Annotated in this window: 54 protein-coding genes (2 of these 54 cut by a window edge); 34 read left to right on the top strand and 20 right to left on the bottom strand. The window is 38.0% G+C overall.

Features of this window, described 5'->3' with window-relative positions; all coding sequences use genetic code 11:
- Positions 1-516 carry the 5' portion of an HpcH/HpaI aldolase/citrate lyase family protein gene (locus EHQ59_RS09365; protein ID WP_135619398.1) on the bottom strand. 477 nt of this gene lie to the left of the window's left edge, so only the first 516 of its 993 coding nucleotides appear in the window; it begins with the start codon at positions 514-516; its stop codon lies beyond the left edge, outside the window.
- A 261-nt stretch (positions 517-777) separates the two neighbouring features.
- Here EHQ59_RS09365 and EHQ59_RS09360 point away from each other — a divergent pair, with 261 nt between their 5' ends.
- On the top strand, positions 778-1,227 hold the full coding sequence (locus tag EHQ59_RS09360; RefSeq protein WP_135619397.1) for a globin domain-containing protein: 450 nt from the start codon (positions 778-780) through the stop codon (positions 1,225-1,227).
- A 39-nt stretch (positions 1,228-1,266) separates the two neighbouring features.
- Here the strand turns inward: EHQ59_RS09360 and EHQ59_RS09355 are convergent, their stop codons facing one another.
- Both EHQ59_RS09355 and EHQ59_RS09350 read right to left on the bottom strand, forming a co-directional pair.
- Complete coding sequence (locus EHQ59_RS09355; RefSeq protein WP_135619396.1) at positions 1,267-2,199, bottom strand: ornithine carbamoyltransferase; 933 nt, start codon at positions 2,197-2,199, stop codon at positions 1,267-1,269.
- 82 nt (positions 2,200-2,281) lie between these two features.
- Complete coding sequence (locus tag EHQ59_RS09350) at positions 2,282-2,629, bottom strand: LEPBI_I2431 family sigma-54 regulated protein (protein ID WP_135619395.1); 348 nt, start codon at positions 2,627-2,629, stop codon at positions 2,282-2,284.
- 334 nt (positions 2,630-2,963) lie between these two features.
- Between EHQ59_RS09350 and EHQ59_RS09345 the strand changes: the two genes are divergently transcribed.
- Positions 2,964-3,950: a cytochrome-c peroxidase gene (locus EHQ59_RS09345; protein ID WP_135619394.1), complete on the top strand. Its 987-nt coding sequence runs from the start codon at positions 2,964-2,966 to the stop codon at positions 3,948-3,950.
- Here the strand turns inward: EHQ59_RS09345 and EHQ59_RS09340 are convergent.
- Positions 3,947-4,576, bottom strand: coding sequence for a TetR/AcrR family transcriptional regulator (locus EHQ59_RS09340; RefSeq protein WP_244245460.1), 630 nt, complete (start codon positions 4,574-4,576; stop codon positions 3,947-3,949). The genes EHQ59_RS09345 and EHQ59_RS09340 overlap by 4 nt on opposite strands.
- Positions 4,577-5,110: 534 nt before the next feature.
- Here EHQ59_RS09340 and pyrE point away from each other — a divergent pair.
- Both pyrE and EHQ59_RS09330 read left to right on the top strand, forming a co-directional pair.
- Entirely contained in the window at positions 5,111-5,668 is a 558-nt protein-coding gene (gene pyrE / locus EHQ59_RS09335; RefSeq protein ID WP_135619392.1) for an orotate phosphoribosyltransferase, read from the top strand.
- Positions 5,668-6,420, top strand: a complete 753-nt coding sequence (locus EHQ59_RS09330; RefSeq protein WP_135619391.1) for a hypothetical protein — start codon at positions 5,668-5,670, stop codon at positions 6,418-6,420. Before pyrE ends, EHQ59_RS09330 begins: the two co-directional genes overlap by 1 nt.
- A 31-nt stretch (positions 6,421-6,451) precedes the next feature.
- Here EHQ59_RS09330 and EHQ59_RS09325 read toward each other — a convergent pair whose 3' ends face one another.
- From EHQ59_RS09325 to EHQ59_RS09315, 3 genes are read right to left on the bottom strand one after another with little or no spacing between them, the layout of a single operon-like run.
- Complete coding sequence (locus EHQ59_RS09325) at positions 6,452-7,354, bottom strand: hypothetical protein (RefSeq protein ID WP_135619390.1); 903 nt, start codon at positions 7,352-7,354, stop codon at positions 6,452-6,454.
- A gap of 38 nt (positions 7,355-7,392) precedes the next feature.
- Entirely contained in the window at positions 7,393-9,858 is a 2,466-nt protein-coding gene (locus EHQ59_RS09320) for an ABC transporter permease (protein ID WP_135619389.1), read from the bottom strand.
- On the bottom strand, positions 9,855-10,559 hold the full coding sequence (locus tag EHQ59_RS09315) for an ABC transporter ATP-binding protein (RefSeq protein WP_135619388.1): 705 nt from the start codon (positions 10,557-10,559) through the stop codon (positions 9,855-9,857). The genes EHQ59_RS09320 and EHQ59_RS09315 overlap by 4 nt, the downstream gene beginning before the upstream one ends.
- A 370-nt stretch (positions 10,560-10,929) precedes the next feature.
- Between EHQ59_RS09315 and EHQ59_RS09310 the strand changes: the two genes are divergently transcribed.
- From EHQ59_RS09310 to EHQ59_RS09280, 7 genes are read left to right on the top strand one after another with little or no spacing between them, the layout of a single operon-like run.
- Positions 10,930-12,672 (top strand): proton-conducting transporter transmembrane domain-containing protein, encoded by a 1,743-nt coding sequence (locus EHQ59_RS09310; RefSeq protein WP_135619387.1) that lies wholly within the window; start codon positions 10,930-10,932, stop codon positions 12,670-12,672.
- Between the two features lie 2 nt (positions 12,673-12,674).
- The gene (locus EHQ59_RS09305) at positions 12,675-13,553 is read left to right on the top strand and encodes an NADH-quinone oxidoreductase subunit H (RefSeq protein WP_135619386.1); all 879 of its coding nucleotides are present in this window, start codon (positions 12,675-12,677) and stop codon (positions 13,551-13,553) included.
- 9 nt (positions 13,554-13,562) lie between these two features.
- Positions 13,563-14,174, top strand: coding sequence for a formate hydrogenase (locus EHQ59_RS09300; RefSeq protein ID WP_135619385.1), 612 nt, complete (start codon positions 13,563-13,565; stop codon positions 14,172-14,174).
- The gene (locus tag EHQ59_RS09295) at positions 14,171-15,379 is read left to right on the top strand and encodes a proton-conducting transporter transmembrane domain-containing protein (protein ID WP_135619384.1); all 1,209 of its coding nucleotides are present in this window, start codon (positions 14,171-14,173) and stop codon (positions 15,377-15,379) included. The genes EHQ59_RS09300 and EHQ59_RS09295 overlap by 4 nt, the downstream gene beginning before the upstream one ends.
- Entirely contained in the window at positions 15,376-16,803 is a 1,428-nt protein-coding gene (locus EHQ59_RS09290) for a hydrogenase large subunit (RefSeq protein WP_135619383.1), read from the top strand. The genes EHQ59_RS09295 and EHQ59_RS09290 overlap by 4 nt, the downstream gene beginning before the upstream one ends.
- Positions 16,800-17,621, top strand: coding sequence for an NADH-quinone oxidoreductase subunit B family protein (locus EHQ59_RS09285; RefSeq protein WP_135619382.1), 822 nt, complete (start codon positions 16,800-16,802; stop codon positions 17,619-17,621). The genes EHQ59_RS09290 and EHQ59_RS09285 overlap by 4 nt, the downstream gene beginning before the upstream one ends.
- A gap of 5 nt (positions 17,622-17,626) precedes the next feature.
- Positions 17,627-18,862, top strand: a complete 1,236-nt coding sequence (locus tag EHQ59_RS09280; RefSeq protein ID WP_135619381.1) for an adenylate/guanylate cyclase domain-containing protein — start codon at positions 17,627-17,629, stop codon at positions 18,860-18,862.
- A 1-nt stretch (position 18,863) separates the two neighbouring features.
- On the opposite strand, the gene EHQ59_RS09275 is transcribed toward EHQ59_RS09280, so the two are convergent.
- From EHQ59_RS09275 to EHQ59_RS09265, 3 genes are all read right to left on the bottom strand, one after another.
- Positions 18,864-19,706, bottom strand: a complete 843-nt coding sequence (locus EHQ59_RS09275) for an HDOD domain-containing protein (protein WP_135619380.1) — start codon at positions 19,704-19,706, stop codon at positions 18,864-18,866.
- Between the two features lie 62 nt (positions 19,707-19,768).
- Complete coding sequence (locus EHQ59_RS09270; protein ID WP_135619379.1) at positions 19,769-20,896, bottom strand: SpoIID/LytB domain-containing protein; 1,128 nt, start codon at positions 20,894-20,896, stop codon at positions 19,769-19,771.
- 49 nt (positions 20,897-20,945) lie between these two features.
- Complete coding sequence (locus tag EHQ59_RS09265; protein WP_244245465.1) at positions 20,946-22,256, bottom strand: class I SAM-dependent RNA methyltransferase; 1,311 nt, start codon at positions 22,254-22,256, stop codon at positions 20,946-20,948.
- A 55-nt stretch (positions 22,257-22,311) separates the two neighbouring features.
- Here EHQ59_RS09265 and EHQ59_RS09260 point away from each other — a divergent pair, with 55 nt between their 5' ends.
- Complete coding sequence (locus EHQ59_RS09260) at positions 22,312-24,366, top strand: adenylate/guanylate cyclase domain-containing protein (RefSeq protein ID WP_135619377.1); 2,055 nt, start codon at positions 22,312-22,314, stop codon at positions 24,364-24,366.
- On the opposite strand, the gene EHQ59_RS09255 is transcribed toward EHQ59_RS09260, so the two are convergent.
- The 3 genes from EHQ59_RS09255 to EHQ59_RS09245 are packed head-to-tail and all read right to left on the bottom strand — an operon-like array spanning position 24,363 to position 26,874.
- Positions 24,363-25,088 carry a DNA alkylation repair protein gene (locus EHQ59_RS09255; protein ID WP_135619376.1) on the bottom strand — a complete coding sequence of 242 codons (726 nt, stop codon included), beginning with the start codon at positions 25,086-25,088 and terminating at the stop codon, positions 24,363-24,365. The genes EHQ59_RS09260 and EHQ59_RS09255 overlap by 4 nt on opposite strands.
- Entirely contained in the window at positions 25,085-25,369 is a 285-nt protein-coding gene (locus EHQ59_RS09250; protein ID WP_135619375.1) for an ATP-dependent Clp protease adaptor ClpS, read from the bottom strand. The genes EHQ59_RS09255 and EHQ59_RS09250 overlap by 4 nt, the downstream gene beginning before the upstream one ends.
- Positions 25,366-26,874: a deoxyribodipyrimidine photolyase gene (locus EHQ59_RS09245; protein WP_208652352.1), complete on the bottom strand. Its 1,509-nt coding sequence runs from the start codon at positions 26,872-26,874 to the stop codon at positions 25,366-25,368. Before EHQ59_RS09245 ends, EHQ59_RS09250 begins: the two co-directional genes overlap by 4 nt.
- Positions 26,875-27,164: 290 nt before the next feature.
- On the opposite strand from EHQ59_RS09245, the gene EHQ59_RS09240 reads away from it, so the two are divergent.
- Positions 27,165-28,553, top strand: coding sequence for an ammonium transporter (locus EHQ59_RS09240; RefSeq protein WP_135619374.1), 1,389 nt, complete (start codon positions 27,165-27,167; stop codon positions 28,551-28,553).
- 20 nt (positions 28,554-28,573) lie between these two features.
- Positions 28,574-28,918: a P-II family nitrogen regulator gene (locus EHQ59_RS09235; protein WP_012389358.1), complete on the top strand. Its 345-nt coding sequence runs from the start codon at positions 28,574-28,576 to the stop codon at positions 28,916-28,918.
- A 61-nt stretch (positions 28,919-28,979) separates the two neighbouring features.
- Here the strand turns inward: EHQ59_RS09235 and EHQ59_RS09230 are convergent, their stop codons facing one another.
- The 3 genes from EHQ59_RS09230 to EHQ59_RS09220 are packed head-to-tail and all read right to left on the bottom strand — an operon-like array spanning position 28,980 to position 35,474.
- Entirely contained in the window at positions 28,980-32,369 is a 3,390-nt protein-coding gene (locus EHQ59_RS09230) for a GH36-type glycosyl hydrolase domain-containing protein (protein ID WP_135619373.1), read from the bottom strand.
- Complete coding sequence (locus EHQ59_RS09225) at positions 32,350-34,068, bottom strand: ABC transporter ATP-binding protein/permease (RefSeq protein ID WP_135619372.1); 1,719 nt, start codon at positions 34,066-34,068, stop codon at positions 32,350-32,352. Before EHQ59_RS09225 ends, EHQ59_RS09230 begins: the two co-directional genes overlap by 20 nt.
- Positions 34,069-34,121: 53 nt before the next feature.
- Positions 34,122-35,474: an adenylate/guanylate cyclase domain-containing protein gene (locus EHQ59_RS09220; RefSeq protein WP_135619371.1), complete on the bottom strand. Its 1,353-nt coding sequence runs from the start codon at positions 35,472-35,474 to the stop codon at positions 34,122-34,124.
- Between the two features lie 164 nt (positions 35,475-35,638).
- Between EHQ59_RS09220 and EHQ59_RS09215 the strand changes: the two genes are divergently transcribed.
- From EHQ59_RS09215 to EHQ59_RS09120, 20 genes are all read left to right on the top strand, one after another.
- Entirely contained in the window at positions 35,639-36,526 is an 888-nt protein-coding gene (locus EHQ59_RS09215) for an alpha/beta fold hydrolase (protein ID WP_135619370.1), read from the top strand.
- A complete protein-coding gene (locus tag EHQ59_RS09210) occupies positions 36,511-37,104 on the top strand; it encodes a TetR/AcrR family transcriptional regulator (RefSeq protein ID WP_135619369.1) in 594 nt (197 codons plus the stop codon). Before EHQ59_RS09215 ends, EHQ59_RS09210 begins: the two co-directional genes overlap by 16 nt.
- Before the next feature lie 49 nt (positions 37,105-37,153).
- A complete protein-coding gene (thrS, locus tag EHQ59_RS09205; RefSeq protein ID WP_135619368.1) occupies positions 37,154-39,070 on the top strand; it encodes a threonine--tRNA ligase in 1,917 nt (638 codons plus the stop codon).
- A gap of 45 nt (positions 39,071-39,115) precedes the next feature.
- On the top strand, positions 39,116-40,003 hold the full coding sequence (locus tag EHQ59_RS09200) for a hypothetical protein (protein WP_135619367.1): 888 nt from the start codon (positions 39,116-39,118) through the stop codon (positions 40,001-40,003).
- 89 nt (positions 40,004-40,092) lie between these two features.
- Positions 40,093-40,656, top strand: a complete 564-nt coding sequence (gene infC / locus EHQ59_RS09195; protein ID WP_135619366.1) for a translation initiation factor IF-3 — start codon at positions 40,093-40,095, stop codon at positions 40,654-40,656.
- 8 nt (positions 40,657-40,664) lie between these two features.
- Positions 40,665-40,865: a 50S ribosomal protein L35 gene (gene rpmI / locus EHQ59_RS09190; RefSeq protein ID WP_002988170.1), complete on the top strand. Its 201-nt coding sequence runs from the start codon at positions 40,665-40,667 to the stop codon at positions 40,863-40,865.
- A 3-nt stretch (positions 40,866-40,868) separates the two neighbouring features.
- Positions 40,869-41,222 (top strand): 50S ribosomal protein L20, encoded by a 354-nt coding sequence (gene rplT / locus EHQ59_RS09185; RefSeq protein ID WP_002975326.1) that lies wholly within the window; start codon positions 40,869-40,871, stop codon positions 41,220-41,222.
- 57 nt (positions 41,223-41,279) lie between these two features.
- Positions 41,280-41,924: a tol-pal system YbgF family protein gene (locus tag EHQ59_RS09180; protein ID WP_135619365.1), complete on the top strand. Its 645-nt coding sequence runs from the start codon at positions 41,280-41,282 to the stop codon at positions 41,922-41,924.
- Positions 41,925-41,929: 5 nt separating this feature from the next.
- Positions 41,930-42,247 carry a cell division protein ZapA gene (locus EHQ59_RS09175; protein ID WP_135619364.1) on the top strand — a complete coding sequence of 106 codons (318 nt, stop codon included), beginning with the start codon at positions 41,930-41,932 and terminating at the stop codon, positions 42,245-42,247.
- Positions 42,244-42,828, top strand: coding sequence for a 5-formyltetrahydrofolate cyclo-ligase (locus tag EHQ59_RS09170; RefSeq protein WP_135619363.1), 585 nt, complete (start codon positions 42,244-42,246; stop codon positions 42,826-42,828). Before EHQ59_RS09175 ends, EHQ59_RS09170 begins: the two co-directional genes overlap by 4 nt.
- 36 nt (positions 42,829-42,864) lie before the next feature.
- Positions 42,865-43,368 (top strand): chemotaxis protein CheW, encoded by a 504-nt coding sequence (locus tag EHQ59_RS09165; RefSeq protein ID WP_135619362.1) that lies wholly within the window; start codon positions 42,865-42,867, stop codon positions 43,366-43,368.
- A gap of 18 nt (positions 43,369-43,386) precedes the next feature.
- On the top strand, positions 43,387-46,596 hold the full coding sequence (locus EHQ59_RS09160) for a chemotaxis protein CheW (RefSeq protein ID WP_135619361.1): 3,210 nt from the start codon (positions 43,387-43,389) through the stop codon (positions 46,594-46,596).
- Entirely contained in the window at positions 46,593-47,660 is a 1,068-nt protein-coding gene (locus tag EHQ59_RS09155) for a protein-glutamate methylesterase/protein-glutamine glutaminase (protein WP_135619360.1), read from the top strand. The genes EHQ59_RS09160 and EHQ59_RS09155 overlap by 4 nt, the downstream gene beginning before the upstream one ends.
- Before the next feature lies 1 nt (position 47,661).
- Positions 47,662-48,024, top strand: a complete 363-nt coding sequence (locus EHQ59_RS09150; RefSeq protein ID WP_002975323.1) for a response regulator — start codon at positions 47,662-47,664, stop codon at positions 48,022-48,024.
- Positions 48,025-48,027: 3 nt separating this feature from the next.
- Positions 48,028-48,771, top strand: a complete 744-nt coding sequence (locus tag EHQ59_RS09145) for a segregation and condensation protein A (protein WP_135619359.1) — start codon at positions 48,028-48,030, stop codon at positions 48,769-48,771.
- A gap of 6 nt (positions 48,772-48,777) precedes the next feature.
- Positions 48,778-49,416 carry an SMC-Scp complex subunit ScpB gene (scpB, locus tag EHQ59_RS09140; protein ID WP_135619358.1) on the top strand — a complete coding sequence of 213 codons (639 nt, stop codon included), beginning with the start codon at positions 48,778-48,780 and terminating at the stop codon, positions 49,414-49,416.
- A complete protein-coding gene (gene pheA, locus EHQ59_RS09135; protein WP_135619357.1) occupies positions 49,409-50,500 on the top strand; it encodes a prephenate dehydratase in 1,092 nt (363 codons plus the stop codon). Before scpB ends, pheA begins: the two co-directional genes overlap by 8 nt.
- A complete protein-coding gene (locus tag EHQ59_RS09130; RefSeq protein ID WP_135619356.1) occupies positions 50,497-51,390 on the top strand; it encodes a prephenate dehydrogenase in 894 nt (297 codons plus the stop codon). The genes pheA and EHQ59_RS09130 overlap by 4 nt, the downstream gene beginning before the upstream one ends.
- Complete coding sequence (locus EHQ59_RS09125) at positions 51,387-52,544, top strand: DUF1343 domain-containing protein (protein WP_135619355.1); 1,158 nt, start codon at positions 51,387-51,389, stop codon at positions 52,542-52,544. Before EHQ59_RS09130 ends, EHQ59_RS09125 begins: the two co-directional genes overlap by 4 nt.
- A gap of 54 nt (positions 52,545-52,598) precedes the next feature.
- Complete coding sequence (locus tag EHQ59_RS09120; protein ID WP_135619426.1) at positions 52,599-53,189, top strand: LemA family protein; 591 nt, start codon at positions 52,599-52,601, stop codon at positions 53,187-53,189.
- Between the two features lie 152 nt (positions 53,190-53,341).
- On the opposite strand, the gene EHQ59_RS09115 is transcribed toward EHQ59_RS09120, so the two are convergent.
- The 4 genes in view from EHQ59_RS09115 to EHQ59_RS09100 are tightly spaced (at most 55 nt apart) and all read right to left on the bottom strand, a layout consistent with a single transcriptional unit that may run on beyond the window.
- Positions 53,342-54,772, bottom strand: coding sequence for an MBOAT family O-acyltransferase (locus tag EHQ59_RS09115; protein WP_135619354.1), 1,431 nt, complete (start codon positions 54,770-54,772; stop codon positions 53,342-53,344).
- A complete protein-coding gene (locus EHQ59_RS09110) occupies positions 54,762-56,012 on the bottom strand; it encodes an LA_2490 family SGNH/GDSL-type esterase (RefSeq protein ID WP_135619353.1) in 1,251 nt (416 codons plus the stop codon). The genes EHQ59_RS09115 and EHQ59_RS09110 overlap by 11 nt, the downstream gene beginning before the upstream one ends.
- 48 nt (positions 56,013-56,060) lie before the next feature.
- A complete protein-coding gene (locus EHQ59_RS09105; RefSeq protein ID WP_244245458.1) occupies positions 56,061-56,939 on the bottom strand; it encodes a hypothetical protein in 879 nt (292 codons plus the stop codon).
- Positions 56,940-56,994: 55 nt separating this feature from the next.
- A protein-coding gene (locus tag EHQ59_RS09100; protein ID WP_135619352.1) for a DUF6989 domain-containing protein crosses the window boundary here: on the bottom strand, positions 56,995-57,671 show its 3' portion. Its footprint extends 4 nt past the window's final position; only the last 677 of its 681 coding nucleotides appear in the window; its start codon lies off the right edge, out of view; the stop codon is at positions 56,995-56,997.

Below are 57,671 nucleotides of genomic sequence, written 5' to 3'. Positions count from 1 at the left end.
ATCTAATACTTGTAACCAAGGTAGACTTGCAATTTCAAATACGTCGTTTAATGCGCCATGAGTTTCAATTAAAACGTGAATAGGAATTTCTCTTTTGATTCCTGCTTTTTTACAAGCTTCTTGGATGTAAGAGATTTGTTCTTTTACTTGGCTAGCTTTTGTTGGTTTTGGGATTGTGATGTATGCAATTACGTTTCCAGCTCCAGGAACGATAATATCAATATCACCTCTCCAATGTTCGTTGGTATAATCATGAATACGAACTCCACTCATTTTGTGTTTGTTGAGTTCAGAATTTTGAATGCGAACAATCATTTCTGCGTGTTCTTTTTCTTTCCCAGTTTGAGCACCGTCTTCACAGTCCATCGTGATGTCGAAAAGGCCGCCAAGTTTGTTTTGCAACTCGAGAGCTTTGGTGATGAGTTTTTCAGATCCAGCGAAGTGTTCACAAGCAGGGATGATAGGGAAAGGTTTTTCTCCTGCAAAGAGAGCTGATTGCGGGTGAGTCAGTGCCATTTAGTATACCTTTTTCGGATTTTTTTACCAAGTTTTGGGAATTTTGCCTGTCGTCCAGGATTTAATGGCAAAATCTGAAGGGATTCACCTTCTACATCCATTCGATTCAAAATTACATTTCCTGTAAATTTCCCTGCACGTTAAGGAGGGGTGGGGCGAACCCTTTGTTCCAAAGGGCCGGGCCAGTCCGGGCTACGCCTTCGGCTCCGGTCGAAAAATCGACTTCCCCTTCCTGTCCCTTTCGCAAACCTGGAATTCGCATTGGAACCAAACGAAATTTACACGCCATCTGGAGGCCCACCTCCCTCGAACCCGAATATCAAACTTCTCTTTCAAAAATGGGGTGAAACTCAGATTCGAAAGTTAGTTTCCGATTTTTATGATTTAATCCAAAAATCGGAGATTCGTTGGATGTTCCAAGGTGACTGGGACCTCGCCAAAGAAAAACAAGCTGATTTTATGATCCAAGTGTTAGGTGGACCAAGTTATTACATTGAAAAATGGGGACCTGCGAGAATGCGGATGAGACATTTTGTTTTCCCGATTTCCGAAAAGGAACGTGCCATTTGGTTTCAATGTTACCACGACGCCTTACAGGGATTTGATTTTGAACATGAAGACAAAATCGATTTTCTTTATTTTTTAGATGGATTCAGTGCTTGGATGGTAAATCGAAAAGAACCACCTTGGGAAAAATACAAATCCGACTGATTGAATGAGTCAATCTATGGGATATTCTTCTTTTGAATTCTACGAGTGGTTTTCTAAAAGTTTTAAAATCACTGCTTTTTGCGCATCGAGTCGATTTTCAGCCTGTGTAAAAATAATCGATCGTTCACTTTCTACCATTTCTCTAGTGATTTCATAACCCGCATGAATTGGCATGTCATGCATTACTTTCGCTTTCGAATGTTTCATAAGTTCAACATTCACTTGGAATGGCATCATCATTTGAATGCGTTCTTCTTTTTCCTTCTGGAATTTTGGATCGTTGAAAAATTCCATATCGACCCATGTATCCGTATATACATAGTCTGCAGAAGAAACTGCTTTTTTTACATCTAACTCCCAACTAACGGTGCCTTTCTTTTTGGCTCTTTCGATCGCATCAGATACAATTGATTCTTTGCTAGCGATTGGAGTGACTAAAATCAAATGGATCCCGAGGGCTGCTGTGATTTCTACAAGTGAGTTCGCGACGTTATTGTGAACGCCGATATAACATAACTGTTTTTTTTGCCAATCTTTGGGTGAATCCATAACGATTGTGAGTATGTCTGCTAATGATTGGCAAGGATGGAATAAATTACAACATCCATTGATTACTGGAACCGTAGATCCAGATTTTAGAACGAGTAGGTCTTCATGTTTTTTCAATCGAGCCATGATGATGGCAACGTTACTCGAGAGATATTTGCCCTCAAAGTCAATGTCGGATAATAGAAAATTCGAAGCCATCCAATCCAAAAAGATTGCGTGGCCACCAAGTTCCGTCATCCCTGCTTCGAACGAAACTCTCGTTCTTGTGGATGTTTTTTGGAACAACATGGCAAGAGAACGTCCAGACATATGCCCCGAAAAATACACTCGGTTTTTCTTTACATAGACTGCAAAATCTAACAGTTCCTGGATTTCTCCATCTGTCCAATCCTGCCAGGAGATCAAATGTTTCACTTGGGACATAGCTTCCTTTTCACTATCGGAAGATTACGACTCCAAATCGAGTGTTTCTCTGGCGATCTGAGCCAATAAATTCTAAATTTTCTTAGGCCGCCGATTCTGCTAGGGAACGAGCAATGATAAAATTAGGCAAAATGAGTTCCTCTGCAAATTTGATCCCAAATTGCATCCCATCTTCCGTCTCTTTTAGCCAGGCAATTTTTCCACGGAAGGAAATTCTAGATCGAGTCAAATCACTCTCAATCATTCCTGTCACGACATCCTTTTCTTTGAGCTGGATCTCATGGTTAAACCAACTGCTAACACCTAATTCTGAAATATTCCCTATTTTGGAGACGACATATTCTGGTACTTCATTGATAGAAAAAATTTTTAAAACTAAGTCATCCCATTCTAAGGCTGTAATTCGTTCCGTTGTTCTGGTATTTAACATTTCATTCTCCTGAATCAGAAAGATACAAATGTTGAATGCATAATTCGTGCCAGATCAGAATGTATGGATACTTCCTTGATTGCCATGAAACTTGCAACAGGAGGCCATGCAATTGCCTTAGTTCGCTGAATCCATAAGCAAGTGATTTGGATTTCCTGGGAATTTTGCCTGTCTTTTTACCATTACGGACTTAAAAAATCGGATGTTAACTTTCATCAAATTACCCCAAATGACCTAAAATGGCATCGGATTCTATTCAGATATGTTATCTTTGCCTGAATTCTCACTTGCCCAATTCTGTATTTTTTCGCTATATAGCCGAAAGAGGAAAGACATGCTCAAACAAATATTTACACCTTTTCTAATCGTCATAACACTCTTTTCTTTGGTCTTTTGTGGTCCTTCTGAAGAAACAAAAGAAATCCAAGGAAAAGCGAAACAAATCATCGGTGCATTACCAGAAAAAATGCCAGGCTCTGAAAATGACTCTGAAAAACTCATTACACTCGGTAAAAAACTTTATTTTGAGAAAAAACTTTCACTGAATGAAACTCAATCCTGCAATTCATGTCATAACATCGAAGGTAAGTCAGCTGGAGTGGATAACCTTCCCACTTCTCCGGGAGCTTTTGGGAAAAATGGTGATCGGAATTCTCCAACGGTTCTCAATGCTGGTTTTCACTTGGCACAATTTTGGGATGGAAGAGCGGCTGACTTAAAAGCACAGGCAAAAGGACCGATTTTGAATCCAGTGGAGATGGCGATGCCTTCTGAAAAAGAAGTGTTGAAACGTATGAACGAAGATTCTGAATATCCGAGACTATTTGCGGAAGCCTTTCCTAATGACAAAAATCCGGTGACTTATGATAATTTAGCGGGTGCCATTGCGGCATTTGAAAGAACCCTTGTGACGTCTTCTCGATTTGATGATTTTGTCAAAGGAGATTACAAAGCGCTTTCAAAAGCAGAACAAGCAGGATTTAAAAGCTTTTTAGCTGCTGGATGTACGTCTTGCCACTCTGGAAATTTACTCGGAGGGAATTCTTACCGTAAGGTCGGACTTGTAAACGAATATAAAACAGAAGATTTAGGTCGATTTAACCTTACCAAAAAATCAGAGGACAAATTTGTCTTCAAGGTACCTAGTTTGCGAAATATAACCTTAACTGGACCATATTTTCATGATGGTAAAGTGGCAACCATTGAAGAAGCAGTTCAAAAAATGGCATATCATCAGTTGGGGATCAATCTATCGGAAGAAGAAACAAAAAAGATTGTCCTTTTCCTAGGAACACTCGCTGACAAAAATCGAGTGAATTAAACTAGTTTCAGTAAATATTCTCGGATCCCTGACATGAGTTCTAAGGATCCGAGAATCCACTTTTCTAACGCGCGGTAGCGTAATGCCATTGGAATTGGCTTCAAGTATTCTTTGAATTCCTTCGAACCAAGTGTTCTGAGTAGAGTGACCATTTGGCACGAAATCACCCTTAAGATCGGGTCGAACCCAGTCCTTTCGAACTGCAATTGCAGTGAGTCACTAATTCTTTTTTCGTAATTTTCCCATAACTGTAAATAACGTTGTTCTAAGATGGGATCGTCCATCCATGGATGGAAACCAGGGAGAGAATCGATTAAATTTTCAGGATCAATGGATTGGATCAAATTCCAAACGAAATCTTGAAACGCATCAAAAATGGATTGGCCTTTTTCTCGTGATAGGATGTGCAAAACCAATCTGTCACAGAATAGAATCTCTTCTCGAAACGCGAGTTCTTCCTTCGAACCAAAATAATTGAAGACAGTTTTTACAGATACGTTCGCCATATCTGCGATTTCTGGAACGGTAACTCGTGAATAACCTTTTTCCAAAAATAGTCTCTTGGCGACAGCAAGGATTGTTTCTTCTGTCTCGATTTTCTTCCGGATTCGTAGCGGTAATTTCATGATCATTGTTTCCGTTTAGGTCAAGTTTTCCAGTTTTTGGTTCTTTTCTATTTTCAATCTGGCTGAAATTCCCACCAATTTGTGAGATTTTGTGAAGATTCATTCGATTCAACCTAGATTTGATCAATCTTTCAGGAAAATAATCTAATTAGATTATATTTAAAGCAAGAGAAAATATTACTTGAACGTAGAAATACGATAAAATTAATATTATACTAAAAGCAAATTTACTATAGTCGTAATTTTACGTTCAGTGTAAAATTATACAAAAGGAATTAACTATTTCCTTCTTCCCGTCTGAATTTCTGTCTTTTGTATTCCATAACCTCGCTTGGAAAGTTTCCAATGACAGCCTTGAACACTAACTTCATTCACTCAGAAAAAGACCAGATTTTTTTTCAATCGAAGTAAGAATGGTAGTCCCAGCGAAATTCTCGGGATATCCACTTGAAGGAAGCTTTTTCTCAAGGAAAACAAAGATATGGCACGAGCAAATTATTGTTTTCATGCTTCGGGTAAGAAAATAATTAGAATATGTCCCATTCCAATCGTGACCAATTGTTCCAATGGATGAAGCGCTTTGTCTATCGGTATTCTGAAAAACCATTTCGTTTAGCGAGCGGACTAGAATCCCACCATTACTTCAACTGCAAAGAAGTCACCCTACGTCCCGAGCGATTGTCAATACTTGCAGATTGTTTTGTCGATGAAATCATTCCCCAAATGCAAATTGAATTTGATGCGGTCGGTGGTTTGACTTTGGGAGCGGACCCGATCGCCTACGCAATTTCACTCGCATACCAAAAAAGAGGAAAATTAATTTATCCTTTGGTGGTTCGAAAAGAATCGAAGGGACATGGCACTGGCCAACAAATAGAAGGTTTTTGGAAAGAAGTAAAAAGTTGTCTCATTGTGGATGACGTAATTACTACGGGTGGCTCTACGATTAAAGCAGTAAAAGTTCTTCGCGAAGTAGGGATCCAAGTCACTCATGGCATTTGTATCTTAAATCGAGAAGAAGGTGGAAAAGAAAATTTGGATGCAGAGCAAATTTCTATGCAATCCATCTTTTCCAAAAGTGAGTTTTTCTAATGAGTGAAAAAAAAATATTTTCTTACAATATACCGTTATTTAGAAAAAAATTACAAACACGTACTTGGGCCGTTGTAATACTCTTTGTTTTATTCGTAGTTTATAATAGTTTTCAAATTCCAAAAGAAGGAAGAATTCAATTTTTCACAATTTTTCTTCCTTTGCTTGGTTTATTCTTTTGGTTTCTTCGCAGGAATTATTTAAAACAAATTGAAATTCTATCTTCTGGTAAAGTTGAGTTGGAAGGTGGTATGTTGAAACAATTTGACTCTAACGGGAACTGTGCTTCAGTTAGAATCAAGGATATCGAAAATATTACCTTAGATAAATTTAGGGGATATGACCGTGTTATGTTAGAGACTAAGGAAAGAATTTATCCTTTGGTCAATATAGAGAATTACGATACATTGGTTTCCGTTTTAGAGTCTACTTCTGGAGTAAAAAGACAGATAGATCTGACGGATGATCGATTATGGAATTTAAAGACACCTCTCTATTTTATACCTAGTATCATTGTTTTAGTTTTAATATATTCACCATTTTCGTTCGCAATAAATTCGATATTCACAAAAGAGTTTTTTGGATTATTCTTTAATATAAATTTAATTGTTTATTTATTGTATACACCAGAGAAAGAAAATCATCTAAACGCAAAATTTTCTCTTAAAAGACGGTTGATTTTTATTTGTTTGGTTGTCTTTTTCTTTCAGGTCTATACGCAATTAGATAAAGTCGGATGGTTCCAACATTAATTGAAACTTAGGGTTTCATTAATGTTGAAATCTATTTTTGTGTGCTCACACCTTGCCTGATCATATTTAATTTAGCTTGAGCATAACGACGAAGTTCAATCATATCATTGGCGTATCGTTTGAGTAAGTTGTCTTGCTCTATTCTGTTTTCCATTGTTTGAATGGTGTCTCGAACATATTTAATGTCTTTTTCTTCTTTTAGTTTTCCAGATTGAATTAATTTTTTTACGATATCAAATTCATATTTTCGAAAATGCACTCGTAGTAAAAATTCTGTCGAAAAATTTTCCTTTGCTTTGATCCAATTCGAATCTATTTTTTCTTTCGGAGATTGTTCTTTGAGAATGTCAACCGCTCTTTTTGTTGGGTCGTTATCACGTAAACTAGCATTGTTTGCCAGTTCTTCTGCGATCATGCCTTCATCTTTGAAGATTTCCTGAAGTTTATTTCGTCTCCATTGATCTGTATACTCGTAACTTTGAGCAGTTAACATTCGTTGGAATTCTTCCAACATAACAGATAAATTTATGGAACGACCCAAAGGGGTATTGTTGAATTCTTTAATCTTAGGAAAAAGTTCTCGTGTAATCTGAAAGGCAGATTTTCTTTTATAATTGCTTGCTTCGTATAATTTTTCTAGTGAGTCTTCGGAATGTTTTTTTAATTCGTTTAAAATAAATGGCTCTGCAAATACGTAAGCATCTTCGCCATAAACAAATAAATTTGGGTCGGGAGAGACAATGCTCACAATGAAGATAAAGTGACTATCTCTAAGGGCATTTAGTAACTTTCTCAAGTCTTCTTCGCTTCTTGCAAGTTGCGAAGACCAAATTCGTAGGTGAGTATCTGATGTGGGGATTTTTTCGCGAGATTCGAGATTCTCTTTTCGAATTATATCTGCGAGCTCCAAGCAAACTTTGATACTTCCGGCCATGGTATAAACATAAGCAGAGGTCTGTTTTCGGTAAAGAATTATTCGTAATTTAACTCTTTAGAAATTTTCATTCTCAATAGAAAATAGAACGGGATAAGTGTGATTATGAATGTAAATAAAGGAATCACTATCGGAAGTTTTGCTACAAAGTGAACAGGGAACGAAAAATCCAACTCCCAACCAAAGGCATTTTTGTTGATTCCAAAGATTACAATGGGTGATAGGATTAAGCTATTCAGAATACCTGAAATAATGCCATGTGAAAAAAGGTAAAGAGTTTGGTAAAAAATCAGAGTAAACATCTGTTTTGAACTCATTCCTATTGCTTTTAAACCAGCGAGTATTCTTGATTTTTCTTTGATAAAGTAGAAGATTGAAGTAATCAAAGAAAGAATCGAAATTGTAATCGCTGAGATTTTAAGTTTGTCTAAGACTTTGAAAACTTGATTCATTCCCGTGATATATAGCTCTTTTAGTTGTTCATGATCCAAGTAATTTAAATCATTTTTGTTGGATAAATCCCTTATATAATTCAATACATCTTGCTTTTTGTTATGTTTTTTTATTGTTACACGAATCGAATTTAAGTATTGTTCTGAATACAAGGTTTTGAAGAACTCATAGTCCATCACTATTGTTCCGCGTTCGGAAAAAAAATGTTCTATTTGATCTTGAATTCGTATGGATAAATTACCTTTTTTTTCAGTGAGTATCTCGATTGAATCTCCTTTGCAAAGTTTTTCCAAAAAACAAAAATTTTTAGAAACTAGTATTTCATCTTTTTTTTGACCTTCCTTAAAGTTTAACACATGAAGGGTAAAAAATTTCCCATTCACAATGAATTTTGAATTGATAAGAAATGGTTCTACATCAGAAAAATAATTTGAGTTTTTTAGGTCTACCAAAAGGTTTACTGGAACACCAGCCTCTCCTGAACCTAATTTTTTTTCATTAATCAGAGAGTAGTCTGATTTATTTTCAGAATCAACCCAGCGCTTCAGTGAAACTTCATAACTATCTGTAAGGCAAGTTAAAGTAAATACTAGTGAAGTAGATAACATGATTGTGGAGATCGTTAAACTATTTTTCCAGGAATCTGTTTCGATTTCTCGAATGCCTAATAAAAAGCTGGGACTAACCTGGATGAGTCTGGTAATATTTGAGAAAAAGGAAATACTGATTGGTATCGATAAAAAGTTGAAGAGAACAAAGCCAACAATCACAAATCCGATACCGACTAATCCTGGGAAAATTTGTTTTTCTAATGTTAAAAATCCTAAAAAAATACTTGAACCAATTAGGAGAATTGCGATAAGCAAAACTATTTTTCGGGAGAAATATAAAGGAGAAATATGAATATAATCTTCTTTTTCTTTCAATAATTCGATTGGAAGTATTTTGTATGCTTTGATAGCATTTAAGAATGCACTTAAGATTGATCCAAGGATGGATATGAGAAATCCGTATAATAAAATTTCGGTTGGGAAGTGAAGATAGGTATCAATCTGATACGCATCTGTTAATGTATTTAAAGTTTGAAAGTAATTAAGTTTAGAGAAAAAAATTCCTAGAGTTGTCCCAAAAATACCTCCTAGGGTAGCTAACATTGTTGTTTGCATCAAAAAGAGAAAAAAATTAGAGATTCGATTTCCTCCAATAGACAATAAAATGCCGAAATCTTTTTTTTGCGAAATAAATAAGCCTGAATAAATATTCGATACCATAAAAAAAGAAATCAAAACAGAAACTAGTGAAATGATTGTCAGGTTGATTTTTAATGATCCAAGTGCTACTCCCGCTCTTTCTTTGATTTCTTCTTTTGATTCATATAACCAATTTGGATGATCCAAAAAAGAGTTGGTAAAACTTGGAATATTTTCAGTTGATCGATTGATTAAGTTGATAGTGGTAAATGAATTTGTCTTACAAATACTTTGTAATCTGCTAATATCCATTACGATAAATAATCCATCTTGATTCACGGCTTCAATTTCATCTGGTTGGATGAATAGTTGACTATCGCAAATGTTAACGGCGATTGCTACAGACTGTAATTTTAATTTTTGAATGAGCGGTTTGCTAAAAAAATATTTTTTTGGTTGGTTTTTTATGTCGGAATTGCCTGATTCAAGATTTGTAATTAGTAGATCTCTTCCAATTGTCGGAATACTTAAAGTTTGGTTATCTTCTAAGTTAAAATAACTCTTTACATGAAGTTCAGGTTCTATTCTGACTAAATCTGAAATTTGTGAATCAAGCGTTTTGATGAAATTGAAATATTTGAAATCTTTGTCGAAAGTTTCTTGATAAACAAATCGGCCAATGAAATTTTCAGATGCAAAACCAATGGTTTGGTCTACAATACTTTTTTCAGCTTTCCAAGAATTGATTTGCGTACTGACAAACAAAGCAATGCCTAAGCTAATACTTAAAACACTCAATATAGCTTTGGTGAAATCACTTTTGAAATGACCTAAGATAAAATAATAGAAGTAGTGTATCATTTTTTTATGATTAAACCATCTAACATTCGATAATTGATGTCCCCGGATTTACCAATTTCCTCATTGTGTGTGACCAAAAAGACCGTTATCCCTAATTTGCTGGAGCAGATCTTGAACAATTCCATGATCTTATCAGAAGACTTTGAATCTAAGTTACCCGTGGGTTCATCTGCGAAAATGAGTTTTGGTTCATGTACCATAGCCCTGGCTATGGAAACTCGTTGTTTTTCACCGCCGGACATTTCTTTCGGTGTAAAATGGTTTCGGTGGCTCAAACCTACCAAATCTAAAAATTCAGTTGCTTTTGCTTCTGCGAATTTTTTCGTTTTGCCTGAAAGAAGTAGCGGTAAGGAAACATTTTCTTTTGCGGTGAGATAGGGGAAGAGGTGGAAAAACTGGAAAACGATCCCGATTTGATTTCGACGATACTCTGTAAACGTTTCCTCAGTTGCCCCTACTAGTTCTTGTCCGAAGATTTTGACACTCCCTTCGCTAGGTCTTTCCACTGTAGAAAGTATATTGAGTAAAGTTGACTTTCCTGAACCGGAAGGACCCATTAAGGTGACCATTTGTTTTTCGGGGATTTGAAAACTGAGACCTTGTAAGATAGGCACTGAAAGTTTTCCTTGGAAAAAAGTTTTCCTTAAATTCTTTACATCAATGGCAAACTTCGTCTGCGTGTGTTTTTTTAATTGGTCCACGAAAAATACTTCCATTCTATCAGACAGGTGAAAGCATCAAAATGAAGGAAAACAAGTTGTTCATTCGCCTTATTTTGGTTCTGTCTTTTAGTTTTTTGGTTTTGGGAAAACCCCATGACCAATGGGCTGAGATTGCTCTTAGCGAAACCAGTGAAATTTTACAGTTAGAGAAAGATTCGAAAGAGACTACCCTAAAAAATGATACTTTCTTGAAATTATCTAATTTTCCAATTCCTTCTCCACAATTTCAAATCGTCTCATTCTATCAAAATTGCTCTGATCAGGTTCTTTTTGTATCATTATCTTTCATGAAATTACGAGCTCCACCGCAGCATACATAATCTTCTCATTTTCATATTGAGGTTAATTTATGTTAGAAGAAAAAAAGATATCGATTTTACGGTCGATACTCGTTGGGATTTCGGCCCTTTTGCCACTTGTTTTTTTAGTTATCGTGAATGAAGACATAATGTCTGTCGACTTTCCGATATTAGTTGGATTATTTATACAGGCCTATATTGGATTTGCGTCCTTTATGTTGGTGTTATCTTATGAACCAAAAGAAAAGAATAAAGTAACCCTAGGTTATGCTATCTTTTGGGCTTCGCTAGGTGTGTGTTATCTTTCAGGTAAATCTCTATTGCTACCCATTGCCTTGGAAATTACGTCCTTTTCGACTATCCTCATTTATTCAGGAACAGATTTCGGGAAAAAACAAATTGAAAGTTTGGGTTCTTTGTTACTTGCATCTGGAATTTCTGCTTTGTTTTTATCTGCTTGGATTATGTTACCAGATGGTGATGCGATTGGCACATTGCTTTTGTTAATTGGACTTCTAATCAAATCTGGTTTTTCTGGATTTCATATTTGGTTACCAAAAGTAAATGAAGGTGGGCCTTCTCATGCATTAGGAGCTTTTGCAGGTGTGTTGGAAGTTTTTCCGTTACTTTTATTTTATCGATATGTTTTACCAAACCAATTAGATCCAATTGTGTATCAAATCTTGTTTCCTCTTGCTGCATTGGGAATTTTTTTTGGAGGTATAACTAGTTTTTTTCACAAGGATCCAAAAATATCCCTTGCGTATAGTTCTATCGAATCATTAAATTTTCTGTGGTTATGTTTAATCATAACGGGGATGTTTCAGTTTTCAGGTGACACTGATTTAATGAATTTAAGTAATTCATTTCGTATTCTGTTTTTTTTGAGTTTGTTTCATCATTCCTTCTCAAAGACATTTCAACTTTTTTCCATAGGAATGGTTTCAAGGTTGGTTCAATTTGATTCAAGTGACTCTTTAAAAGGGATTGGGCGTTTACTTGGAATCTCTCCCATTTTATTAGGCGCTGGTACATTTAGTTACGCAGTATTGCCTGGCACATTAGGATTTATTTCCGAAGCTACTTATTTTTATTTAAATGTGAGAATATTGGATCTACCAATTGGTAGATCTGTATTTTTATTACCTTCGATGATTTTTATTTTTTTTGGAATTGTATTGGGTGGGTTTACTCATTTGAAATTATACTTAAGTATGTTTCTTTCGTTACCAAGCAAAAAAATGAATCTCATATCATTTGATCAGGATAAAAAGAGGTGGTTGTATATTTCATTATTTAGTTTGGCAATATTCATTTTCTTATTTCCAATCCTTTTGCCTTTTTTCATTCAATTGCCAATGTTAAAACCATTTGCTGATGTTGCTTTGGTTAATTGGTTTTTGAATTTATCTATTGTTTCGGCTATTACTATCTCGATATTGTTTTTAATCTTTATCTTTGAGAGAAAAAAACAAAATAAACTACCTGATGTAAAGAAACAAAGTTGGGATTGTGGAGGAGGATACAGTGGGCATGAACTATCTATTCCATCTTCTGTTTTTTCAAAACCATTAAAAAATTCTTTAGGAAGATATTTTATCAATAAACAAGGTGATTCTAAAGTAGATCACTATATCTTACTATTGGTAACTTCATTTTTTAAACTTGGAACTCGATTTGTGTCTTCCACAAACCAGGCGAAGGATGAAGATATCAGTAAATATTTAGCTATTTCATCCATGTTTTTGATCTTTATCTTTGCTCTATTGATTCTAGGTGATTTTCGAGGTTAACCATGGAATTTTTAATTTATATGATCTATTTATCCTTATTATTTTTGACTTTGCCATTTTTATTAACTGGAATTATTCGAAAGGTTAGGGCATATGCACAAGGGAGACGTGGTCCCAGGTTGATACAGTTTTTTTGGGAAATAAATAAAGCTTATTTGAAGGAACCCGTTCATCATAAATTTTATTCTGAAATTTCAAGCCTAGCACCGAAGGCAGCGCTTTATTCCGCTTTTATGATCTGGACTATTGTTTTATTCGAGTGGGCGCCATTCATCTTAATTCCATTTTTCTTGGCACTTTATCGTTTTTCATTTATAGGATTTGCTATGGAGGGGACTAGTTCCTTCGGTGGTATGGCATCTGGAAGAGAAATTCTCTTATCGGTTATGGTGGAACCAACATTTATCTTGATGATTCTTGCCGCACAATCTCATATCGAAATTTCAGAAACACCGCAGGGAATCCTAGTTGGGATTTTGTTTTTGGCTTTATCGTTTATTACAATTCTTGCAGAGCTCGCCAAACCTCCTTTTGATGATCCTCGAACACATTTGGAGTTAACAATGGTTCATGAAGCAATGATATTGGAAGCATCAGGTAGGCATTTAGCTTTTTTTGAATTAGCAAGTTCCATGAAATTATCTGCTTTATTGGTCTTTTTAGTGAAACTTGCTCTCGAACATTCAAAATTATTAAATAATGTATTTATGAATCAACTAAATCGAGAGTTTTTAATTTTGCCTATAGTTGTGTTGCTTGCGATTTTGTTGGGCTTTTGGGAAGCATATAGTGTTCGTCGTAAATGGACATGGATTCCCGAATTCATGGGATTAATCTTCATTGCGATTTTAATCTTAGGTTCTTTAGTAAAACTCTCTTAGGAAATCAATATGATTTATGACTTCGTATATTTATTGTTACTGCTAACTGGCATTGTGGTTTTAGTTGAAAACCGTTTGAGTCGTATCATTTTGTTTTTAAGTTTTCAGGGATTTCTTCTGATATTTCCAGTGATTCAAACACATGAAGATGACTGGAAACATGCAGCTTCATTAATTATTCTTGTGGTATTATTTAAGGCAATTTTGACTCCCTTGATATTGAACTGGACTGCAAATAAATCCAAGATGAATGAAAGCACAACACCTCGGTTTGGTTATTTGGCAACATTGCTGTTTATGATTCTAGGTTTAGTGCTTGCTGTGAAAATTACCGAAGGAGTTTCTGTTTTAACGATTCCAGTTCATAAAATCGGCTTAATTTATGTGATTTTACTGGTTTATGTGGGTGTATTGTGCTTTGTTGTTAGGCGAAACTGGTTGGCATTGATTGCTGGGTTTTGTGTTTTTGAAAATGGTATTTTTGTTTTGACCTTGGTTTTAGATAAAGGACTTCCTTTTGGATTAGAGTTTGGTTCTTTTTTAGATGCAATTTTGGTCATCGTCTCTGGAGGTATTCTCCAATTATCTCCTCATATGCATACTAAGGAAAGAAAGACATGATGATGAATTTATTTTATTGCACTGGCCTTGTTGCTTTCGTTGTTATTTTTTTAGTATCGATATTTGCTCCAACGAAAGGTCAAACAAGGATTTGGTTATGGAGCATTTTAAAAGTTTTATTTTTCTCGGTTCTGTTTTGCTCATGGTTTACTGATAATCTTGTTTTGAAATGGATACTAATCGAAGCTTCCACTTTGTTTGGTGCTCTTTTGATTTCTTCCAGTGGGACTGAAAAATCTTTTCATGTAGGTTGGAAGTTTTTGCTCATCAACTCTTATGCGCTGGGTTTGGCTTTTTTGGGGATTGTCATTTTGCTCTTTGCTTCGACGCCATTGGAAAATTTAGAATTTGCTTCTCTAAAAAATGGATTAGTGGGGCAGTCTGGTTTACTCATTGAAACTGGAATTTTATTAACTGTTTATGGTTATAGTGGTAAACTTGGTTTGGTACCAAATCATTTTTGGGTAGGCGACACATATGCTGAAAGTCCAAGTCAAATTTCTTCTTTAATTGCATCATTTGTTCCCGTGAGTGTTGTATTAGCCATCAGACCACTTGTAAATTTGGAAAAAGAAGTAAATCCTCATCTCATCAACGCATCAAACGGATTGTTGTTTATCGGAATTCTAACAATTCTATATGCAACGTTAATGCTTGTGTCGCGAGATGATATTCGAAGGATATCGGCTAAGGTAGCGTTGTTTCATACAGGTATGTTAACCATATTTTTAAGGATTGATGTTAGTGATGATGTCTTCTATTTTTTATTAACCTCCACGATCCTCGTTAAACTTTTAGTTTTTATCTCTATGGGGATACTACGAATGGATGCTGGTAAAAGAAATATTTCTCAAATACTTAACAATGAAAGTCTCAGTCACAAAGCATTATATGTATATCTGTTAGCTCTATTGATTTCATTTGTGTTTCCTTTGTCTCCAGTGTTTATTTTAGATCTTAAAATTGTAGAGATAGCGATCTTGAACCATCAGTTTTATTTGTTTTTGTTCCCTATCTTAGGATCTGTTTTCTTTTTTATCGCGTTAAATAAAGTATTGCCGATGGTGAAACTTCCCAATCGAGATTTTAATCCTAGTTTATACAAAATTTTGACGATCAGATATTCTTTCTTTTGGTTCTCCCTACTGTTAACCGTTGGTGTTGGAACTTACGGATTGTTGTTTTTAATGGGGAAGTATCTATGAGTCAAGTAACTGGAATCACAAACTTTAATGGGGTTTATTACCAATTTTTATATCAAAACAATTTGATTGAGATGGAAGAAGTTAAATCGAAAAAAAGTAATATCGATTTTTTGTTAGATCAAAAATATCCTGTTTGGTTGGTTCGTCATTCTTTTGGTCAAGATATGGGATCGGAAGAATATTCGGAATTAAAAGAAGAAGATTTTTTAAATGATAACCGAGGTAAAAATTTATCTCTTCACCAGAAAACAGGAGTAGTTCGTGATTTGTTTTACCATGGATTGACTGTTCCTTTTTCCGATGGGAACTATTCCCATGCGGTTGGTCCCATTCATGCTGGTATCATTGAACCTGGTCATTTTCGTTTTGTCGTCGAAGGGGAAGAGATACGTCACTTAACGATTCGATTGGGATTTCAAAAACGGAATATACAAGAGTTGATATTAAACAAACCAATTGGACAAGTCATGTCTTATTCTGAAACCATTTCGGGTGACACAAGCATTGGTTATTCACTGACATTTTCAAACATATACGAAGAAGCATATGGGATCCATCTTCCAAAAGACATTCGATTGTTTCGTTCCATACTTGTTGAATTGGAGAGAATCGCAGTTCATATCGGTGATTTGGGTGGAATTTCTGAAGACATAGGATATTATCCATTGTATGGAGTTTGTGTAACGGATAGAGGAGCTGCATTGGGTCTTATGGAAACTTGGACTGGTCATCGCTTTGGGAAATCTGTGATACGGCCTGGTAAAGTATTAGTGAATCAAAAGATCAGTCCTAAGCTGGCAAAGGAATCTTTTTACCAGTTAAAGAAAGTATATAATACCCGAGTACGACCGCAAATCCTTCGTGCGTTATCTATTTCGACATTAAAGGAAAGAATGCAAGGTTGTGGGTTTATTTCCGAATCAGATGTGGAGACATATGGTTTTGTTGGTATGGTTGCAAGAATGGCGGGTGTGGAAGATGATTTACGGAAGAACCATACTGATTATCCAAATTGGAAACCACTTCCATTAAAAGAAGAGCACCATCATTATAATGGTGATGTTTGGGCTAGGATGTATTTACGTTTTGCAGAAATCGAACAATCATTAGATTGGATCGAAAATATAATTTCAACTCTTGATTGGGATTTAGTTTGGAGCGAAGGTCGTGATCAAAGACTAAATGAGTTATTTACTAAAAAAATTAATCCAGGTGTTTTTTTTAAGACTGTAGAAGCTTGGCGTGGTCCATTATTAGTTGCTCTTAATTTAGATGAAGATGGATATGTTAAAAATTCTTATATAAGAGATCCTTCCGTATTAAATTGGCATGCATTAGAATTAGCAGTGCGAGGTGAACAAATCAGTGACTTCCCTTTGAACAATAAGTCATTTAATTTAAGTTATGTTGGGTTTGATCTATGAAATCTTTATTAGAAATTCTGAATTTTGTTAAAACCAAAAAGGTTTTGAACTTTGAAACTGCTTCACCTGTTCATCCAAACCAAAGAGGGATTCCCGTTCCTACAAAACAAATGTCTTCTGGATGTGGTTCCTGCAATCTCTGCGAAGTCAATTGTCCCACTAAAGCAATCGAACGAAAGGGAGATTCGGAATTCCTCGTGGACTATGGAAAATGCCTGCAATGTGGTGATTGTGTGGAAATATGCCCGGATGCGAAACTTACCAATTCTGGATTTATTTACGTATTTTCCTTACACAGAGAAGAATTTTACACTTCCTATAAAAATGGAATTCTGCAAACTTCCTTGCATAAGTCAATTCCACTCACGGCAAATCAGGAACGTTTTCGTAAGCTCACACACAAACGAGGTTTTTTATACCGAGAAGTCGCTGCGGGTGGTAACAATACTGTTGAATCAGAATTAAATGCCTCCTTCAATTCAGTCTTCGATTCCGAAAGAGAAGGGATTCGATGTGTTGCGAGTCCCAAACATGCCGATGCGATTGTGTTTTCTGGCCCAGTCAGCGAAAATATGGCGGCACCCTTAGAGACTGCCTGGAATGTGATGAGTGAACCCAAAGCTCTGATTGCTTGCGGAACGGAAGCGGTGAGTGGGGGACTTTTCCCTCAGTGTAATCTTCCGAAAGAACCAGACCTATACATTTCAGGAGATCCCCCTAGACCAGACGTCATTTTACAAGCATTTCGATTGTTACTTGGAAGATTTTCCTTCCAATTCCAAGAGGCGCTTCACAAATTTTTAGAGAGTGAAAAATAAAGCGCGTGGATTTAGAAAAAGAAGAAATAGTTCGAGTCATTGTCCTAGAACCTCAAAAGAAGTCGTATGATACCATTTCTGAATTACTCAAAGATTGGTTTGGTGATTACATCGAACTCACTTGGCGCTCTTTGTTTGAAAATGGTGCAGAAGAAATTAAGAAAGTGCAGTATGATTTGCTGATCACCGAAATCCAATTTCCAGAATTTGAGGTTTCACCGGAAGACGTTTTGGAACAAATTATGGATTTAGCAGGTCCATCAGAATTACCAGTGGTTGTGTTTACAAAGGCAGAAGGAAAACAACTTCCTATCCTTGCTTTTCAATTGGGGATCAACGAATATTTCAGCAAACGTCGGTTAAAGAAGAACATATTGGAACATCGATTCCGTAATTTGTTTCGAGAGATTTACCGCAAAAAAGTGGTATCGATTCAAATGGAGGATAGTTTGAAACGGTTCCAAGACTTATATGGAATGAACCAATCAGAGATCCAAGATCTGAATACAATGGTGAAAAAGTTCAAGAAGGAACTTGAGAAAGAATACGAAGAAAAACTCAAATTAGAAAACGATAAAAAGAAAATGCAAAACGTTTTTGGGATGTATGTTGATCCCATCATCGTTGAAAGTTTGATGAATAATTCACTTTCCTTAGATCAAAAAGGAAAGGAACAGGAAGTATCTGTTCTCTTTTCAGATATCAGAGGTTATACGACTTTATCAGAGAAAATGAAACCAGAGCAGGTAATTTCTTTTTTGAATGAATACTTTACTGCAATGACAGAAGTTATCTTAGGTTACGGTGGCATGATAGATAAATACATCGGTGATTCCATTATGTGTTTGTTTGGTGCACCTGTATTTCAAGAAGACCATAGACAAAATGCTTTGGATTGTGCTGTGGAAATGATTCAAGTATTTGAATTGTGGCAACCCAAATGGGATCAAATTTATGGCTTCACTCCGCAAATTGGAATTGGAGTGGCTTCCGGGAAAGCTATTGTTGGAAACGTAGGTTCTTTCCAAAAATTATCATACACTGCTGTTGGAGATACAGTCAACATGGCGAGTCGTTTGGAATCAATGGCAAAACCTATGCAAGTGTATGTTTCTGAAGGTCTGTACAACCATTTGCCAGAAGATTACGCAAAAAAATATAGATACGAAGAACTGGAACCTGTGAAAATAAAAGGAAAAGAAGGTTTACATCGAATCTTAAGTGTAAAACCTATCTCATGATCTAAAGCGTACTACAAAACTGATATAACTCATTTGATTTGAGTTTTTCATCTTTGGCTGCTAAAAAGATTTTTGTATCTTCTATTGTCAGGCCAAGTGCGGTTTTGTATTCTTCAAATTTTTCTTCTGTATTTGGTTCTTGTTTTCCATGGCCTGTGAGTTTGGCAATGGTTCCTGCAAATCCAATGATTTGTCCAAGTGGTGTTTGTTCTGTCACAGGTTTTGATAAATCTTCGATAGAGGAGATGATGATACTTGGCATTTTCCAAAGTTTTGCTGCGGCACTTCCCATTTCATAAGAATCCACACCAAAGGCTTTTTTCTCTAAGCTAACAAGATTTGTATCAGAGGTTTGGAACTCAGTGAGAACTGCTACGTATTTTGTTCGGTCAATGGTATTTAAAACAATTCTACCTAAGTCTTGCATCAGTCCACATGTGATTGCAAGTTCAGCTTCTTTTTTGAATTTTTTCTCTTCACAAAGAATCTGAGCAAAAATTCCTTTGGCAACGGAATGATCCCAAACTTCATCTCGGAATTTTTTATAATTCCCTTGGCTAAAGAGAGAATCCGTCATGGACATGGCTACCATACTACGGACGGTTTTAAATCCTAGGCGAGTGATCACTTGTTTCATATTTGCAACAGGATTCCCACGTGAGAAAAAAGGTGAGTTTGCTAATTTTAAAAGTCTAGCGACAAGGACCTGGTCTGATTGGACTTTCTTTTCAAGTTCTCCAAAGGAGAGTTCGTTGTCATCATCCAGGGAAAGTACGGATAATAAGACTGGCGGAACAATCGTCAGATCTTTGATTTGGGATAAGTATTCTTCCAGTGTTGCCATGTGTTTTAGAACCTAAGGACAGATTCTAAAACTATCTGACGAGGGAAATCAAAAACTAGCAGTTATTTTGAGACAATTCTTGCGAATTCAATTCCCTTAAAGTAGTGTTGTAATATTTCTTTGTGGTTGAATTGGCTTTTGGCCATAGCAAAACTTCCCCACTGAGACATACCCACACCATGACCAGAACCTAAACCTTTTACATAAAAATCACCTGAGTCTTCTTTGCGAATTCCAAACCGAGTGGATTTTAATTTGGTAGCTCCAATCTTTTTACGAAACTCTGTCGCTTTGATTTTTTTGGTTCCTGTAGATCCAATGATTTCCAATTCATTCACACGAGAGGTAGGAAAACGATTTGCAACAACAATGTCTTGCACTTCACCAATTCCTAAATCACGTAAACTTTGATTTACATAATCTGTTTTCCATTTGTCTTCCCAGGCGTATTGATCACCATCTTTATCATATTCAGAAGGAACAGGTTTTAAATATTCAACTGGGTTTCCCCATACATTCGCTGGATCTTCCGTATAACCACCAGCATTCGAATGGAAAAAACTTTGGATGGGTTGGCCTTTATGGATGAGAATTAATCCTTCTGTTTCAAATACAGCTTCTGTTGTATTCTTATGTTCTTTGTTTTTTCCTTTGTACACTTGTGTGTTTGTTGATGTATCAACGTCAAACTCTTGTTTTTTGCGGTTTAACATTTCTTTGACTACATAGGTTCTTGCACAGACTGCTTGAGCCTTCAGTGCTTCTTTGGGCCAAGAGGCACTGACTTCCGAAGGAACGACTGAGAGAAGGTATAATTCAATTGGAACTAAATTGATGATGAATACTTTTCCATTAATGGGTTTGAGTAAAATGGTTCCGCGGTAACTAATTCCTTTGTATTCAATCCACTCTGCATTACTTTGGATAGAGATAGGTGCTTTGATAGCAGTTGGATTTAAGGATAAAAAATCATAAGCTCTTTTGATCGTTAGATCATTTGCATCTTTGACAATTAATTCCCCTGTCGTTTTAAAAATTTCTTCCTCACTTGCATATCCAAGTAGGACTCGAACAGGTCTTTCTTTGAAATTGGAATCGTCAGGAACCCAATTTGTGACCATCACACTCGCACAACCAATTTGCCAGAAAATGGCGATACAAAGATATAAGATGGATGTCCGTTGTTTCATACTACCCTCTCTATCAATTTCGGCCGAATTCCGGAATCGGTGAAGGGAATTATCGTTCTTTTCGGCGAAAGTAAAGTACGGATTCTGTATGTGGCGTCTGCGGATACGGATCGATTAGGATACCATCCACATAATCGTATTCTTCTAAAAAGAGTCGAACATCTTCTTTTTGAGAGTAGGGATTGCAGGAGACATAGAAGACGTTTTTAGGACCATTATCACGGATCCAATGGTTCACTAATTTTCCTGCCCCAGCGCGCGGTGGGTCTAGGATGAGAGTGGCATTTTCCTTTCGCTGTAAATCTCCAGTTGATAAAAATAAATTGGTTACTTGGAAGGAATGGGTTTTTGTGGGGTATGTGCTTTCAAATAAAGTTTTTGCGTTTTCAATGGAGGACTCAGTTAATTCATATCCATCCACATGTTGGAAATATTCGCCGTATAACAAAGAAAAGAAACCATTACCACAAAATAAATCGATGAGGACATCTTTTTCCTTTGGCAATCTTTCTTGGATGAAATGTAGGATGGGTAAAAATCCATTGGGATTCGGTTGGAAAAAGGAATCAAAAGGAACTTCAAAACTTTGTCCTAAAACTGATTCAGTGAAAGTAAGTTTTCCTCTGAGGACTTCTGGGCGACCGACAGCAGACACTTCTGATTTGGGACGGTTGTAACAAAACACTAGGGAATTTTGCGTAAGACGTTCCAAACAAAGGGAACGAAAGGACTCAAGTTCGGGACTCTTTTCAAATCCTTCCGTGAATGTAAAAATCAACATTCCGTCTTCTGTATTTTGTGCCTTTCGGATGGTTAGATACTTTAGGCCACCCTGCTCTGATCTTCGATCCCAAATCACATTTGGCATTTCCTCTAAAAGAGCTCGTACGTCTTGTAACGCAAGATTCGCCCAATTGGATTGAATAGCACAAGAGGAAATGGGAACCACTTTACGGAAATTTCCCCTTTGTCTTTGGCCAATGACAGGTCCTGGAAAAACAGAAAAATCCATTCTGGAACGATAGGCATAGGTTTTTGCTTCGAGGACGGGTTTTATCGTTATACCTAAATCCTTCTGAAACAAAGAGAGGATGGGGCCGAATTTTAAATCAAGTTGGGTAGAATAAGGTATGTGTTGGCCAGTGCAACCGCCGCATTCTCCAAAAACGGAGCATTTGACTAAATCCCAAGGATGATTTCGGATGATTTCGTGGACTTTTAAAGACCGTTGTCTTGGTCTACGTTTTACATATTCAACAACCAGTTCGTCTCCAGGATGAACATAGAAAATATCCACCTTTTTTCCGTTAGGTGCAGTAACGATTCCTGAAAAATCAGGATTGAGTCCTTCGACTTTCACTTTATCCAATGTTTTCTACTTGCCAGTTCCTTGACTTTTGAATAGGATTTCTGACATGGTTTTTTCGAAAAGATTCTTTTCACTCAGTGTAATTTCTTTCCTGTTTCTCTTCACCGTAATGCCTGTTTCGTCCCAGGTGCTTTTGACCAATCAAATTCTGGATTTAAGGTCAGAATCCTCTTTTGGAAATAACATACACAAATGGAGTTTTAAACCAGGTGACTCGCCAAGGGTTGTGGAATCTGAAGAAGATGATGTGTATTTAGATGAAGATGCAGGTGAGATCAAAGCCCATATTTTTTCTTATGCACAACCAACCTTAGAAGAGTCGGTAAGAACTGGATGGCTTTCTGGATTTCAAATTCAAACTGGTTGGGACAAAGTCTCCGATGGAGATGGTGAATTGTATTTTCCTAATTTTTCAGAATATTTGGAAAAATACAAAGGGTATGGTTGGTATCGCACAGAAATCACAATTACGAGTGATGACATTCAAAATAAATTCAAATCAAAAAATTTAACGATTCGTTTGGGCCAAATTAGCCAAGCGGATGCAGTTTATTGGAATGGAAAATTTATCGGTGGAACAGGTTTACATTTAGATACCGACACCAATGTTCAGTTAGACGATAGTTCTCTTTATAGCGAAAAAATTCGCTTTTATCGTATTCCCTACCACCTCTTAAAGATTGATGAACCCAATGTTCTTGCCGTTCGAGTGTATGCTAAATATCCTTTAAGTCCGGGTCTATCTCACGATAAATTTTATGTATCTTCCAATAAATATTCAGAAAGAGCAGAGTATTGGAACGATTTTAAAAAGATTTTTGTCATTGTATTAACACTTTTACTGGGAAGTTTTTATCTCTATTGGCAATTTCTATTTCGAAATGAGGAACATGCTACCATCTATTTTTCGTTAGGTTCCATTTTTATGGCTTTAAATACTTTGTTCCAAAGCCAAATCATTTATTCAATTGTGAACGATGGATTTTTGATTAAGAAAATGGAGTATATGACTTGGATCGCCCTTGTTCATTTTCTGTTTAATTTTATTGTTCGGTTTGCACATGTTAGAAATGGTTGGATCAAACTTACGAATCGATACATTGATGCCACAGGACTGGTTTCTGCGATTATCGTTCTCCTTTCACCAAATCTACTTTTTTTATCAAAGTTTTTCTTTTATTGGAGTTTTGTCACAATTCTCTTAGGAACAGCTTTGTTCTACATCATCTTTCTAGGTCGAAAAGTTCCGTCCATGGGAACTGTTTCTTTGGGGTTTTTTGCCTTTATCATGTTAATGTTAAACGATGTGTTCGTAGAAATGCAATGGGAATGGTATCCTAGTCATACATTCGTGAAAGATTATGCCTTTGCTGCCTTCACCATCTCTGTTGCCTTATCCATTGTGAAAAACATGATTGATTCAAGGCTTCTTGTGGAAAAACAAAAGGAAGAAAAAGAGAGATTGTCTCGTTACTTTTCACCAGCTGTGATGGAAACGATTGTTACCGATAAAATAAAGTTAGGTGGAGAGGAGAGAGACATTGCAACTCTCTTTTCCGATATCGTTGGGTTTACAACCTTTGCAGAAAAAAACCCTCCAGGTGTTGTTTTAAATCACTTAAATACAATTTTTGAGTCCTTATCTGATTTGATTTTTCATTATTCAGCTACTTTAGATAAGTTTATCGGGGATGCGATTATGGCGTTCTGGGGAGCTCCGAAACAAACTGAACTTGATGCTTACCATGCGATCGCTTGTGCGGTTGATATGCAAAAAAGAATGATTGAAATTAATAAGGAACTTGGACTCGAGCCTGGGACATTTCGTTTGAGGATCGGAGTCAATTTTGGAGAAGCGATCGTTGGAAACATTGGCTCCGTCAAACGGATGGATTACACAGTCATCGGTGATGCCGTAAATACTGCGGCAAGACTCGAAAGCCATGGAATTCCAGGCAAAGTCGCAGTTTCTGAAGCGGCATTTCTCGCAGCTGGTGGTGAAACCTATATCGAATACGAGGACATAAAAGAACTCACGTTAAAAGGAAAAGCAGAACCTGTAAAAGTTTACTTTGTTACCAAAGTCCATCCAAGAACTTAAGATTCTTTTTTAAAAGACAACCACTTCTTCCTTTCCGAAGGAGGAAGTTTTTCGATCGCATAACGTAACATTGTACGTGGCATTTTCGTAACATGGTTTTCCAAAAAAGAAACCAAAACCTTTTTGTCACGATTGCCAATTTCTCGTAACATCCAACCAGTCGCTTTATGGATTAAATCATGTGGATGGTTTAAATAACTTTCACTGAGGAAAATTGTTTCGTCGTAACGACCTTTCCGAATCCAAAAAAAACTGGAAAGGATAGCAATTCGATTTTCCCAAAGACTTTTAGAGTCTTTCATTTTTAAAATTTTTGTTTTATCCTTTTGAAAATAAAATTCACCGAGGATTTTGTCCGCACTGGCATCCACCAAATCCCAATTATTGATATACTTCGTGTTGTTGAAATAAAACGAAACAATTGCCTGTTTATCTTTTTCGCTAATACCTTTAGATTGGTATTGGAACACTAAGATCAGGAGTGTTGTGAGTCGAACTTCATGGAAAGGGGACTGGATCAACGTTTGTAAATCATCTAAAGAAAGTTTGGTGATGTATTGTTTTGCTATTTTCCTTTGGTTGGGAACGGTGATTCCTAAAAATAGATCACCTTCTCCATACTCACCAGGTCCCGTTTTGAAAAAACGAGGAAAAAAAGCTGCTTTTTTGGGATTTCGTTCTTTTTGTAAATCTTCTAAGAAACTAGTTTTGATATCCTTCATACGCCAAAACTCACTGTTAAATTGGCCTCAGTCATATGTTCTGCAACTGTTTCACATTCTTCCATACTTCCTGTAAAACAAATAGCTTTCCCATTGGCATGTGCTTCCATTGCAATTTTTTTAGCTTCCCGTTTCGTTTTGAAACATAATTTCATAAGGCAATCTTCCACATAGGAAAACTCATGGATGGAATCATTAAAGAGAATGACAAAGTAAGAATAAATGGAATCGGTTTTTAGATTCGTTTCTTCAATTACAATGGGTTTCGCTTGTTCGGTCATGGAAAAAGTGAGTTGGACTTGCCACTCAGTTCACCAATATACTCCAAATACGAATTCATTTTAAACTTCTTTTTTGTGGAATCGGAAGACATAAACCTTACATTTCCAAATACATTTCGTTCGGGAAACCAAGGTCTGTCAAATAATCCAAAACACCATAATATTCCTGTATAGGAATTGGGATTTCTGCCATCATAGGCATATTTATTATTGAGATGTTCTAAAATGGTAAACGCTTCTTCATAAGAGTTTGTCCATTCGATGACTTTTTTCCCCCATAACATTCGCATATAATTATGCATTTTCCCTGTCTTCACAAGTTCTGTTTGGGCAGCATTCCATAGTTCATCATGAGTTTTTGCATTTTCAAATTGTTCTAATGTATATACATACTCTCTATGGTCTTTTGTATGTTTTTTGAAATTCGCCTTCACCCAATCTGGCAAATGATTTAAATTGATGTGTTTCGGTTTGTCTTTCCAAAAGAATAAATAACCAATGTCGCGCCAAGTTATCAGTTCATCCAAAAACATATTGGCAGAAAGAGACGGGGAATAAAAATTTTCTCGGTCTCCTGGTTTTTCATGGCTCATCCGTTCTGGGTTCCATTTCCCTTTTGTGACATGTTGTAAAACTGCATAAAAAATTTCTTCGAGTCCAATCCATCCAAAATGTAGGTAAGGAGATAACCCACTTGTGGCTGTTAGTTCAGGCCTATTAGGTTCGGATCGTTTTGTGCCATACTGGTCTAATTTATTTTTGATAAACTCATTTAACAATCGTAATGCTTCTTTTCTACCACCTTTGACGCCCTTTACAGGAGAAACATCGTTTTGAAAGGGAATCTCTTCTAAAAGAGCCATTGGATTTTTGGGGAATCCAATTTGTTTGTTTGGTTTGGATTTACTTTTTAACTCTTTTAACTCTTTTAACTCTTTTAACTCTTCTTTTTTCCAAAGGGTTGTGTTTGGTGTTGGGTAGTTTCGATTGAGTTCTTTGTGAATCCACAATCGGAGGATCCTTGCAGCACTTGCCGGTCTTTCAAAACTGGAAAAAGGGAGTAGGGAATTTCCATCTATCGCCAACACTTGGCAATTGACTTTTTTAGCTAACTTGGCTGTTTGTTCAGGGATGATAAAACAGGGAAAATCATCTGTGACGACTAAAGCAGCGTTTTCAGAAATTTCTTTTAACAGACCTTTGGCGGGGTTTTTCAAAGTTTCGACATAAGGCCAATAGGTAATACCAATTTCGTCTGCCCTTGTTTGGTTTTCCATCATCCCCTCTAAAATGAATTGGTGGATCCGTTTCGAATTCCAAGGGTAATCCATCCGAAGTCCTTCATAGACAACCAGTTCCTTTTGATACTCTTTCGCAAGTTTCACCGCATGGGAAAAAGCATGGTTGGTATCAAAACGACGGTAGGCTTGCATCCAATACAGGACATAGGGTTTCTCTAAATCGATGGGTTTCTCATTACAAAGACGGATGCGGGATGGATTCACGTTTATTAGAGGGGAAAGGAGAGTTGTTTCTTTTAATTTTTTGTCAGAGAGGAAACGAGAAAAGCGATTTGCTTATAATATAAGCGATTTGCGAATATTTATCTCAAAATGAATAAGGATATTGAAGCGCTCAAGGTGACATCCTCCTCCGTATGATCGGTTTTTAAGGCAATCTGGGGGGTTTTTAGGCACGATCAAATTTTTTTTATCGAATTCGAAGCAATTTTTTTTGGTAGGTACCAATCTTGCATCCTTATTCAGCAAATAACATGGAAAGGATACATGGCAATATGAAAAACTATTTCAAATCAATCGCCTTCCTTCTCCTGGTTGTTCCGATGTTCCTTTTTGCAGAAGAAGCTGCAACCGTCGCGAACCCAGCAGAAGAAACAGCAAAAGCAATCCAAACACTAACAGTTGGACTAGACACATTATGGGTGTTAGTTGCAGGTATGTTGGTATTTTTTATGAATGCTGGTTTTGCACTCGTTGAATCAGGATTTGCTCAATCAAAAAACACAGTAAACATCTTGGCAAAAAACTTTATCGTTTTTGCTGCTGCAACCTTTTCCTACTGGGCAATCGGTTGGGGACTCATGTTTGGTGATGGAACGCCTTATTATGCAACAGAAGGTGTATTCTTCTTAACTGGACTTGATAACTCACCTTTAATTGGTGATGATTATAAGGGAGTTTATTCTTCCATGAACTGGACTGGAGTTCCTCTCCTTGCAAAATTTTTCTTCCAGTTAGTGTTTGCAGCTACAGCTGCGACAATCGTTTCTGGAGCTGTTGCAGAAAGGATCAAATTTCATTCCTTCTTAATTTTCTCATTCATTTTGGTAGCAGTTATGTATCCGTTCACAGGTCACTGGGTTTGGGGTGGTGGATGGTTAGCTGAGCTTGGTTTCCATGACTTTGCTGGTTCCACCGTCGTACACTCGGTAGGTGGTTGGGCAGCACTTGCTGGTGCCATCGTACTTGGTGCAAGAAAAGGTAAATTTTTACCAGATGGTCGTATCAAACCAATCCTAGGTCATAACATGACATCTGCTGCTCTTGGAACCCTTATCCTTTGGCTCGGTTGGTTTGGTTTTAACCCTGGTTCTACTATGGGTGTTGGTGACGGTAGTGTTATGGCTCACGTAATCGTGACAACTAACATTTCTGCTGCGTTAGGTGCACTTGCCTCAACTGTAACTGCATGGATCATTTTGAAAAAACCTGATCTTGGTATGATTCTTAACGGAACTTTGGCGGGACTTGTGGGAATCACTGCTCCTTGTGCAATCGTGAGCCCAACTTCTGCTGCCATCATTGGTGCTGTTTCCGGAGTTCTTGTGGTTCTTTCCGTTTTATTCTTTGATAAGATGAAAATTGATGATCCAGTGGGTGCTACTTCCGTTCACTTAGTGTGTGGTATTTGGGGAACTCTTGCCGTTGCGATTTTTGGATACGAAGGTGCTCCTGCAGGCGTAGATGTTCCATCCTTTTTAACACAACTTTATGGAATTTTAGCAATCGGTGGATTCACTTTTGTAGTTTCTCTCGCACTATGGTTTGTATTGAAACTAGCAGGTGGAATCCGAGTGAGTGAAGAAGAAGAATTGAGTGGATTGGATCTTGGGGAACATGGCGCAGAAGCTTACCCTGATTTCAATATCCGAGTTCGTGGTTAAGGAAATAGGAGTTAAACATTATGAAAATGATCATTGCAATCATCCAACCACATAAGTTGGAAGAAGTGAAAGCGGAACTTACCAAAAACGAAATTTATCGTTTAACAGTGTCTGACGTTCAAGGTTACGGACAACAAAAAGGAAAAACAGAAGTTTTCCGTGGCCATGAATATACAGTGAACTTACTTAGAAAAGTGAGATTAGAAATTGCAGTTAATGATGAATTCGTAAAACCAACAGTTGATGCGATTCTCAAAGCGGCAAAAAGTGGTGACGGAAAAATTGGAGATGGAAAGATTTTCATTACTCCACTGGAAGAAGTCATTCGCATCAGAACTGGCGAAAAAGGCAAAAACGCCATTTAACATTCCTTACCAAAAGGAAAAAATCGGAAAACGTATGGGTGAAACTTCACTCATACGTTTTTTATTTGATCATCACTTCCATTCTATTTTCAGATTTCTTTTGAACCTTCTCTAAATCATTTTTTTGGATTCGAAATCCACCTGTTCGATATACATTCGGAACTCGGATTTTTGGGATTTCCGAATCGTTCCAAAAGATGTTTTGGATGATTCCATTTTCACCTAATACTCGATAATTGATTTTTGTGTTCATTCCAAAAATATTCGTATGGATGGATAATCCATCAAAGGATTTTGGCAACATTGGGTCTAAGAGGAGGCCTTTGGATTGGATTTGAATTCCTAGAAGTTGTTCCAAAAACAATTTCCAAAAAATTCCAGGACCACTCGAATACACTCTCCATCCACCTTCCAATGGAATTGTGCCATTTTTGATCCCCTCGTAAAAGTTTTGTGCTTCGTAACGATTTAAAAAATTCGCATCCGAGCTAGAATAATAACAATTGGATTGTCGTAACTTAGCCGTTGGAATTCGGTTTGTGATACCTATGGGGTTGGTTCGATTCAATTCTTTGAAAAATACATCTGCTTTTCCCATGTGGGCCAATGCTTCGCAATACCGCAAATGAGCGTGGGTGTACATTAATCCAATTTCTCTTCCAAAAAAACTAGCAGTTTCGGCTCGTCTAAAAAACTTCTCTTTTCCATCTTGGTAAGATACAGGTTTGTCAAATAATCGGGCTCCATCTGGTCCTGTTAGATGGTCTTGGATGATTTCTAAATGATGATTTGCTTCTTCTAAAGTGAATACATTGGATAAAATTCCGTAAATCATCGGAAGGATGCTGTAATGGATATTGGTTTCTCCATCAAGAGGGTGTAAAAGATAGGATGGTTCCCCGTTTTTCGAAAATTTCACAAGCCCTGCTATTACACCATCGGGCATACAATGAAAACGAATTTCTTCTTTTACTTTTTTTGTGAATCCTTCGTAGAATTCTTTTATTTCTGTATCACCTAATAATTGATACATCCAAATTAGCTTTGTATAAAGTATCAATTGTAATTCAGCTGTCCAAGTACTGACGGCTTTCTCTCGAATTTCAGTGTCTTTCGGTTGCATCGAGTCGTTCCAATCGCCATGTCCATACTTTGGCAAACTCGTTTCTGGGATGGACCTTGTTTGGATTTCTTGTAAACTTCTTTCGATCGCTTGGAGAATTGTTAATGATTCCTTCGTGTTTGACAAAAACCTTTCCTCTAAAATCGAAAGATCATCTGTCCTTTCCAAATAAGTGAATACTCCAAGTAACGGCCAATAGATGATGTCACCGTGGGAATCGTTTGCGCGAATCTCCTTGTCTCTATCATACAACATAAACCACTGTGGCCAATCACCATCTTCATTTTGTTCTTGGAAAACACGGAGGAGAAGATTTCGGACTGCTGCAACTTTTCCTTGTGAGAAAAGGAATTCGAGGGCTCCTTGGCATACATCCCGTGTGCCCCAACCACCACCAGAATACTGCTCCAATCCTCTTGGGTTTAGATAATGGATTTCCGCATTTTGTTTGTACCAAGGTAGGATCTCCACCATCTCCGAAAAATCGAGGTTGGCTAAGTTGTATGCTGCATTCTGCAAATCTTGTAGAAGAATATTAAACTCAAAATCTGAATGATTCGACAAATGGTTGTTAGATGAAGGTTCCGTATCTTGGCTTTTTGAAATATTTGCCATCGGAGGATCCGCTAAATCTAAGTTCTGTGGGAAAGATTCTTTTTTTTCAGGAGATGTTTTTTCCAAATCGGCAGAGATGGAAAATGAGATTTGGGATTGGAGTTTGGTTTGTATGATGAGGTAGGAGGAATCGTATGGAGTTTGATCCGAAAAAATTTGTCTGTCATCAGAGATCACAAAGGATGCGAGATTGGGACTTGTGATGCGAAATCCTTTGCCTTCCAGTCTGGACTTCAGTTGGCTATTGGGATTTGGTTTTATTCGGATCCAATTGCTTTCGATTTCGATGAGGGAAGGAATCTTTAAATCACCATTGTCCCCATCGAGGCCAATCGAAAAACTAAAGAGGATATCAATGGGATTCTCATTCTCTGATTGCATGACGAAATCAATGGAATCATCGTCATTTGCTGTGATGGAAATGGTGAGATTTTGGTTTTCGTTTTGATACACCCACACTAAATGTTTTGGTTGGAAGACCATATAGGAAGGAGTATCTAGTAAACACCAAGTTTCCTTTTCTTTGCAAAAAATACGGAAACCCTTAGACAAATGTTTTCCGAGACCCATTGGATTTCTGGAAAGGAGAAGGTTCAGACTTGTATGACCTACAGTGAGTTGAGATAAAAATATCCCAGAAAAATAAGATGTGAATGTGAGGGATGATTCTTTGGGAGTGTCTTCACTTCCTGTGCGAGTGACTTGTCCATGAGGCCTAAGGCATAGGGATTCTTTTTTTGCGAGAGTGACGTACGAATCGTTCTCAGTAAAAAAAGAGTAGAGATTTCCGTCTTCATCTCGTTCCACATGCCGCCATTTCTCTGGAAATCGTTTTTTTAAGGTATGCTCCGAGACTTCTTTTCCATTCCATAGAATTGGATTTTGGAAATAACTTTTAGTGGCGATAGGGGATTCATTGCCAGAAACATTTACTTCCGGAAATCCCAAGAAAAAGGATTTTAAGGAATCATTGTTAGGTGAAAAGGTTGAGATCGAATCCAGATTTGGGAAAAATACAGAGACTATGTTAGTTTCCTGATTCGTTTTCGGAGAAATTGTAAATAATTCGGTCCCTAAGGCAATGACTGAATGTTCCCCTTGTTTATTCCGATTGGAAAGAGTAAGCAGTTCTCCATTCTGAAAGATGTCTTTTCCATCGGTTGCGTAGTGAATCATTTTTTGATTTGCCAAATGAAAACAGGATGGATGACCACCAAACACGGATTCGTTTTGTCTTGAAAGAATCATCACACCATGGTTGGGATTTTCTATGATTTGGTGATGGATGTATTGAGAGACAAAGGATTCGTTGAGCCTCGCAGCAGAATATGCACAGAGTCCTAAATCCTGGACAAAGATAAGGGAATAATGAAAGGAAATATCGCCTTGGTTCCTTACCTTTACTTGGTATCGCCATCGGTTTTCCTTGGGGTGAAGTTGGAGTTCACAATGAATATCTAGGTTCTGGATTTTTTGTGTAATTTGTAAGGAGGTTTCGGAAGTTTGAATCGTTGTATCTTCGTTTGTTGCAAAGAGAGGGATGATTTGTTTCGTATTGTTGGATTCTAACTGTAAAAAAATATTAAACACACTTGGTTCCAGTGTATTTCCCACATACAAGTTCACAAAGGTATCCTTATGAAAAATGGAATGGAGAGAAAGGTTGGGGTGAAATAACATCACAATCCCAGATTCATTTTGTAATCGAAACATCGCTCTCCTCACGGAATGGATTTAAAGTTGTGACAGTCCATTTCCCGAAATGGCTTAAGTTCAATTGGTAATCATATTCGAGTGCTGTTTCTTCACCCTTTGCCAAAACAATGGTTGTGATTCCTAAGCTATAAAACTTTTTTAGAATTTTAGAAATTTCAAATTTCCCCACGCTGGATGTGGGCCGATCGAGTACTACAAATTTTGGTTTTGCGTATTGGATTCGAATGGTTGAAATTTTGAATTTCTCAGCTAATGACAGTTCGTCGTCCCACTCTTTCAGTGCAGAAAGACCACCCAATCGTTTCACTAACGTATCGAGTCCAAAATTTTTTAATTCTTTCATGACCTGCGAATCGGACACGGAATTTCCAAGGAATGCTGGTACAATTACATTTCGTAATCTTCCTGGTGGCAAATAGGGTTGTTCCGGTAAAAATAAAATTTTGTCTCGATTGGGTCTAAGGAGTTTTCCTTCTTCGTGATTGCTGATACCAGCAAGTGCTCGAAAAAAACTCAATTTGGTGGCTTCATCAACAGAAGTCACAAGCCAACGTTCTTTTTGTTTGATCGATAGATTTAAATTTTCAATAATGTATCTTGATTTGTCATTCGCATAGATACTAAAGTTTTCAAATTTGATTTCATTAGACAGGAAATTGGTTTTTGATTTTTCTTTCATCAATTCTTCCGAAAGAACCATCGCTGTATCTAAAGTTTGTAATCGTTTTACAACGGCAGAAAAAGCTGAAATTGATTGGAATTGCGTGACTATGAGTGAAAACGCATTCAGTAAAGTTGTGAACGCAAGTCCTGCTTGGGTGATCACACCAAATTCGATTTCTCCTCTCATATAACTGGGAGCAATGAGTAACATCGGAATGATTTGAATGAAATAATTATAACTATTTGTAAATAGGCTCAATCGTAAATTGACGGAGATCAATTTTCTAAAGTTGGTGACTAGTTTTTTTAGTTTAGATTTGAGGCGAACAGACATTCGAAGTTCACGATGAGTTAAAGCTATGGATTCCGCATGTTGTTTGATGTGGAGTAAATCAGAACGGTAGTTGGCTTCCAAATCCAATTGGTTGTAATTAAGGCGAATCAGTTCTTTTCCGAGATAAATCGTAGAGATAGTTCCAATGCTTGCATAGAGAATCGCCACTAAAAATAAGATAGGATTGATTGTCCAAAGTACACCTGCAAAGGAGATCGCAGAGAATACTCCACCGAGAAATAATAAAATAAAAGACAAAGTAGTGGTAGTGAAGGCTTTCACATCGTCTGTGATGCGTTGGTCTGGATTTTCGATTCCTTTTTGGTTTAAAATGGAATGATATGTTTTTTCACTTAAATAAGAATTGGTGAGTCGCCATGTCAATTGTTCTCTCCATAAGATCCCTAGTCGTTCTTCCAGAAAACGATAAATGGCACCGATCCCGGCAGAGATGAGAAAAACAAGTCCATATAACAAGGCATATTTGTAAAAACCTGATTCATTTTTTTGTTCTATGGATGAGATAAAATCTCTTCCTACAAAACTATTTAATACATTGAATCCATTAAAGGTAATCACAAGTAAAAGAAGAAAAATCCCATAACGAATTGCAGCGGGCCCTTGTTTGGACTGAATCAATTGGATGATGATTTTGATTAAATGTTTACTAATAGATTGTTTTGGAACTTCATTCGACATGTAACTTGATACTCAATAGGAGAAACCATGATAGAAGAAAGGCAAGGTTTATTTTATCTTTCTAATAATGGGATTGTAATCTCAGCCCACATCTCTTTTAAATCTGTTTGGATATTCTCATTCCAAAGAGTTTCATTGGAATCTTTGCATACTGTTAGAAAAAGGGGAGGCAGTTGGGAAATTTTGTCACGTTGGATGGAATGGTTGGAAAGCCAGATTGCCAATCGATCGATTCCCTGTTGCAATGATTTTGGATTTCCTAAGGTATCAAAGATCTTTTCTAATAGAGACAAAAGTGAAACTTCTTCCTCGGTTGTTTCCTTTTCGTTATCGATGGGAATCCCTCTTTCTTGGGATAAAGTTTTCCATTCTTTTTCTAAGTTTTGAATCCAATGTGGGGAATCTAAATTCATTTGATCAAAGTATTTTTGAATTGATAGAATAGAGTCGTGCACTTTAAAACCAATGACGGAATACGCTGACATGGTTTCTGATTTCCCTCTTAATTTCGTAATCACCTTTTTATCGATGGAGACAAAGGAACGAATTTGATTATAAATCGCATCCGAAATCAAAAACCTTGTATTTGTTTTTTTATTCAATGCTTCTAGACGACTTGCAACATTGACAACATCTCCAAGCACTGTTTGGCTTTTGAATTCAGCATGCCCGATGTCTCCATAAATTACATTTCCTGCATGGAGTCCTAATCGAATGTCAAAGGTGAAATTAAACCTATCTTTCATTTCGATATTAAATTTTTTCAGTTGGTCAAACATACGAAGACATGCTCTCACCGCAGTCATCATTGTTTCACGTTTGAGTCCTTCTAATTCTTCTTTTGTGGAACCTTTTAGCATGTCTCGATTGGGGATTTGAAAATAAGCCAAAATTCCATCTCCAATGAATTTATCAATTTCACCACCGTTATTCAGAATTGGTTCACTCATCTCATGGAAAAAACGATTTAAAACAAAAACTACATCATAAGGTAAGTTTGCTTCCGTAAATGCAGTGAATCCTTTGATGTCCAAAAACAAAATCACAGCAAAACACTCTTCTCCTGTTTTGGATGATTTAGATTCACTGGTGACTGTCTTTAAATCCTTATTGTCTCGAATGATCCTTCGAACACTGATGTCTCCAAACACTTCTGTTTGGCATGCCAATCGAATTTCTTTTGGCCATCCTTTTCTATCTGCGAGTAATTGTTCTCTTTCATTTCGATCACCGAGGGCACTCAGTCCATCGGAAACAAACACTCGGCAAGTGGTGCATTTTGCATTTCCTCCGCAAAGGTGGTAGAGGGGATAATGATTGGATAAGGCAGTTTCTAATATGGTAATTCCTTTTTTGTTGGCTTTTAGGTGAGTTTGCTCTTTGTCGTAAAAGGTAATTTGGTACATATCTCTTCCACTATGAAGGTTTCCATAGGAAAGGAAGCGAATTTTTACCTCCTTCGTCCAAACAGGTTTAAAAATTACCCATCCCAAAACCTCTTATCCAAAAAAAATGAGGTTCGCGTAAAAAAACTAATTGCATTAGTTAAATAACTAATTAGATTAGTTTTATGAAATTGAACTACCACCATTTCCCATTTTTGATGCCGATTTTGTTTCCTGTCCTACTCTTTGGGGAATCCACTCCAGAGCCGAAGTTTTTGACTCAGTTTTTCCAAACACAGGAAGGGAAAATCGCCTATTCTGAATTAGGCTCTGGAACAAATCATTTTATATTATTGCCTGGTATTGGGGACCGCAAGGAAAGTTATTCCGAATTAGCAATCCAACTGGAAAAAGATGGAAAAGTTTATTCTTTTGATTTACGGGGACTTGGAGAATCTGATGTGAATTTTTCTTCCTACGGTCCAAAAGAAACGGCTCTCGACATCCTTTCCTTTATCCGTGAAAAAGATTTACAAAATGTATATATCATTGCCAATTCCATGACAGCAGCTTCTGCCGTGTACATTCAGTCAAAAGAAAGGAAACGAGTGTTAGGTTTGATTTTGTCTGGTCCCTTTGTGCGAGAGAAAGAACCTTTGTCCTTTGGATTGAAATCTATTTTGCAGATCGCGTTTCGAGGGCCTTGGGGACCGAGTGCTTGGGTCAACTTTTACGAATCACTTTTTCCCGTCTTACCTCCGAAAGATTTGGAAGAAAGAAAGGAAAAACTCAAAATCAATCTAAAAGAAGAAGGTAGGATGTATGCCATTCGTTCTATGATATTTGCGAGTAAAAAAGAATGTGAAGATGAATTACCTAATATAAAAGGAAATCACATCATCATCATGGGATTAAAGGATCCTGATTTTTCTTCGCCAAAAGAAGAAGCCCTTTGGATTCAAGAAATCATCGGAGGGAAAGTATTCTTATATGAAAATGGTGGTCATTATCCTTTCTTAGAAGAACCAAAACGTTTTTATCAAGACATCCAATCCTTATGGCAAAAAAAATAAAAAACAAAACTGGTAGGCCCAAAAAAGGCCAAAGCCAAATCACACGGAATGTGATTTTAGATTCCGCATGGGAAATTCTCCAAACCGTTGGTTTTGATGATTTTCGATTGTCCACATTGGCAGAATCATTAGGGATTCGGACTCCTTCCTTATACAATCATGTGAAGGATACGGAAGACATTTTTCGGGAAATGAGAAAAAAAGCCTTACAATTATTAGGTGAACGTTTAAAAGAATCAATTCAGTCCGTATCCACAAAACAAAAAAGGATTTCCCCGTTTTTGAAGTCCTACAGAGGGTTTGCCAAAGACTTCCCCAATCTGTATCCATTAGTCATTGTTTCCACTGAAACTGACGAGGAATTGAAACGATTAGGAGACCAGATTTTACAAATCTGTTTGGATGCCTTCCCTTTGGGAGAATGGAATGAGGAAACAGTCCACAGGATTCGGATCATTCGTTCCATCGTGCATGGATTTATCGATTTGGAACGTGCCGGTGGGTTTGGGCGAAAGGAATCTGTGGAGGAAAGTTTTACGAAACTAACAGAATCTCTCGAAACAGGAAAACTCTGGTAAAACTTTACTTTTCGGGAGAGGGTGCGTGCGGAAACCTGGGATTACACTTATGGCAGCACTTACAATTACATTACCCGATGGTAGTTCTAAAGAACTCGAATTAGGAAAGTCATTTTCTGATTTTGTCCAAAACCAACTGCCTTTCTTAAAAGAGAAAGCTCTTGCCGTTGTCTTGTCCGATGGACGGACAGTTGATTTATCATTTGTTCCTACCGAAAATACGAAAGTCACATTTCTCACCTTTGATGACAAAGAGGGAAAGGAAGTTTTCCATCATTCTTCTGCGCACCTTCTGGGGATGGCAGTTCAGCGGTTATGGCCTCACGCCAGGTTAACTGTTGGTCCTGTGATCGAAAATGGACCGGGATTCTTTTTTTATGATATTGATTTTGGTGACACCGTCATCACTGTTGATGACCTTCCGAAGATTGAAGCCGAGATGGCAAAAATTGTCAAAGAAGATCTCACAGTAAAACGTTGGGAGCTTTCCAAAGAAGAGGCCATTGAAAAGTTTAAAAAAGAAAACGAACCGTATAAAGTAGAACTCATCCAAGGATTTGATGCCGCCTCTGTTTCGTTATATGGACAAGGGGAATGGTATGACCTTTGCCGTGGGCCTCACGTGGCACGCACTGGCCAACTGAAAGCTTTCAAACTCACAGCCATTTCAGGTGCGTATTGGAAAGGGGATTCCAAAAACAAACAACTCACTCGTATTTATGGTGTGTCTTTTCCCACCAAAAAACTGTTAGATGAATATATCTTTCTCATCGAAGAAGCAAAAAAAAGAGACCATAGAAAACTGGGAAAAGAACTCGACCTCTTTAGTTTCCAAGACGAAGCTCCAGGATTTCCGTTTTGGCATCCGAAAGGAACTGTTCTTTGGAACACTCTTGCCTCTTACATACGCGAAGAATGTTTTAGACGTGGATACCAAGAAATCAAAACCCCAGCCATCTTAAATTCTTCCCTTTGGAAAAAGTCCGGTCACTGGGATAATTTTAAAGAAAACATGTATTTCACTGACATCGATGAAAGTGAGTTTGCTGTCAAACCCATGAACTGCCCTGGTTGTTGTTTGATTTACAAATACCATATGCACTCGTACAGAGAACTCCCACTTCGTTTTATGGAACTTGGAAACGTACACAGACATGAAATGTCAGGGGTTCTTCACGGCCTTTTCCGTGTTCGGGCCTTCACACAAGACGATGCCCATATCTATGCACCATTGGAAAAAGTGGAATCAGAAGTGGAAGACATCATTGACTTTACCTTTGATGTGTACAAAAAATTTGGATTCACTGAATTCAAAACCTTCATTGCCACAAGACCTGAAAAATCACAAGGAAGTGATGAAGATTGGAACCTCGCTACACAAGCATTACATGATGCCTTAAAGAAAAAAGGAATCGAATATGGGATCAAAGAAGGCGACGGCGCTTTTTATGGTCCAAAAATTGAGTTCAATATCAAAGACTCACTCGGACGACTCTGGCAATGCGGAACCGTTCAAATTGACTTTTCGATGCCTAACCGTTTCGAACTCGATTTCACTGCCTCTGATGGAAAAAAACATGCACCTGTGATGATCCACAGAGCGATTTATGGATCCCTCGAACGTTTCATTGGAATTCTCATCGAACACTTCGAAGGAAAATTCCCTCTTTGGCTGAACCCAATCCAAATTCGTGTTTTAACTGTGGCAGAAACTCATAGTGATTATGCGAAAGAAGTATATCAAGATTTAGTGATGCAAGGTTTCCGAGTCGAACTCGATGTTCGAAACGAAAAGATTGGTAGTAAAATTAGGGATTCCATCATGAAACGAAGCAGTTATACCCTGATCCTTGGAGACAAAGAGAAAGAAGCAGGAAGTATTTCGTTCCGTCGCATGGGAGAAGAGAAAACAGAGACTGTGTCTCGAGATGGTTTTCTATCTCTTCTCAAAGGGGAACTGAACTAAAGAAATATCTTGACTAACATAGGAAGGTAAGTAAGTTTCCTTCCTATGCGAAATAGTTTTGTTTTTTCCACCTCAAACGAGCCAGTGACTCTTCATCTGGATCTCCCCATCCATCCACCGTATGACGTGTGTGATGCGTATGATGCCATTCCCATGAAAAATCTCCCCCTCACAGCAGGAGTTACCCTTGGTTGGAAGGTGAGTCGTATGCAATTTGTGGATGGTTTGGGAAAAGATGTTTCCTTTGATTGTCCAACCATTGTCATCACTGGCGGTCAAAACGAAACAAACCAAGCTGTTTCCTTATATGTTGTAGCTGCCTTTTATGATTCGTCTGACAGACTTTTGTCTTGCCAAACATCCGAACACACTGTCCAAACTTGGGAACGATTTGATGTACCTGGCCTTTGGAGTCGGTTCCCATTTTCACTTTCAGAAATCTCTCGGGTCGCCATCCGCATCACCATTTCAGGTTGTGTTTCCAGTTTCAGTTTTGATTTCACTCATGAAAACCAATCGAGAAAATCCATTCGAAAAGAAGGCAAACGAGAGTGGAGCCGTGCCGAACAAGTAGCCGGAGTCCACGGTTTCCAACATTGGAATCCAGGGAAAGGGGAGCTTTTGTATGCAACAGAACCTCTGACCAAACACAACCGACTTCGGTTTCGGCTCGAACGTAGGAAAAACCAAGGGTTTCATTACCTAGCCCTCGTTCCTTCTTCCGACCCCATTCGCGGGGATAGGAAATGGGACAACCTCATCCAATATGTGTTGTATGATGAAAAAGGGCGGATTTGCCATGGTGGTTCTTGTATGGGGATGGAGAATCATGGAGAGTATCTCTCTCTTGTGCCGATTTTACCGGAAATTCTAGAGAAAGAATCCCTTTCCATCGAATACGTGGTGTGGGAAGGTCCCTCAGGCACGCTTTAGCAGAAGAACCTGGGCATTTCCAAAGAAATGTACTTGCGTGCCTAGTTTTTCATCCGAAATTGGAAATTGAAAGAAATTTCGGAGACTGAATGCAGAAACGGCCCAACCCTAGAGGGAACCCAAACCAAGATAAATTCGCCCACATCAGAATTAACGAACAAATTACCAATGTAGCATCGATCCGACTCGTCAGTGACGAAGGATCTGATATCGTTACTCTGGACGAAGCTCTGAGAAGAGCTAAGGAAGCTAACCTTGATTTGGTGGAAGTCTCGGGTGACCAAGATGTTCACGTCTGTAAGCTGATCGATTTTGGAAAATACAAATTCGAACTTCTGAAAAAAACGAAAGAAGCGAAAAAGAAACAACACGTTGTCACGGTGAAAGAAATCAAAATCCGCCCGCGGATTGATAACCATGACTTCGAGATTAAGAAGCGTCATGCTTTAGAATTCTTGCAAAAGGGTGATAAAGTAAAAGTGACTCTTCGATTCCGAGGCAGAGAGATGGTTCACTCTGAAATTGGAATGAATATTGTTAACCGGTTTGTCGAGGACCTAAAAGAGCATGCCTCTCCCGAAAAAATGCCGGTACACGACGGAAAGACGATAGTGGTCGTGATGAACCCAATTAGTGAGAAAGCTAAAGGATAAAAACAACTATGTATAAGCTAAAGACCAATAGGGCAGCAGCCAAACGTTTTAAGTTTACCAAATCTGGTAAAATCAAACGTGGTTGTGCGTTCCGAAGACATATCTTAGAGAAAAAATCTCCTAAGATGAAACACCAAAGCCGTGGAATGCACCTCATCCACGAAACCGATTATAATCGTGTAGAAAAACTTCTACCTTACGGAGGTTAAACGATGCCACGCGCAGTCAACGGAACCATCCATAAGAATCGTAGAAAAAAAGTTCTAGCGAAAGCCAAAGGTTTTAGAGGCGGACGTTCTAAACTTTTCAGAACAGCAAAATCTGCTGTCATGAAAGCTGGTCAATGGGCATACCGTGACCGTAGAAAGAAAAAGTCTGAATTCCGTAAACTTTGGATTACGCGTATTAATGCCGCAGTAAGAGAAAATGGAATGTCTTATTCAAAATTCATTCACGCTCTCAAAACTCACGGAATCAACTTAGACCGTAAGACATTGGCTGATCTTGCTTACAACCACAAAGAAGTATTCAACGCCATCGTCGAAAAAACCAAAGTCGCTAAGTAAATTAGTGCTTGATTGGAATGGAATAGCTCGTCTATTCTATTCCATCGGATTGTTATCATGTTAAAAATCGAAACCATTGAAGAGCTAGAAAGTAAAGTTGTTAAGGCCCTAGAGCTCATCCAGGACCTAAGAACAGAAAATGCCCGCCTAGAGACGGAAAACGAAACCCTCCGCGCGGAAAATGACCAAATGAAGCTCGCAATGGAGGAAAAAGAGCGCGAATTAAAAACGCTACGCACACAACTCCAAGACGCGACCGACGAATTAAACGAACTCAAAGAAAGAGAAAGTTTACTCGAATCCAAAGTGCACCAACTTCTTGGCCGATTGGATGGTCTTCCTACCACTGGAAGTTCCACTCCGAAAGCACCACAATCTCCCTCTTCTACTGATGCACCCGTCGCACCTGTAGCTGCCGCAGCGGCAGTTGCCACTCCTAGTCTTACCACAGAAGATGATGATGAAATCATTTTACTCGATGAAGATGAATCAGAATTCCAAGCAGAAGATGTTTTAGAAAAAACACCTGCATCCGCTTCTTTTGAAAAAGAAGAGTTGGTTGTGGAATCAGAAGATGAAGTCCCAACTGTGGAAATCGATGAGGATGATGATATCATTATTGATGATGAAGACGAAGCCATTAGCGTTTTTGATGCGGATGACGACGACGATTTTCTCATCATTGAAGACGATCCAAAATAAATCATATGGCAGAATCTGCCCCAAACTCTCATAAAATCACCAAACAAATCTTTGGTGAAACTTATACCATCGTTGGTGAAGCCTCTTCTGGATACATTTCAGAAGTGGCTGATTATGTGGAATCACGCCTTTTGGAACTAGGGAAAGTTTTGCCCAATGCTTCCAAAACGAAACTTGCCGTACTTTGTGCCCTAAATCTTGCCGACGAACTTTTCCAAATGCGTGAGTTAGGTTCCAAAACGAACGAAAATCCGGAATTGGAAGAACGAACTAAAAAAATCATCTCTCTTTTGGAAGAGGGAATCATTGGGGATCATTTTTGAATCCAATTGCCAAAAAAGACGCAAGGGAAATTCTAAAAAACAATATCGCCAAACTCACAGACCGTGAGGAACTAGAAGCGGCCATCTTAAAAAAACTTTTTCCCCTATTACAAGGAAAAACAAAAATCATCACCTATGTTCCGGATCTACAGTATGAAGTAGATGTTTTGCCTGTGGTGGAATCTTGCCCACTTCCGAGGCCCACTGGATTTATCGAAGCTAGGCATTCTGCAAAATGGTTTTTTCCGAAAGTGGAAAAAGACCATCATATGCGATTCATTCGTCCCTTTACATTTACCAAAGGACCCCATGGTATTTTTGAACCGAATGGAGATGAGGAGATATCCGTAGAGGAAGCGGATTTGATTTTGGTTCCAGCCTTAGGTTTTCATGAAAAAGGGTACCGTTTGGGTCGTGGAGGCGGGTATTATGATCGCATCTTGGCTTCTGAACTAGTGCAAAAGAAAACCATCGGTTTTAGTTTTTCTAAATTTTTTCCCGTCCCATTCTTAAGCGAACCACACGATGTAAAAGTCGGAAAAATGATTACAGAATTTCAAATTCACTCGTTTTTCGATTGAATCCATGTAGGATTCTGACACGATTCGAAGAAGCATATGGACCAAGAAAAACTCCTAACATCCCTTGCCGAAAAAACCAAAATGGAACAAGAGTCTGATTTAGGAGACCTTGAACAATTTCTCACTTTCACCATTGAGAAGGAATTTTTTGGGATCCGTTTGCTACTAGTTCATGAAATACTAAAACCAGTTCTCATCACTCGAATTCCCAATGTGGAAGATTATATTTTAGGAGTGATTAACCTTCGCGGGGAAATCATTCCGATTGTGGATCTTAAAAAAAGATTTCATAATACAGACTCGGACATTTCTCCCATCTCACGTATCGTAGTTGTTATGTTAGACGAAAAACGGATTGGGATCTTAGTCGACGAAGTCAAACAAGTAGTTAAAATTCAGAAGGACTTCATTAGTTATACAACCGATGATTTGTCGTTAAACTATAGTAAGATGGTTGAATCAGTTTCTAGATACGAAGACCATTTGGTTTTGAATTTGGATTTGGAACAAATTGTTAACTTTGTTTCCATCACGAAGTAAGGAATAAGGGATACGACATTGGCTGGAATTTTAGGTGAATACACAGAAGTTTTCCTGGAAGAGTCCGAGGACCAAATTGAAGAACTGAATTCCAATTTGGTAAAACTGGAAAAAGATCATGAAAATCCAGAGATCATCAATGATATCTTTCGTGCAGCACATTCCTTAAAAAGTTCTTCTGCCTTCGTTGGGTTGTACAATTTGTCCGACCTGGCACATACGATGGAAAACCTTCTCCAAAAAATTAGAGAAGGTAGTTTAGAAATCAATGTTAAACTGGTTAATTTACTTTTTGAATGTTTTGATTTGATCAAACAGGTAATCGAAGGTGTTGCCAATGGTGTGAAAGTGGAAACTCCCTTTCATGACATGATCAAAAAATTACAAGATTATGAAGTCTCCGTTTCTGGTGCCAGTTCGTCTTCTAAATCTTCCGGAGCACAAACGAAGACCAAACAAAATTCTGGTGCTTCCGACACAGCTACTCGTTTAACAGAAGAAGAAATCTCAGAAGTCCGAATGGCCTTAAAAGAAGAGGATGGATTATCTGCTTACACGGTTGATCTCAAGTTAAAAAATGATACTCCGATGCAGAATCTTCGTTTGTTACTCATTCTGCAATCTGTCACTCAGTCAGGAGTTGTCATCAAATGTAATCCTTCGGAAGATGCATTGGACAATGGACAAGGTAATTTTGCGTTATCCTTTGTCACCGTGACAAAAAGTTCAAAAGATGAATTGTATGCACAGTGTAACATCGATATGGTGGATACACTTTCCGTTCAGGAAATCCAAATTCCAGAAACCGAAATGGAAGCGCTTGAAAAACGAGCGGATGTTTCCCCTGTTTCCACAAATGTAACGGATCTTTCCGGAGCGGATGTAGAAGAAAAAATTGTTTCGAAAGGTACAGCTAATTTTGAAAAAGCAGTCACTGATTCTAAAGTAGTGATGCGAACCATTAAGGTATCTTCTGATAAACTTGACCAGCTCATGAACAACGTCGGGGAGCTTGTGATCACTAACTCTGGATTCCAGAAGATCTACGATGACTTAGTGGCGCAATTTGGTGAAGATTCTTTGTTCAATGAACTCAAAGGGAAAATCGATCAAATCAATCGAATCTCTAAAGACTTACAAACAGGAATCATGAACATTCGAATGGTTCCGATTGGTTCTGTTTTCAATCGTTTCACAAGGCTCATTCGCGATTTATCTCTCGAAACTGGCAAACAAGTCAATTTAGTACTTCGCGGTGAAAACACAGAACTCGATAAAAAAGTGATCGATGCGATTGGGGAACCTCTCATCCATCTCATTCGTAATTCTGTGGACCATGGTATCGAATCTCCTGAGGAACGAAAACTCGCAGGGAAATCAGAAGAAGGAACTGTGGAACTCAATGCCTACCAAGGTGGTTCCAATATCCTTGTCGAAATTCGAGATGATGGAAAGGGATTGAGTAAAAACAAAATCCTAAAAAAAGCCATCGAACGTGGGTTAGTGACAGAGGCCGACTCACAAAATCTATCTGAATCTGATATCTTTCAATTTATCTTTGCACCAGGTTTTTCTACAGCAGATAAAATCTCCGACATCTCTGGACGTGGTGTGGGGATGAATGTGGTGAACAAACTCATTGAAGAGTTCAAAGGAAAAATCATCATCCATTCGGAAGAAGGAAAAGGATCATCTTTTACCTTATCGTTCCCACAAGCCCTTGCCATCATTCCATCCATCCTTGTGATTATGGAAGAAGAAGTGTATGCTTTCCCATTATCGGAAGTATCCGAAACCATCAAGGTAAATCTGGATCAAATCACTACCTTGGAAGGACACGAAATCATCAACTTACGTGGGGAAGTCCTACCGATTTACCGTTTGAATCGCATCCTGGGTCTTGCCGACAAACAAGAGATGGCGGAAGTTCCCGTTGTCATCGTAAATTATAAAACAAGGAAACTTGGGTTTATGGTGGATGACCTGATTGGAAAACATGAAACAGTCATCAAATCTCTCGGTAAAAATTTCCAAGATGTACAAGGATTAACGGGTGCGACCATCATGGGAGATGGAACCATCATCTTGGTTTTGGACATTCCTGGTCTTGTTGAAATTGCAGCCGACAAAGTGGATTGGTCAGACAAATCCGTCGCGGGTGAGATGATGAAACGTTCGTCCACCATTCGTTCTTTGGAAATGTCGGACTCTGAGTATATCTTTAAGTCCAACCATCCAACCAATCGTTACAATGCAAAACTCATTGAGTTACGAGCAAAAGATAAGTCTCGTGTCAAAAAAGATAAACATAAAATCGAAAAACACATCATAGTTCCCAAAGAAGAGGTGTTTACCGAAGAACCTGTGACCAACCAAAAAATAACCACAGAAGTTTCGAAAAAGGAAACCACTGTGAATGGTCACTCAGAGGAACCAACTAGTTCGACATCCACATCCACATTAGTTCTGGATCATAAAACAGATGAGATCCACAGACTTGCGGATGTGGCAAAAATCGATCACGGAAAACTTACGGAAAGAGAACAAGCTGCAGAAATCATCAAAGGATTTGTGGAACAAAAAGAAGAACGATTGAATCAAGTTGCTTCTTTGTCTACAGAAGCCATCAATGAAATCATGTCTTCCAAAGACATCAAAAAATTGGAAAACATTGTAAATACCGGTATGATGAATGCTGGAGTCGTACTATCTCAGTTAGTTGGAAAGGAAGTGGAGTTATTCATTCCTGAAATCAAGTTAACTGATAGAGATGGTTTGGCGAAAGAATTCCGTTATTCCATGGACCCATTTTTTGGAATGAAAATCCGAATGACTGGGGATTTGAATGGAAATTTACTGATGATGTTTTCTGAGGAGAACGGATCTGAAATCGCAAAAGAACTTCTTGGTTCCGAAGATGCAAAGTATGCGGAAGGAAGTAATCATAAATTGTCTGATGATATGATGTCCGTATTATCTGAAATTTCAAATATTGTTTGTTCCAGTGTGATGAACTCACTTTCCAATAAACTAAAAAAAGAAATTTTACCTTCTGTTCCAGAAATGATTACAGGAAGTTTTATGGAAGTGGTGGACATCGTGAAACCAGAACGAACTAAATTTTTGTCCATGCATACTGAATTCAATCACCAAGGTAGTAACCTAATTGGTGTTTTAGTATTTTTACCAGACTTTGATGAGTTAGTTGAGTTGATTCATAAATCATGAACAAAAAACCGACTGTTGTGATCATTGATGACTCACTGCTTGTGAGAAATATATTAAGTGATGCCCTCACCAAAAAAGAGGAAATTTCTGTGATTGCTACTGGCAAAACAGGAATGGATTGTATTGATTTAGCAGAAAAACTAAAACCCGATTTTATCGTTTTGGACATCGAGATGCCGATCATGGATGGTCTTACGGCTCTTGCGGAAATCAAAAAAAAGAAACTTCCAAGCCATGTGATCATGTTGTCGGTGTTAACACAACATGGGGCAGATGCTACATTTAAGGCTCTTGAACTCGGTGCCGTAGACTTCATTCCGAAACCTTCCAGTGGGAACCAGTTTTCACCAGAAGATATCGCAGCCATTTTATCTGCGAAAATCAAAGGGTTTTCTGATTCCAAACAAATCAGTCCCGAACCCCAATTGCGTCCGGAACGCGTTGAACGCCAAACAAATAAAAGTTTTCAAAAACCGATCCAAGTAGATGCTATCGGTATTGGCACTTCCACGGGAGGGCCAAAAGCGTTACAAACCGTTTTTGCAGGGATTCCAGCTGATTTTCCGAAGCCGATTTTTGTTGTGCAACATATGCCAGCAGGGTTCACAAAGGCTTTTGCTGACAGACTGAATTCTTTGTCTAAAATACATGTGAAAGAAGCAGAACAGGGAGATTTGGTGCAAGTTGGTACAGCATACATTGCCCCTGGTGACTACCAAATGAAGGTAGTTTCAAAAGGAAAAGATCGTTTCATTGAACTCACTCACTCAGAACAAGTGAATGGTCACAGGCCATCCATTGAAGTATTGTTTGATAGTTTGGTGGAATCGTATGGAGCAGACCATCTTTTATCCATGATCATGACAGGTATGGGAAAAGACGGATCACAAGCCATCACCAACATACACACGAAAGGTGGAATTACCTTGGCACAAAATGAAGCTACTTCAGTTGTGTATGGGATGAATCGTGTGGCTGTGGAACTTGGGGGAATTGATTTTGTTCTCCCAGTGGAAGAATTAGTACCAAAAATGATTGAATTATTAAAGTCGAGAGGGAATTAACATGGCAAGAATTTTGGTTGTAGATGATGCAAAATTCATGAGAACGCTCGTTAAAGATGCGTTAGTTGGAGCAGGTCACGAAATCGTTGGTGAAGCAGAGAATGGTAATATTGCGGTAGAACAATACAAAAACCTCAAACCAGACTTGGTCACTATGGACATCACGATGCGTGAAAAAGATGGTATCGAAGCAACAAAGGAAATTATCAAATTTGATGCTTCTGCTAAAATCATCATGGTGACAGCACTTGGACAAGAAGACCTTTTAGCAAAAGCAATCAAAATGGGTGTTAAGGATTTCGTTGTAAAACCTTTCCCACCAGAAAGATTGCAACAAGCAGCTGCTAAAGCATTAGGTTTATAAGTCGTGTCCCAAACCCCGGAGTTTATCGTCCGGTGGCAAAACCAGGACGGAGGACTAACTGAAGGACCTTTAACGGTTTTATGGTCTCTGATTGATAGTTATAAGGTGGATATTTTTGAAGTCTCCCTTTCGCGTATCACATCTGATTTCATTCAATTTTTGAGAACGAGTCAATCCTTATCCATTGAACTGACTTCCGAGTTTGCTGTGATGGCATCTCATTTGGTCTATTTAAAATCAAAAGCCCTTCTTCCAGACCCAGGTTTCGAAGAAGAGGATTATGATCCACCTCTCCCCAAAGAACTTGTGGACAAACTTTTGGAACACAAAAAATTCCAAATGGCAGGCCAACGTTTAGCGGAACTGGACCGATTGACCGCGGGTATGTTTACGAGGGAAACAAACCAAGTTTTGGATGAAACCGAGGTTTGGTTAGATGTGAGCCTTGTGGACTTAATTTCTGCCTTCAATTCCATTTTGGAACAGGAAAGTTCCAATGAAGCCGAGGAACTTGTCCCGATTTATGAGGGTGTTAGCCAGTTTTCAGTCGAAGACAAAATGGCATACTTACAAGATTTGATCGAAAAACGCGGTGAAATTCATTTTATGGATTTGTTTGAAAATGACAAACCAGAAAAAAAAGAAATCGTCGCAGCCTTCCTTGCTGTATTAGAAGTTGTTAAAATCCGAGTTTGCCGAGTGATCCAACACGCAGTTTTCGGAGAAATCAAAATAGTCAAGGTTTAGATCAATTTGGAAGAAAGAAACTATACAAAGGGCCTTCTTGAGGCACTTCTCTTTTTATCTTCAGATCCAATCAAATTATCTGCTTTGGCAAAGTCTTGTGGAATTGAAAAAACAGAAGCAAGAGAACTTTTAGATGAATTGATATTGGACTACCAAGAACGAGAAGGTGGTTTTTTACTCCGAGAAATCGCGGGTGGTTACCAATTCATCACCAATCAAAAATATAGCGAAATCCTATCTCATATTTTTAAAGATAAAAAAAGGGAAACTCTTTCCAGGGGAACCCTAGACACACTCGCGATTATTGCTTATAAACAACCTATCACCTTGACTGAGTTAGATGAGATACGTGGTGTTTCCTCAAGAGCCATGGTGGCAAGCCTCATGTCCAAAAAATTGGTGAAAGCAGTGGGCCAAAAAGAAGTTCCAGGAAGGCCAACCTTATACGGAACCACAAATGAATTTTTATTACATTTCGGACTCAGTAAACTGACAGACCTTCCAACGCCAGTGGAAGTGAAAGAACTCAAATTTGAAGATTTTACTCCTGAGTCTATCATTGTAACTGAAGAAACAGAAATGAATCCAGACTTTGATTTGGATTCCCTTCCGGAAGAATTAAAAGAAGAGAAAACGAATGAGTAACGCAGAAGAAGAATTAAAAAAACTCCGTTCTGGAATTGACTCACTTGATACAGAAATCATTAACCTCATCCAAAAACGAGCTGGTTTTGCTCAGGAAATCGGTCGTGTGAAAAAGGAATCTGGTGGACCCATTTACCGACCAGACCGCGAAAAAGATGTGTATGAAAAAGTAACACAACTCTCAAAAGGTCCACTCCCTGCATCTGTGATCCGCGCCATTTACCGGGAGATGATGTCTGGAACAATCGCCTTAGAACACCCGTTAAAGATTGGATTTTTAGGTCCCGAAGGAAGTTTTTCTCATTCGGCCCTCCGTTCCAAATTTGGAACCTCCATTGAAGCAGTTCCTCAAACCTCTATTCCTGATGTATTTCGAATGGTGGAAGAGGAAAAATTGGATTATGGAGTGGTGCCTGTTGAAAATTCAACAGAAGGGCAGGTGAGTTCTACCTTGGATATGTTTCTCGAAACAGATCTTGTTGTGTATTCAGAACTCTACCAAAGAATTTCTTTTTCCTTACTTGGATTTGAAACTGATTTAGCATCTGTGAAACGCATATATGGAATTCGGATTGGGAACGAACAATGTCGCAATTGGATTTCAGCTAACTTGCCTAATGCGGAAGTGGTAGATACATCTTCCACTGCAATGGCCGCAAAATTAGTATCAGAACGAAAAGATGGTCTTGCGATTGCTTCGAAAATTGCAGGAGAAATTTACAATTTGAGTGTGATTGCCGAAGGAATTGAAGATTATTCGGGGAATACCACTCGGTTTTTAGTGATTGGAAAAACAGAATCACCTCAAACCAAAGAAGATAAAACTTCGATTGTATTTTCGATTCCCAACCAAACAGGTTCCTTATTTCAAATTTTGAAAACATTTCATGATGCTTCGGTCAATCTCACCAAAATTGAATCGAGGCCACTCAAACGAAACTTATGGGAATACCATTTTTTCATCGATTTTATTGGACACAAAGCAGATCCGAAAATCAAAAGTTTGTTAGAAACGGTAAAATCACAATGCACTGTATTTAAACTCCTAGGTTCTTACCCCACTGCGGGTTCATTTCTCACATGAAACTAAACCGAGTATTGATTTATGGTATGGGCCTTATGGGTGGTTCCTTATCTCTTGCCATTCGAGAATTGGATCCTAAAGCAGAAATCATAGCTGTGGTTCGTTCTGAAAAAAGTAAAGAGTCCATTCAGAAAAAGAAATTAGCCGATTTGGTGTATACCCTAGCAGAAACAAAGAACGTCAATTGGAATGGGTATGATTTTGTTGTATTTAGTACACCTGTTGCATCGTTACTTGAAATCATTCCTAGTTTGCCTAAATCAGGAGAAACAATTTTTATTGATTTGGGTTCCACCAAACAAACCATCATCGATGCTGTCGATCTTCACTTTGGAGATAAAGAACACAATTATATCTCCACTCATCCGATTTGTGGCTCCGAACAAGCGGGACCAGAAGCCTCCATTCCCAATTTATACCAAGACAAACTTTGTATCCTAACCAAACCGAAACGGGGATCTGAAAAAACATTGGAATTGGTAAAACAGTTTTGGGAAAACATTGGTTCTTGGACGATCAATATGGATGCTAAAAGTCATGATGAAACTTTGGCATATGTTTCCCATTTACCACATGTAGTTTCCACAATTCTTGTGAATGTTGCAGGAAACAACAAAACCACAATGGAACAAGTATCTTCGATCGCAAAACCCATCACAGGTGGTGGTTTTCGGGATATGTCAAGAATTGCGGGTTCCAATGCAGAAATGTGGACTTCCATTTTTAAAGAAAATCAGTATTTTTTACAGAATTCCATTGATGAGTTTATCAAACAACTCACAGAGTTTCGTAATTTACTTGATGGAAATTCGGAATTGGATGATTCCAAAATCCATTCGATTTGGGACTTAGCTCTCAAACAAAAAGAAACCATTCAAAAAACAAAATGAAGTTTTTAAAAAACATTCACAAATTAAGCGGTTGTCAGGCGGCCATTTTAACCAACCAAAGTGCGTTTGGGTATCAAAACAAGTACCATTTCCAAATTTATTCCGAAATATTTGATTTAAAAACCATATTTTTACCTGAACATGGTTTGTTTGCAGAGCTACAAGACCAAGTGAGTGGGGATGAATTGTCCTATTTATTTGGGAACATGCAAATCGTAAATTTGTATGGAAAAGAAGAAAGTAGTTTGGTCCCACCTAGGGAATCCTTCCAAAACATCGATTTAGTGATCATCGATATCAAAGATGTTGGTTCTCGTTATTACACGTTTTTAACAACTGCTTATTATATACTGGAAGAACTCTCAAAATTAAAAAAAGAAACGGGTAAAGCACCCGTATTTTTAGTCATCGATTCGCCAAATCCCATTGGAACCAAAGTGGAAGGTAGTCCCTTACAAGAAACCTATCAATCGTTTGTTGGCGTGAAGACTGTTTTGCATCGGCATGGACTCACTCCTGGTGGACTTCTTTCTTATTATAATGAAACCTTTCAATTGAATGTAGATGTTGTGGTTGTTCCTGTCGGGGTGATGCATCCAAAACAAATTCCGTCGTTTCAATGGGTTCCTCCTTCTCCAAATATCCCCACACAAAACACGTGTTTTGTGTATCCAGGAATGTGTTTATTGGAAGGAACAAATCTTTCGGAAGGTAGGGGAACCACAAAACCATTTGAAACTTTTGGTGCTCCCTTCCTTGTGGGAAAAGAAAAATTGGAGTTAGACAAACGTATGTCAACTCACCAAAAAGGGAAATTTTTATTACGAAACTTACGGTTTTTACCAACCTTCCATAAATACGCTAATGAGATTTGTGAGGGATACCAACTTATGGTCACAAAACCCAAAGAGTTTCATTCTTTATATTTTGTTTTGTATTTTTTGAAACAATTAGGAGAACTTTTTCCCAATCAATTTGCCTATTTGCAGGGAGTATATGAGTTTCGTTCAGATCGTCCTGCTATTGAGTTACTTGTGGGAGATTCGTATTTACTCGACTATTTGACTGGCAAACATACCGATTCCGAATTAGAATCCTATCTTTCGGAAACAGAAAGTGATTGGTCAAAAGCAATAAAACCCTTTCGGTATTGAATTTTTTAACAAAATGGTGTTGCAGACCGACTAAAGGATAGGTATATAATGAGCATGACAAAATTGTTTCGAACCATCATTCTATTTTCCCTTATGACAACAGTTTTTACCAATTGTGGATACAACCGTATCCAAGAATTGGATGAAGAAGTAACGGCCTCTTGGGCAGAAGTCCTGAACCAATACAAAAGAAGAGCCGACTTAGTTCCCAATTTGGTTTCTGCTGTGAAAGGTTTTGCAAACCAAGAAAAAGACATCATGAAAGGAATTGCAGATGCAAGAGCCAAAATTGGTTCCATCCAAGCAACACCTGAGCTCATCAACAATCCTGAGAGTTTAAAGCAATTTGACCAAGCGCAAGGCCAACTTGGGTCCGCTCTCTCTAGACTACTCATGATCCAAGAAAACTACCCACAATTAAAGTCTGACCAACATTTTTCTGATCTGATGGCACAATTAGAGGGAACGGAAAACAGAATCACTGTAGCAAGAAAACGTTTCATCACTGCTACAAAAGAATTTAATGTGTACATCAGACAATTCCCTGCGGTATTGACTGCAAAAGCATTTGGATATGAAGCGAAAGCTACCTTTACGGTGGAAGACCAAAAGACAATCGAAAATGCTCCGAAAGTAGAATTCTAAGAAGATTCGAAACTGAAAGTCCAAAATTAAGACCAAACTCTTGATTCTGGAGATTGGGAGCGAAAGGTATCGATGAGTATTTCATTGATACCTTTTTTTATGATCTGGTCTTTCGTTTGAGCAAAGTCAGTAAGTCTGATTACCAAGCTCTGTTAAAACTGAAAGTAGAGAAATGGACTCGAGACTGTGACACTGTAGATAATAAAGGATGTCACATACAAGAGTATACAGGTTGGAATGAGAAAATACAAATTGTCTGTGATAAAGGCAAATCTGTCTTCTTTTTTGTCCTGCATTACATCAACAAAGAATAAAAATCCAACTAACACCACTAAGCTTAAACTCATCTGAGGGAAGTTACCAGATGCACCAGTGAATGCACGTTCTAACATGATGTTGGTGATTCCCATTCCAGTAGGAACTTCTGGTGTTGCTTTTGCACGAAAGAAAAAACAAGACAATACAAAAATTCCCACGGGATAAATCGGTTGGAGAAATCTGGGAACTTTGTTCCAAGCGTTTCGCATGGTCTCAAATTTAAAGACAAACTTTTCCACTACCATCATGGTAGAGTGGAGAGTTCCCCAAAACACAAAGGTCCAATCGGCTCCATGCCAAATCCCTGACACAAAAGTTGTGATGAATAAATTGACATACGCTAAGATTTCTCCGCGACGATTCCCACCAAGTGTAATGTACACATAGTCTCGTAACCAAGAACTAAAGGAGATATGCCATCTCCTCCAAAGTTCGCTGAGAGTTCCTGATAAAAAAGGACGGTCGAAGTTTTTAGGAATATGGAATCCGAGGATTCTTGCTGTTCCAATGGCGATGTCCGAATATCCAGAAAAATCACAATAAATCTGCACCGCAAAAAGGAAAGCTGCAATCCACATTCCGATCCAATTGTATTCGGTTGGACTTGCATAAATAGGATCAATCACATAAGAAACGGGATCGGCGATAAAGGTTTTTTTAAAGATACCCCAAAAGAGTTGTTTCAAACCTTGTTTGAGATTTTCTTTCGTAAACTCTTTGGAATCTAAAAATTGATGTAATACGTCACTGGCCCGAAGGATAGGACCTGCTACCAATTGTGGGAAAAATGACAAAAAGAGTCCAAAGTGGAAAATGGATTTCGCTCGTTCCACAACACCTTTGTAAACATCAACAGCATAGGATACTGCTTGTAGTGTAAAAAAACTAATCCCCATCGGAAGCAGGATTCCCGATTTTTGTACAAAGTCAGGATCACAAGCAGTGAAAGAAAATGTTTGGTTCCAAACAGTAATCGAAAAATCCAAATACTTAAAGACAAATAATAAACTTAAGTTACTCCAAACGGCTACGTTTAACCAAAATATCCGTTTGGATTTGGAATTTGTTTCCTCCATATAATCAACACTGAGTTTGGTGATGACAAAAGAGAAGACGAGTAAAATTAGAAATGGAATTCGAAAGATTGCATAGAAATACAAACTAACAATGAATAACCATAAACCTTGGAATCGTTTTGGTATCAAAAAATAAACAAAGATTACAATCGGGGCAAATAATAAATAATGAACGGAATTAAAAAGCATTTGGTCTCTTTTCCTTTAATGCAGATCGAATGGATTCAGAAGCCCAAAGATTTCCTAATTTTGTTAGGTGGCCATCTCCTGGAATATAATAGTCCTGAATCCCTGCTTTTTTGGTTTGCCCATGAATGGTAAATTCACGGCCACACATATTGTCGGTATAAGGTAAAATTTCGATGGTAGTGACCGATTTTGAGTTTAGATACTGTTTTGCTCTCATCGCATAATTTCCCAAAACATTGTATTTACCAAGTTGTCTGCAATACACTTCTTCAATTTGCATTGGCAAAATCACTGGGATCCATTCAAAACCTTTTTCTTTGGCAAATTGAATCATTTGGTCATAAGCTCTTCTTGTGGTTTCTGGAAGAGGTTCTAAATCGTTCGGACTCACCGGAGAATCAGAGCAGGTAATTTGTAAATTGGGTATTGGGGTAGGACAAATAAAATTTTCTTTATTTTCGCAACTTGCTTTTTTGACAGGAACAAAAAACGATTCTTTGAGATATTCTAACGGAGATTCGGTGATTTGTTTCGAATCAAGGGAAATGATGTATTTGGTTTGTGCCCATTTCACCTTTGTTTGTTCATACGCTAATTTCAATGCTTGTAATAGATAGGATATACGAGTGAGTTCAAATTGGATTCGAAATTTGTTTTTCCATTCCAAATCGTTTTCATGTAAGGCATCATTTTCGTCATCAGGTAAGATTCCCTGTGCCCGTAATTCATCTGGCATTGTAAAATCATTGGGAGAGATAAAAAAGAGGACTTTTTTGATTCCATCAATCTTTGTTGATAAATCCTTTAGGCGTTTGTAAGAACCGAGGGATCCGTATGCATCCACTCCAAAATTCAAACTTTGGTAAGTGATTCCTTTGTCTTCATACCCATCCAAGAGAGAACAAAATGTATCTTCATCAGAGACTCCAAAACCCATCACAAGGCTATCACCAAGACAAACCAGTTTTGGTTTTGTAGGATCGGGTTCTGTCAGTCCTCGTAAACCCAAGGAATTCGTAGTGAACTGTCCTTGCCAAAGGTCGGCATAATGACGAACAAAACGGCTTTCGTTTGGTGCGAGTGTTACGCCATATTCTGGATGGTAGGCATGGAGCAGTTTGACATCACGGTAATAACGTAAGGCTGGGGGATTGGCAAGTCGAAAGACGACTTCCAAGGATAGAAGTGTGAACGGGAAAAATAGGACAATGGCTCCCCATCGTTTCCAGCTTTGGATCATATCCCTCTAAACTTTAGAAAACGGATTAGGAATCAAGCATTTCTACTTCTACTTTCGGTAGTCGCTCGCGATGGCATCCGCAAAAATTGCCGCTAAATCACGATCGGGGTGTCCATCTTTTGGGATGTAGATTTTTTTATTTTGGGCAAATTGGATTTCGGTAATGTTTCGAAGGTCGATTGTCTTTCGTCCTTCTCTTTCAAAAAAATCTTTTGCACTCTCATAATTGGGATCCTTGGTATCAGGAACACCACTGAGTGCCATGCCCCAAGAAAATAAAATCCTCCACTGTTCTTTGTTCTCTTTCGTTTTTTCCATAAAGGTTTTTAAATTGGAATACGTGATATGAGTTCTGGGATAAAGAAACGGTTCCACATTCTCATAGACATTGGTTTTGGGAGAGCGAATCAGGTGATGGTAAAAAAGAGAATTACGAGAGAGATAAAAATGTATGGGATAAATCAATTTTCGAAATCCTTTTTTTTCTCGTTCGTCATCGATGAAATCCGAAGGATTCCAGATCCAATAAATGTGAGTGGGTAAATTTTCTTTGGATGTCAATCGTAAGGCATCTAAATAGAGGGATAAAATTCCATTGGTTCCTATGGCATCCACGGCAAGCACTCGTGTTTCTATTTGGTATTTGGTTTCCAAAACAAAGGCAATGGTTTCATTTGTTGGTAAACCATACCCCATCGACATCGAATCTCCGATTAACCATACTTTGGCGGGATTTGATTTTTGTTTTTGAGAAGAAGTGATCCTTTCCCCGTAAGAATTGGTTTGGATGTCCCAAACATTCCCATCCGTGCGAGTGAAAGATTCCCGAACATCCCGACACAATCGAATCTCCACTAGGTTTTGCAAACAATGGATTTGTTTGTAACGAATGTCTTCTTCTGGAAACGGAAAGAAAATTCGAACCAATCCCTCTCCTAAAAGGAGAAGGAATACAATTCCGAAAGAGGTTGTGAGTGAGTATTTAAAGAATTTTTTCAATGAGAAGATAAAAGAAAGATAGGTTTCCAATATATAGAATCATCACAAGAAAACCAATCGCAATTTGAAAGAGATAGGCAGAATACGAAAACCCTTGGTAGGCAAGATAGGCCGTGATTCCTAAAATCATTTCTGGAATCAGCACATAATAGGCCACATGACCCCACATCTTTACATTTTGCGCATACCAAGAACCAAAAATCCACATGGTTGCTTCCGATGCTCCAAAAATCAAAAGACTGACAAGTCCTACCCAAATCCCTGTTCCAATGATGGAAACGGATCGTTCTTCCAATTTGATGCCTGTATAAACACACATAAAAAGTGGAATGACCCAAAGCCCTGCCATATAACCAGAAACAGTTCCTATTTTAAAAAATCCATCTTCTGGAAATACTAATATCTGTAAGACGGCAGATAAAAACCAATCGGGAAATACCATAAAGATAGAAAGGGGAACTAAAAATTTCCAAATGCGATATGGTGTATGCCAATGAAAGAGAAGGCACATCGCAACAAAGCTGACATGAAAAAAAAAGGTGAGGCTTCCAATTTTCACGCCTGCTTCGTAAGGTGTGTAAAAAAGAACAACTCCTGCAATGATACTAAACACAAAAAAATACACTGCGAGTAAAAATTCTTCAGCTAAGAACTTGGGTT

The sequence above is a fragment of the Leptospira kemamanensis genome (genome assembly GCF_004769665.1).
GTDB lineage: Bacteria > Spirochaetota > Leptospiria > Leptospirales > Leptospiraceae > Leptospira_A > Leptospira_A kemamanensis.
The sequence above is the reverse complement of the archived record's forward strand: the minus strand, read 5'-3'. Positions and strand labels throughout refer to the sequence as shown.

What these genes read in the sequence shown, in the direction of transcription:
- EHQ59_RS09290 (WP_135619383.1), top strand. Translation starts at nt 15,376, where the DNA reads ATGAGTCAAGTAACTGGAATCACAAACTTTAATGGGGTTTATTACCAA.
- infC (WP_135619366.1), top strand. Translation starts at nt 40,093, where the DNA reads ATGCAGAAACGGCCCAACCCTAGAGGGAACCCAAACCAAGATAAATTC.
- pyrE (WP_135619392.1), top strand. Translation starts at nt 5,111, where the DNA reads ATGTCCCATTCCAATCGTGACCAATTGTTCCAATGGATGAAGCGCTTT.
- EHQ59_RS09230 (WP_135619373.1), bottom strand. Translation starts at nt 32,369, where the DNA reads ATGTTTCGATTACAAAATGAATCTGGGATTGTGATGTTATTTCACCCC.
- EHQ59_RS09310 (WP_135619387.1), top strand. Translation starts at nt 10,930, where the DNA reads ATGTTAGAAGAAAAAAAGATATCGATTTTACGGTCGATACTCGTTGGG.
- EHQ59_RS09330 (WP_135619391.1), top strand. Translation starts at nt 5,668, where the DNA reads ATGAGTGAAAAAAAAATATTTTCTTACAATATACCGTTATTTAGAAAA.
- EHQ59_RS09275 (WP_135619380.1), bottom strand. Translation starts at nt 19,706, where the DNA reads ATGGCAACACTGGAAGAATACTTATCCCAAATCAAAGATCTGACGATT.
- EHQ59_RS09180 (WP_135619365.1), top strand. Translation starts at nt 41,280, where the DNA reads ATGTTAAAAATCGAAACCATTGAAGAGCTAGAAAGTAAAGTTGTTAAG.
- EHQ59_RS09225 (WP_135619372.1), bottom strand. Translation starts at nt 34,068, where the DNA reads ATGTCGAATGAAGTTCCAAAACAATCTATTAGTAAACATTTAATCAAA.
- EHQ59_RS09345 (WP_135619394.1), top strand. Translation starts at nt 2,964, where the DNA reads ATGCTCAAACAAATATTTACACCTTTTCTAATCGTCATAACACTCTTT.
- EHQ59_RS09165 (WP_135619362.1), top strand. Translation starts at nt 42,865, where the DNA reads ATGGACCAAGAAAAACTCCTAACATCCCTTGCCGAAAAAACCAAAATG.
- EHQ59_RS09350 (WP_135619395.1), bottom strand. Translation starts at nt 2,629, where the DNA reads ATGTTAAATACCAGAACAACGGAACGAATTACAGCCTTAGAATGGGAT.
- EHQ59_RS09200 (WP_135619367.1), top strand. Translation starts at nt 39,116, where the DNA reads ATGCGAAATAGTTTTGTTTTTTCCACCTCAAACGAGCCAGTGACTCTT.
- EHQ59_RS09115 (WP_135619354.1), bottom strand. Translation starts at nt 54,772, where the DNA reads ATGCTTTTTAATTCCGTTCATTATTTATTATTTGCCCCGATTGTAATC.
- EHQ59_RS09120 (WP_135619426.1), top strand. Translation starts at nt 52,599, where the DNA reads ATGACAAAATTGTTTCGAACCATCATTCTATTTTCCCTTATGACAACA.
- EHQ59_RS09250 (WP_135619375.1), bottom strand. Translation starts at nt 25,369, where the DNA reads ATGACCGAACAAGCGAAACCCATTGTAATTGAAGAAACGAATCTAAAA.
- EHQ59_RS09270 (WP_135619379.1), bottom strand. Translation starts at nt 20,896, where the DNA reads ATGAAACAACGGACATCCATCTTATATCTTTGTATCGCCATTTTCTGG.
- rplT (WP_002975326.1), top strand. Translation starts at nt 40,869, where the DNA reads ATGCCACGCGCAGTCAACGGAACCATCCATAAGAATCGTAGAAAAAAA.
- EHQ59_RS09125 (WP_135619355.1), top strand. Translation starts at nt 51,387, where the DNA reads ATGAAGTTTTTAAAAAACATTCACAAATTAAGCGGTTGTCAGGCGGCC.
- EHQ59_RS09150 (WP_002975323.1), top strand. Translation starts at nt 47,662, where the DNA reads ATGGCAAGAATTTTGGTTGTAGATGATGCAAAATTCATGAGAACGCTC.
- EHQ59_RS09260 (WP_135619377.1), top strand. Translation starts at nt 22,312, where the DNA reads ATGGTTTTTTCGAAAAGATTCTTTTCACTCAGTGTAATTTCTTTCCTG.
- EHQ59_RS09220 (WP_135619371.1), bottom strand. Translation starts at nt 35,474, where the DNA reads ATGTACCAAATTACCTTTTACGACAAAGAGCAAACTCACCTAAAAGCC.
- EHQ59_RS09340 (WP_244245460.1), bottom strand. Translation starts at nt 4,576, where the DNA reads ATGAAATTACCGCTACGAATCCGGAAGAAAATCGAGACAGAAGAAACA.
- EHQ59_RS09255 (WP_135619376.1), bottom strand. Translation starts at nt 25,088, where the DNA reads ATGAAGGATATCAAAACTAGTTTCTTAGAAGATTTACAAAAAGAACGA.
- EHQ59_RS09215 (WP_135619370.1), top strand. Translation starts at nt 35,639, where the DNA reads ATGAAATTGAACTACCACCATTTCCCATTTTTGATGCCGATTTTGTTT.
- EHQ59_RS09320 (WP_135619389.1), bottom strand. Translation starts at nt 9,858, where the DNA reads ATGATACACTACTTCTATTATTTTATCTTAGGTCATTTCAAAAGTGAT.
- EHQ59_RS09240 (WP_135619374.1), top strand. Translation starts at nt 27,165, where the DNA reads ATGAAAAACTATTTCAAATCAATCGCCTTCCTTCTCCTGGTTGTTCCG.
- EHQ59_RS09155 (WP_135619360.1), top strand. Translation starts at nt 46,593, where the DNA reads ATGAACAAAAAACCGACTGTTGTGATCATTGATGACTCACTGCTTGTG.
- thrS (WP_135619368.1), top strand. Translation starts at nt 37,154, where the DNA reads ATGGCAGCACTTACAATTACATTACCCGATGGTAGTTCTAAAGAACTC.
- EHQ59_RS09325 (WP_135619390.1), bottom strand. Translation starts at nt 7,354, where the DNA reads ATGGCCGGAAGTATCAAAGTTTGCTTGGAGCTCGCAGATATAATTCGA.
- EHQ59_RS09175 (WP_135619364.1), top strand. Translation starts at nt 41,930, where the DNA reads ATGGCAGAATCTGCCCCAAACTCTCATAAAATCACCAAACAAATCTTT.
- EHQ59_RS09300 (WP_135619385.1), top strand. Translation starts at nt 13,563, where the DNA reads ATGATTTATGACTTCGTATATTTATTGTTACTGCTAACTGGCATTGTG.
- EHQ59_RS09295 (WP_135619384.1), top strand. Translation starts at nt 14,171, where the DNA reads ATGATGATGAATTTATTTTATTGCACTGGCCTTGTTGCTTTCGTTGTT.
- EHQ59_RS09285 (WP_135619382.1), top strand. Translation starts at nt 16,800, where the DNA reads ATGAAATCTTTATTAGAAATTCTGAATTTTGTTAAAACCAAAAAGGTT.
- EHQ59_RS09235 (WP_012389358.1), top strand. Translation starts at nt 28,574, where the DNA reads ATGAAAATGATCATTGCAATCATCCAACCACATAAGTTGGAAGAAGTG.
- rpmI (WP_002988170.1), top strand. Translation starts at nt 40,665, where the DNA reads ATGTATAAGCTAAAGACCAATAGGGCAGCAGCCAAACGTTTTAAGTTT.
- EHQ59_RS09355 (WP_135619396.1), bottom strand. Translation starts at nt 2,199, where the DNA reads ATGTCCCAAGTGAAACATTTGATCTCCTGGCAGGATTGGACAGATGGA.
- EHQ59_RS09305 (WP_135619386.1), top strand. Translation starts at nt 12,675, where the DNA reads ATGGAATTTTTAATTTATATGATCTATTTATCCTTATTATTTTTGACT.
- EHQ59_RS09210 (WP_135619369.1), top strand. Translation starts at nt 36,511, where the DNA reads ATGGCAAAAAAAATAAAAAACAAAACTGGTAGGCCCAAAAAAGGCCAA.
- EHQ59_RS09110 (WP_135619353.1), bottom strand. Translation starts at nt 56,012, where the DNA reads ATGATCCAAAGCTGGAAACGATGGGGAGCCATTGTCCTATTTTTCCCG.
- EHQ59_RS09130 (WP_135619356.1), top strand. Translation starts at nt 50,497, where the DNA reads ATGAAACTAAACCGAGTATTGATTTATGGTATGGGCCTTATGGGTGGT.
- pheA (WP_135619357.1), top strand. Translation starts at nt 49,409, where the DNA reads ATGAGTAACGCAGAAGAAGAATTAAAAAAACTCCGTTCTGGAATTGAC.